The sequence below is a fragment of the Photobacterium swingsii genome, from assembly GCF_024346715.1.
GTDB classification, from domain to species: Bacteria; Pseudomonadota; Gammaproteobacteria; order Enterobacterales; family Vibrionaceae; genus Photobacterium; species Photobacterium swingsii.
In genome coordinates this window covers 2,018,385-2,076,055 of sequence record NZ_AP024852.1, presented here as the reverse complement: position 1 = coordinate 2,076,055, position 57,671 = coordinate 2,018,385, and the positions used below count along the sequence as shown (strand labels likewise).

The 57,671-nt window shown below is 42.9% G+C and carries 47 protein-coding genes and 1 pseudogene (2 of these 48 cut by a window edge); 36 read left to right on the top strand and 12 right to left on the bottom strand.

The genetic code is table 11. From position 1 onward, the window contains the following. Positions 1-590, bottom strand: the 5' portion of a protein-coding gene (locus OCU77_RS09690) for a substrate-binding domain-containing protein (RefSeq protein ID WP_193391654.1). It extends 223 nt beyond the left edge of the window; 590 of the gene's 813 nt are visible here — the first part of the coding sequence; its start codon is at positions 588-590; the stop codon falls past the left edge of the window. A 265-nt stretch (positions 591-855) separates the two neighbouring features. Here OCU77_RS09690 and OCU77_RS09685 point away from each other — a divergent pair, with 265 nt between their 5' ends. From OCU77_RS09685 to OCU77_RS09675, 3 genes are all read left to right on the top strand, one after another. Further along, the gene (locus OCU77_RS09685) at positions 856-2,310 is read left to right on the top strand and encodes a sigma-54-dependent transcriptional regulator (RefSeq protein ID WP_048898583.1); all 1,455 of its coding nucleotides are present in this window, start codon (positions 856-858) and stop codon (positions 2,308-2,310) included. Positions 2,311-2,333: 23 nt separating this feature from the next. Then, positions 2,334-4,388, top strand: coding sequence for a sensor histidine kinase (locus OCU77_RS09680; RefSeq protein ID WP_048898584.1), 2,055 nt, complete (start codon positions 2,334-2,336; stop codon positions 4,386-4,388). Between the two features lie 408 nt (positions 4,389-4,796). Then, positions 4,797-5,138: a hypothetical protein gene (locus OCU77_RS09675; RefSeq protein WP_107302465.1), complete on the top strand. Its 342-nt coding sequence runs from the start codon at positions 4,797-4,799 to the stop codon at positions 5,136-5,138. Positions 5,139-5,210: 72 nt separating this feature from the next. Here OCU77_RS09675 and OCU77_RS09670 read toward each other — a convergent pair whose 3' ends face one another. After that, a complete protein-coding gene (locus tag OCU77_RS09670) occupies positions 5,211-6,470 on the bottom strand; it encodes a transglycosylase SLT domain-containing protein (protein WP_107302464.1) in 1,260 nt (419 codons plus the stop codon). 207 nt (positions 6,471-6,677) lie between these two features. Between OCU77_RS09670 and OCU77_RS09665 the strand changes: the two genes are divergently transcribed. The 6 genes from OCU77_RS09665 to OCU77_RS09640 all read left to right on the top strand — a co-directional run bounded on the left by OCU77_RS09665 (position 6,678) and on the right by OCU77_RS09640 (position 10,677). Beyond that, positions 6,678-7,223: a lecithin retinol acyltransferase family protein gene (locus tag OCU77_RS09665; protein ID WP_048898585.1), complete on the top strand. Its 546-nt coding sequence runs from the start codon at positions 6,678-6,680 to the stop codon at positions 7,221-7,223. A gap of 117 nt (positions 7,224-7,340) precedes the next feature. Further along, positions 7,341-7,613: a polyhydroxyalkanoic acid system family protein gene (locus OCU77_RS09660; protein ID WP_239685944.1), complete on the top strand. Its 273-nt coding sequence runs from the start codon at positions 7,341-7,343 to the stop codon at positions 7,611-7,613. A 263-nt stretch (positions 7,614-7,876) separates the two neighbouring features. Then, a complete protein-coding gene (locus tag OCU77_RS09655; RefSeq protein ID WP_048898587.1) occupies positions 7,877-8,503 on the top strand; it encodes a phasin-related domain-containing protein in 627 nt (208 codons plus the stop codon). Positions 8,504-8,583: 80 nt separating this feature from the next. After that, positions 8,584-8,943 carry a phasin-related domain-containing protein gene (locus OCU77_RS09650; RefSeq protein WP_048898588.1) on the top strand — a complete coding sequence of 120 codons (360 nt, stop codon included), beginning with the start codon at positions 8,584-8,586 and terminating at the stop codon, positions 8,941-8,943. 312 nt (positions 8,944-9,255) lie between these two features. Next, entirely contained in the window at positions 9,256-10,191 is a 936-nt protein-coding gene (locus OCU77_RS09645; RefSeq protein ID WP_048898589.1) for an alpha/beta hydrolase, read from the top strand. Between the two features lie 129 nt (positions 10,192-10,320). Then, positions 10,321-10,677 (top strand): YajD family HNH nuclease, encoded by a 357-nt coding sequence (locus OCU77_RS09640; protein WP_048898590.1) that lies wholly within the window; start codon positions 10,321-10,323, stop codon positions 10,675-10,677. Positions 10,678-10,797: 120 nt separating this feature from the next. Here OCU77_RS09640 and OCU77_RS09635 read toward each other — a convergent pair whose 3' ends face one another. From OCU77_RS09635 to OCU77_RS09615, 5 genes are all read right to left on the bottom strand, one after another. Then, positions 10,798-11,391, bottom strand: a complete 594-nt coding sequence (locus OCU77_RS09635) for an FMN-dependent NADH-azoreductase (protein WP_048898591.1) — start codon at positions 11,389-11,391, stop codon at positions 10,798-10,800. Positions 11,392-11,727: 336 nt separating this feature from the next. Then, the gene (gene rsmF / locus OCU77_RS09630) at positions 11,728-13,158 is read right to left on the bottom strand and encodes a 16S rRNA (cytosine(1407)-C(5))-methyltransferase RsmF (RefSeq protein ID WP_107302463.1); all 1,431 of its coding nucleotides are present in this window, start codon (positions 13,156-13,158) and stop codon (positions 11,728-11,730) included. A gap of 159 nt (positions 13,159-13,317) precedes the next feature. Further along, positions 13,318-15,942, bottom strand: a complete 2,625-nt coding sequence (locus tag OCU77_RS09625; protein WP_107302462.1) for a PqiB family protein — start codon at positions 15,940-15,942, stop codon at positions 13,318-13,320. Then, positions 15,926-17,119 (bottom strand): paraquat-inducible protein A, encoded by a 1,194-nt coding sequence (locus OCU77_RS09620; protein WP_048898592.1) that lies wholly within the window; start codon positions 17,117-17,119, stop codon positions 15,926-15,928. Before OCU77_RS09620 ends, OCU77_RS09625 begins: the two co-directional genes overlap by 17 nt. A 236-nt stretch (positions 17,120-17,355) precedes the next feature. Beyond that, entirely contained in the window at positions 17,356-19,188 is a 1,833-nt protein-coding gene (locus OCU77_RS09615; protein ID WP_048898620.1) for an ABC transporter ATP-binding protein, read from the bottom strand. Positions 19,189-19,271: 83 nt separating this feature from the next. Between OCU77_RS09615 and OCU77_RS09610 the strand changes: the two genes are divergently transcribed. The 9 genes from OCU77_RS09610 to OCU77_RS09570 all read left to right on the top strand — a co-directional run bounded on the left by OCU77_RS09610 (position 19,272) and on the right by OCU77_RS09570 (position 29,107). Then, positions 19,272-19,730 (top strand): GAF domain-containing protein, encoded by a 459-nt coding sequence (locus OCU77_RS09610; RefSeq protein ID WP_048898593.1) that lies wholly within the window; start codon positions 19,272-19,274, stop codon positions 19,728-19,730. A 111-nt stretch (positions 19,731-19,841) separates the two neighbouring features. Then, positions 19,842-20,486, top strand: a complete 645-nt coding sequence (gene proQ, locus OCU77_RS09605; protein WP_048898594.1) for an RNA chaperone ProQ — start codon at positions 19,842-19,844, stop codon at positions 20,484-20,486. A gap of 17 nt (positions 20,487-20,503) precedes the next feature. After that, on the top strand, positions 20,504-22,504 hold the full coding sequence (gene prc / locus OCU77_RS09600) for a carboxy terminal-processing peptidase (protein ID WP_048898595.1): 2,001 nt from the start codon (positions 20,504-20,506) through the stop codon (positions 22,502-22,504). A gap of 193 nt (positions 22,505-22,697) precedes the next feature. Then, positions 22,698-23,363, top strand: coding sequence for a lipocalin-like domain-containing protein (locus tag OCU77_RS09595; protein WP_048898596.1), 666 nt, complete (start codon positions 22,698-22,700; stop codon positions 23,361-23,363). Positions 23,364-23,675: 312 nt separating this feature from the next. Further along, positions 23,676-24,338, top strand: coding sequence for a GntR family transcriptional regulator (locus OCU77_RS09590; RefSeq protein WP_084711774.1), 663 nt, complete (start codon positions 23,676-23,678; stop codon positions 24,336-24,338). An 18-nt stretch (positions 24,339-24,356) separates the two neighbouring features. Further along, a complete protein-coding gene (prpB, locus tag OCU77_RS09585; RefSeq protein WP_048898598.1) occupies positions 24,357-25,226 on the top strand; it encodes a methylisocitrate lyase in 870 nt (289 codons plus the stop codon). Between the two features lie 162 nt (positions 25,227-25,388). Further along, positions 25,389-26,549 carry a bifunctional 2-methylcitrate synthase/citrate synthase gene (gene prpC, locus OCU77_RS09580; RefSeq protein WP_048898599.1) on the top strand — a complete coding sequence of 387 codons (1,161 nt, stop codon included), beginning with the start codon at positions 25,389-25,391 and terminating at the stop codon, positions 26,547-26,549. 110 nt (positions 26,550-26,659) lie between these two features. After that, a complete protein-coding gene (locus OCU77_RS09575; RefSeq protein WP_107302461.1) occupies positions 26,660-28,111 on the top strand; it encodes a bifunctional 2-methylcitrate dehydratase/aconitate hydratase in 1,452 nt (483 codons plus the stop codon). A 234-nt stretch (positions 28,112-28,345) separates the two neighbouring features. Continuing rightward, complete coding sequence (locus OCU77_RS09570; RefSeq protein WP_239685945.1) at positions 28,346-29,107, top strand: hypothetical protein; 762 nt, start codon at positions 28,346-28,348, stop codon at positions 29,105-29,107. 115 nt (positions 29,108-29,222) lie between these two features. Here OCU77_RS09570 and OCU77_RS09565 read toward each other — a convergent pair whose 3' ends face one another. Then, a complete protein-coding gene (locus OCU77_RS09565; RefSeq protein WP_053111809.1) occupies positions 29,223-30,047 on the bottom strand; it encodes a DUF4344 domain-containing metallopeptidase in 825 nt (274 codons plus the stop codon). A gap of 292 nt (positions 30,048-30,339) precedes the next feature. Between OCU77_RS09565 and OCU77_RS09560 the strand changes: the two genes are divergently transcribed. Then, complete coding sequence (locus OCU77_RS09560; protein ID WP_048898600.1) at positions 30,340-32,262, top strand: sensor domain-containing diguanylate cyclase; 1,923 nt, start codon at positions 30,340-30,342, stop codon at positions 32,260-32,262. Between the two features lie 104 nt (positions 32,263-32,366). Here the strand turns inward: OCU77_RS09560 and OCU77_RS09555 are convergent, their stop codons facing one another. Further along, entirely contained in the window at positions 32,367-32,993 is a 627-nt protein-coding gene (locus OCU77_RS09555) for a TetR/AcrR family transcriptional regulator (protein ID WP_160314709.1), read from the bottom strand. 379 nt (positions 32,994-33,372) lie between these two features. Between OCU77_RS09555 and OCU77_RS09550 the strand changes: the two genes are divergently transcribed. Continuing rightward, positions 33,373-34,860 (top strand): oligopeptide:H+ symporter, encoded by a 1,488-nt coding sequence (locus OCU77_RS09550; RefSeq protein WP_107302460.1) that lies wholly within the window; start codon positions 33,373-33,375, stop codon positions 34,858-34,860. A 143-nt stretch (positions 34,861-35,003) separates the two neighbouring features. Beyond that, a pseudogene (locus OCU77_RS09545) lies at positions 35,004-35,578 on the top strand (IS3 family transposase); the annotation flags it as partial. A 17-nt stretch (positions 35,579-35,595) separates the two neighbouring features. On the opposite strand, the gene OCU77_RS09540 reads toward OCU77_RS09545, so the two are convergent. From OCU77_RS09540 to OCU77_RS09530, 3 genes are read right to left on the bottom strand one after another with little or no spacing between them, the layout of a single operon-like run. Continuing rightward, positions 35,596-35,892, bottom strand: coding sequence for a PAAR domain-containing protein (locus OCU77_RS09540; RefSeq protein WP_048898462.1), 297 nt, complete (start codon positions 35,890-35,892; stop codon positions 35,596-35,598). Between the two features lie 22 nt (positions 35,893-35,914). Continuing rightward, entirely contained in the window at positions 35,915-36,490 is a 576-nt protein-coding gene (locus OCU77_RS09535; protein ID WP_048898461.1) for a DUF6931 family protein, read from the bottom strand. Continuing rightward, entirely contained in the window at positions 36,490-38,496 is a 2,007-nt protein-coding gene (locus tag OCU77_RS09530) for a type VI secretion system Vgr family protein (protein ID WP_107303189.1), read from the bottom strand. The genes OCU77_RS09535 and OCU77_RS09530 overlap by 1 nt, the downstream gene beginning before the upstream one ends. Positions 38,497-39,221: 725 nt before the next feature. Between OCU77_RS09530 and OCU77_RS09525 the strand changes: the two genes are divergently transcribed. The 15 genes from OCU77_RS09525 to OCU77_RS09455 all read left to right on the top strand — a co-directional run. Further along, the gene (locus OCU77_RS09525; RefSeq protein ID WP_048898457.1) at positions 39,222-40,568 is read left to right on the top strand and encodes a type VI secretion system protein TssA; all 1,347 of its coding nucleotides are present in this window, start codon (positions 39,222-39,224) and stop codon (positions 40,566-40,568) included. A gap of 38 nt (positions 40,569-40,606) precedes the next feature. Beyond that, on the top strand, positions 40,607-41,125 hold the full coding sequence (locus OCU77_RS09520; RefSeq protein ID WP_048898456.1) for an Hcp family type VI secretion system effector: 519 nt from the start codon (positions 40,607-40,609) through the stop codon (positions 41,123-41,125). Positions 41,126-41,200: 75 nt separating this feature from the next. Then, positions 41,201-41,710 carry a type VI secretion system contractile sheath small subunit gene (gene tssB / locus OCU77_RS09515; RefSeq protein ID WP_048898455.1) on the top strand — a complete coding sequence of 170 codons (510 nt, stop codon included), beginning with the start codon at positions 41,201-41,203 and terminating at the stop codon, positions 41,708-41,710. Beyond that, complete coding sequence (tssC, locus tag OCU77_RS09510; protein ID WP_048898454.1) at positions 41,710-43,188, top strand: type VI secretion system contractile sheath large subunit; 1,479 nt, start codon at positions 41,710-41,712, stop codon at positions 43,186-43,188. The genes tssB and tssC overlap by 1 nt, the downstream gene beginning before the upstream one ends. A gap of 45 nt (positions 43,189-43,233) precedes the next feature. Beyond that, entirely contained in the window at positions 43,234-44,625 is a 1,392-nt protein-coding gene (locus OCU77_RS09505; protein ID WP_048898453.1) for a type VI secretion system contractile sheath domain-containing protein, read from the top strand. Continuing rightward, entirely contained in the window at positions 44,622-45,044 is a 423-nt protein-coding gene (gene tssE / locus OCU77_RS09500) for a type VI secretion system baseplate subunit TssE (RefSeq protein ID WP_048898452.1), read from the top strand. The genes OCU77_RS09505 and tssE overlap by 4 nt, the downstream gene beginning before the upstream one ends. Further along, positions 45,037-46,821 carry a type VI secretion system baseplate subunit TssF gene (tssF, locus tag OCU77_RS09495; protein ID WP_048898451.1) on the top strand — a complete coding sequence of 595 codons (1,785 nt, stop codon included), beginning with the start codon at positions 45,037-45,039 and terminating at the stop codon, positions 46,819-46,821. Before tssE ends, tssF begins: the two co-directional genes overlap by 8 nt. Continuing rightward, positions 46,803-47,795: a type VI secretion system baseplate subunit TssG gene (locus tag OCU77_RS09490; protein WP_048898450.1), complete on the top strand. Its 993-nt coding sequence runs from the start codon at positions 46,803-46,805 to the stop codon at positions 47,793-47,795. The genes tssF and OCU77_RS09490 overlap by 19 nt, the downstream gene beginning before the upstream one ends. Further along, on the top strand, positions 47,792-50,401 hold the full coding sequence (tssH, locus tag OCU77_RS09485; RefSeq protein ID WP_048898449.1) for a type VI secretion system ATPase TssH: 2,610 nt from the start codon (positions 47,792-47,794) through the stop codon (positions 50,399-50,401). Before OCU77_RS09490 ends, tssH begins: the two co-directional genes overlap by 4 nt. A gap of 37 nt (positions 50,402-50,438) precedes the next feature. After that, positions 50,439-51,389, top strand: a complete 951-nt coding sequence (locus OCU77_RS09480; RefSeq protein ID WP_048898448.1) for a hypothetical protein — start codon at positions 50,439-50,441, stop codon at positions 51,387-51,389. A gap of 144 nt (positions 51,390-51,533) precedes the next feature. Next, the gene (locus tag OCU77_RS09475; RefSeq protein ID WP_048898447.1) at positions 51,534-52,697 is read left to right on the top strand and encodes a hypothetical protein; all 1,164 of its coding nucleotides are present in this window, start codon (positions 51,534-51,536) and stop codon (positions 52,695-52,697) included. Positions 52,698-52,761: 64 nt separating this feature from the next. Next, positions 52,762-53,910, top strand: coding sequence for a D-alanine--D-alanine ligase family protein (locus OCU77_RS09470; RefSeq protein WP_048898446.1), 1,149 nt, complete (start codon positions 52,762-52,764; stop codon positions 53,908-53,910). Positions 53,911-53,918: 8 nt separating this feature from the next. Beyond that, the gene (locus OCU77_RS09465; protein WP_315972508.1) at positions 53,919-56,135 is read left to right on the top strand and encodes an MFS transporter; all 2,217 of its coding nucleotides are present in this window, start codon (positions 53,919-53,921) and stop codon (positions 56,133-56,135) included. Then, on the top strand, positions 56,135-57,292 hold the full coding sequence (locus OCU77_RS09460) for an ABC transporter substrate-binding protein (RefSeq protein ID WP_048898444.1): 1,158 nt from the start codon (positions 56,135-56,137) through the stop codon (positions 57,290-57,292). The genes OCU77_RS09465 and OCU77_RS09460 overlap by 1 nt, the downstream gene beginning before the upstream one ends. Next, positions 57,292-57,671, top strand: partial view of an ABC transporter substrate-binding protein gene (locus tag OCU77_RS09455; protein WP_371701219.1) — the 5' portion only. 352 nt of this gene lie beyond the right edge of the window; the window shows 380 of its 732 coding nt (coding positions 1-380); its start codon is at positions 57,292-57,294; its stop codon lies off the right edge, out of view. Before OCU77_RS09460 ends, OCU77_RS09455 begins: the two co-directional genes overlap by 1 nt.

The window sequence follows — 57,671 nt, the reverse complement described above, 5'->3', positions numbered from 1 at the left end:
GCCAACCAAGTACCACGGTCTGTCATTGTGTAAGCTTGAAGCTCAGAAGCCATGTTCAGCGTCGGGCCCATGCCTTGACCCACGGCTTTATAACCACCGAAGTTTGGTTCGATTTGAGTCTGCTTCCACAAGTTTAGTTCTTTCTTGTGGGTACCTGAATCATCGCCACGAGAAACGAATGTTGCTTTGTAGCTTACGATGTTTTTCAATGCTTTTGTTACGTCTGTCATGCCTTCGATTTTTGCTGGATCGTTATTTGGACCAACAACAACAAAATCGTTGTGCATCAATTTGCGAGGTAGTACACCGTAGCCTTCATCAACAAATTTAGCTTCTGCTTTTGGTGCGTGTGTCATCACAAGATCAACGTCGCCGTTTTGACCCATACGCAGTGATTTACCTGTACCTGCCGCTAATACTTCAACGGTGTAACCTGTATCTTTCTTGAATTCTGGAAGAAGGTAGTCAAGCAAGCCAGAGTGGTAAGTGCTGGTGGTTGTTGCAAGACGGATCTTCATTTCATCGGCAGCGTGAACAGCCGCTGCTGTGGTAAGAGAAAGAATAACAAGTGTTGTTTGTAATAGTTTCATAGGTCTTCCTGACAAATATGTCATTGGTTGAATGCTTAGCGTTGTTATAAAGATAACACCGCCCTATGGCGCACAATAAGCAATAGCAATGCCAACTTAGCAATGAAACACTATATTAGCGTAGTAAATCCAACTAAATTAATGATTTAAAACAATATAATCATGTTTTGGTTATTAAGGTTTAAACGGTTTCATAAAGTTTTTTGACAAAGGATAAGTGACTGAGACAAAATGTCTCACCCCAAAATTACTCGAATAAGAAATTATGTCAGATTTTCCGTCCACCTCACTTTGGACTGCCGTTTCCGTACTTGTTGTTGATGATGAACCCGGCATGCGTGCCATCTTAAAAAAAGCACTCAGTAAGAAATTTGCCCAAGTTGACGTTGCGGGGAGTATTGAAGAAGCAGAAACCCTGCGTAAACGCTGCCATTTTGACTTATTAATTGTAGATATCAACTTACCTGGTCGTTCCGGCATTGAATGGCATGAAGCGTTTGATCCTTCTACGCGTCGTAGTGATGTGATCTTTATGACAGGCTATGCCGATCTTGATACCGCGATTCAAGCTCTTCGTGCGGGCGCGTCTGATTTTATTCTTAAGCCTTTTAACCTAGAACAAATGATGCAGTCTGTCAGCAGGTGCATCGAACGACGACTCGTTGAACGTCAGAACTTTGCTTTGCAGCGTGATGTCGAGCGGATTCACCCTGTCGATATTATCGGCGATGCAGCAACCACACAGAAGATGAAAAACGTGATTGCACAGGTAGCGCCGTCTCAAGCTGCTGTTTTGGTGGAAGGTGAGTCGGGTACTGGTAAAGAATTAGTGGCACGAGCACTTCATCAATTAAGCCAGCGAACGGGTCCTTTTGTACCACTTAACTGTGGCGCAATTGCCCCTGATTTGCTTGAGAGTGAATTATTCGGTCACGTGTCTGGCGCGTTCACGGGGGCAAAAAAAGGTCGAGAGGGTCTTTTCCGTGTCGCTAATAACGGCACCTTATTCCTCGATGAAATCGGGGAAATGCCACTTTCAATGCAGTCCTCTTTGCTACGTGCTTTGGAGCAAAAAGCCATTCGCCCTGTGGGGGCAGAACGTGAAGTGCAAGTGGATGTCCGTATTGTTGCGGCTACAAACCGTAACTTGAAACAAGAAGTTGAAGAAGGGCGTTTTCGTCGTGACTTATACTATCGCCTTAATGTATTGACTGTTGAGTTACCAGCATTACGTGATCGTTTGGACGATATCCCAACACTGGCACACCATTTCACCCAAATGTTAGCGAAAGAATTGGGTATGCAAGCCATGAATTGGACGCATGAAGATATACAAGCGATGCAGAGCTATGATTGGCCCGGTAACATTCGTGAACTCCGTAACATGATGGAACGTTGTATTTTGTTAGGTAAACCGCCAGCAGACTATTGGCGTGAACTTCAGGGTGATGCAATTCCACTGCCGCGTATGGCACAAGCGAGCGAAGCGCAAGTTTCAGGTGCGAGTGAAAATCGCCCATGTCGTTGCCATGACGAAAATGATGTTGAGCAGTTTTGTTACCCAACAGATTGGACCCTAAAAGATGTAGAAAAAGCGCATATCCTGCAAGTGGTTGAGTCTCATAGTGGTAATAAATCTGCAGCGGCACGACAATTGGGCGTTGCACGCAAAACGCTAGAGCGAAAATTCAAAGATTGGGCCGATGAAGGCGTACTTTGATCGCGAAACGAGCGGAAGTATAAATGAATATTAAACAGTTTATTATCATGTGGGTGCGTCGCTTTCGTACCATGGTGCGGTATCGACTATTAGTTTTAACGTCCATTCCTATCTTTATTACCTTGTTGGCGCTTATTGCCTTAACGATGTACTGGACAGTGACGTATACATGGCAAAACGCGCTTAAAAATGTTCGTGCTGACTTGGCTGTCGCGCACCATAGTATGGAGCTATTGCAGCGCGAGCAACGGATGCAATTAACATCATTAGCATCGTCTTACGATTTTCAGCATCGCCTTCGTACCGATGAAGCCAATTTGAGTGATTGGGTTAATGAACAATCTGCTTCGTACGGACTCGATTTTATTGTTCTCCATCCGGCATCTGCATTGGGTGAATTTTCTAAAGCGAATCGCAGATTATTATTGAAAGGGGAAGAACAAACCTTTTTCCAAGTGTTAGATCGTTCTGCGTTAGAAAGGTTAAACCGTGATTTGCCTGTCTATGCACACATTCCTCTGCTTAATGAGAACAGCATTGAAACACGGGGTTTAGTCAGTCGAAGTTTACTACCTATATTCAATAAACAAGGTGATTTACAGTGGATTGTTGATGGGGGTATGTTGTTGAATAACAGTACCTTATTAGTGGATCGTATTCGAGACTTGGTTTACGCATCTAATACTTTGCCTGATGGCAGTATTGGCACTGTGACCTTATTCATGGACGATCTACGTGTGAGTACCAATGTCCCATTAGATAGTGAGAGCTTGAATGGCCGTGCGATTGGTACGCGAGTGTCTGATGAAGTAAAACAGGCTGTGCTAGAGCAGGGTGAACATTGGGTTAATCGTGCCTATGTTTATGATGATTGGTACGTGTCAGCTTATGAACCCTTACATGATCACAATAATAACGTTATCGGGATGCTCTACACAGGCTATCTCGAATGGCCGATGATAAAAGTATACCTTACGAATATTGTCGAATTAGGTATTGGGATAGTCATAGTATTATTTTTATCTGGCCTTATTGTCTATCGTGGCTCAAAAGATCTGTTTCTACCCATAGAAAAGATCCATCAAGTTGCGAAAGCCGTTCAGCTAGGGTTAGAGCGCAGAATTGGTGATTTAGGCTTGAGCCAAGATCACGAACTTCAAATACTCGGTGAGCAGTTTGATTCGATGCTTGATCAGCTCAAAAACCGCAATGAAGAAATCCAGCAGGCTTCCATCGAACTTGAAGATAAAGTGGCGAAACGGACACAAAGCTTGCATGAAAAGACGGAAGAACTTGAACAACATATTAAGTTGCTTAATCAGGCGCGAAGCCGCTTAGTAACAAGTGAAAAGTTAGCTGCATTAGGGGAACTAACCGCAGGTATTGCACATGAAATCAATAACCCAACGGCTGTCATTTTAGGCAACGTCGAATTATTACAATTTGAGCTTGAAGGAGATGCTGAACGCGTTAAAGATGAGCTCGTCGCCATTCATGAGCAAATAGACCGTATTCGTAATATCACCCGCAGTTTGTTGCAATACAGCCGTCAAGGTGGTGTACAAGATGAAGTCACATGGCACCACTTGAATCCATTGGTTGAAGAAAGCCTGACACTTGTGCGTACAGGGACGAAAAAGCAGGATCTTTTCATAGAGAAAGATTTAAATGCACGCTGCAGTGTGGAAGTGAATCGGCATCAATTACTGCAAGTATTGGTTAACTTGCAGATGAATGGTGTCCATGCGATGGATGATAAAGGGTTGTTACGTGTTGCTACAGAAGACTGGTTAGACGAAGACCAACAAGCGATTGGTGCTGTGGTTCATATTACGGATCATGGCTGTGGCATAGCAGAAGAGAATTTAGATCGCATCTTTGACCCATTTTATACCACTCGCCGTAGCGGTACTGGGCTGGGCCTATCGGTCAGCCAAGGCATTGTTAGCCAAAGTGGTGGTGAGATAACGGTTGAATCTAAGTTGGGGGTGGGCACAACATTCTCCGTGTATTTACCGATGAAAGCTCTAAATGGCCCTGATGCAATGGATGAAAACTTGATTGAGTCGCAGGCTTAATCGCATAGTAGCTTGAGATAGGTCGAGATCGCGCACTTAATAAAAAAGCATGGTTTAAGCCATGCTTTTTTTATGGGTATTGATTGAGAGTGCTGTTTTTTTGTCGTTGTCATTTTTGGCAGCAGTTTGTTCTGATACGAGAAATGCATGCAACAAAGGTTACATAATAAATAATCCTGCGATAAGGAAAGCAGAAGCGACAAAGGCAACTTTTTCAATAATGCCAAGATCGGTAGGGTCTATCAGTTCGTCATGGTGCATAGGGTTTCTCCGTTATTGTTTGTAGTTCTACTTTAATCATAGACACCTAATTGATAATTAGAACATTTTTTAATGAATTTTTTTGGTAAAGCTGTAATTTTTTGTGGCTATACTTATTTTATTAGCCACAGGGAAGGGCATAAATAAATGAAGTTACTTTTTCTTATATTCGGGGCATTACTACAATGCTTGGCACTATATGTGGCTTTCTTTATAGAAAGTAGTTGGAGTGTTTACTTAGCTACCATGTTCTCAGCATTTGGTCTTTGTACTTTGGTTGGCGTACGTAGCCTAATGGCTCCAGCCTGTTTAATGGCAGGGATTATGATAGGTTTGTCATTATCTCATAATGAAGTTGATGTTCAGTTATTACATCAAATAGAAGAAACAGCGCAAGCGTATAGTGATGATAAAATATCGCTAACGGAAATTAGCGCTTACTTTGATAAAATTGCTTATTCTAAAATAACAGCAAATAGTAACCAGTAACGCTATAAATTAACAATCTCATAGTCGCCTTTAGCTGCTATGAGATTTATTGATAACCGCTAAAGCAGCGTGTTATTTCGGTGGAACGATGATTTGTTGACCAGCGGTAATAAAAGAGCCAGTAAGATCATTGAGCTGTCTAAGTGAAGATACCGTTGTATTATTGATTTGTGCGATTTCATTTAAGCTATCACCCGCTTTTATCCGATGGATTTGAAAGTGATGTTTAGTGTAGCGCTGGCTATTACTGCTATAAAATGATGGCAAGGTATTGCGTGGTAATAATAGTTTGTTGTCTCTGCCTTTTACTGTGTAACCACCAGTGTAACCAGGGTTTAGCGCGAATAAGTCGCGGCTGTTCATCTTGGCATCTTTGGCAATTGTTTTTAACTTAACGCGACGATTAACGACAACTTCAGTGACAACGGGTTGTGCTGCGATTGAGTTTAACGGTAAGCCGTAATGGTTTTTGTGCTGAACAATAGACGACATTGCCAATAATTTAGGTACATATAGACGGGTTTCTTTCGGTAACTGCAATGACCAAAAATCAGTAGGTTTACCTGCCGCTTTATTTTTCCTGATAGCATTTCTAACTCGTCCTTCGCCGGTATTATAGGCAGCAATAGCATGCAGCCAATTACCCTTAAACTTTTTGTGTAGGTACTCTAACAGATCGAGAGCGGCATCTGTTGACGCTACTATATCTCTTCTTCCGTCATACCCTTGCCAATATTTTAGGCCAAAGGTTTTACCTGTTGCGCGTGTGATTTGCCAAAGCCCAGATGCTCCTTGACTTGAATAAGCATATTGATCAAATGAGCTCTCAATAAAAGGGAGTAACACGATTTCTATCGGTAAGTCACGGGCTTCAACTTGCTCATAAATATAAAATAAGAAGGGTTGAGCACGTTGTGTGACAGTATCTATGTGCTCGGGCTTATCAATAAACCATTTTCGGTAGTAACGAATGCGACGATTGTTAGGGATAGGCATATCCATATTAGCCGCCAGTTTGTCCCACATATCATATTGTAGGCGAGCGGCTTCTTTTTGAATGACTGAACTCGCACTGTGGTGGAGTGGTGAACTGTAAAGGTAATGCGGAACACTGCCTGTTGCGATATAACTGCCATCGAATTCATGATGCGATATCTCACAACGTTTTGCATAGTCATCGGGCTGGATGGCAAGATTTAATGCTATGCGTTCTTGCTCTGCTTGTAATGCGGCTTGCTCAGCTTCTGTAGGGACAGTTTGACAGCCACTAAGCGTTAAAATTGCCAATAATAAAGTGATAGAAGCTTGCTGCATTTGTTTAATTAACATCATATACCGCCAATAAACTCATACAAAGTAAATGCACTTTTTTGTTTGCCCTTAAAGTATTAACAAGAAATTTTTATGCTGCTAACTAATAAACTTATGATTAATTAAATTCCCAAAATTGAGACAACTTATGGACTCAATAGGGAGCGACTGTATAAGTAAAAATTTCCAGCTAAACTTTTTACGTGATAGTGAGTTTAAAGGCAAATCATGGAATCTAGAGCTTATCCAATCGGCACTGTTTTAAAAATCCGCTGTACATCGTATTGGCATTATGGAATGTCAGATGGAGGTGGTGGCGTAATACATAACTCTAAAAAACGTCGCCAAGTTCAATTCGATACAATTGATGAGTTCGCTGAGGGGCGTGAAGTTATTGTGAGTTCAATCACAAGTGATAACCCAGAACAAGCATTTTTATATGCAAAAAAGTTTGTTGGCACGCCCTATAATATCTTTAGTCAAAATTGTGAGCAGTTTGTTCGACAGGCTCATGGACTACCCGTTGAGTGCACGCAATTTCAGCGTTTAATGTTGGTAGCATTTGGAAGCTATTTAGTGATTGGGGAAAAGAACCGTTTTATAAAAATTGCTGGTGTTGGGATATTAGCTGGAAGTTTTTTATCACCCTCAGAAAAAAGCCCTTATCGTAGAGCAATGAAAGGTGCGGTCATTGCTGCTGGTGGTGCAATGTGGCTTAGCTCTATTGCTAAAGGGGCATTCAGTCGTAGAAATTTAAAGAGATCCGACCTGTAACACAGAAAAAAGCTAAACTAATTTGTAGAGTATATAGTCTATCTAGGGAATATACTGTTTGGGTCAGTACTTTATTAGTTTGGCTATTTGTAGTTACACGACTGAATGGAAGCAACTGTGACAATTTTTATTGAACGAAAACATGACCACCAGTTTGATCATATTGCTGCACTATCTGAGAGTATCGCAGAAGAGTTAGCGCAGGAATATGGGATTCGTTGGGGGTGGAATAATGAGAAATTAGAAATTCGCCACTCATCCGCCCGCGGCTTTATGTTGGCAGAAGATGGGAAAATAACGATAGAGCTGCGGTTAGGCTTTGCTGCAAGTTTATTTTCCTCCTCTATAGAGCAAAATATTGTTCAACGTTTAGATCAACTCCTGACCTAATTTCTCCCCTTAAGTTATTGTTTATTAGCGACATGCTTGGTTTTCTGAGCATGTCGTATTCATAATGCCCTCTATTTATCTGCAGGTATGTATTTCTGTCTAAAGCATGCCAGAAATCACTGTTTTTAAAATATTTGATCTTGCCCACAATTAATTTCCTCTTTAGTAAGAACACTCTAATTGAAATTCGTATTCTGATATCAAGCAGTCAGGGATAACAACTGGCTGACAACAGTTGTAATTCATGTAAGGAGAGCACACTCATGGGCATCTTTAAACGAGCATCGGACGAATCAAGCAAGACGGCGAATAGCCCAATGCGTGACGCCATGGTCTACAACATTTGGTTAGCAGGGTTAGGCGCTTATGCAAAAAGTGCTGATGAAGTTAATCAAATTTCTAGCAAAGGCAAAAGCCTTTTTGATGAACTAATTGAACGCGGTCGTGAAGTTGAGTCAACAACGAAAGAGCGCGTACATACGGCACGCAGCCAAACAACCGTAGCCATTGAAGAACGTGTACATCAGGTTGTTCAAAAGCTAGTAGGTTTAGATAACGAACGCCTAGATCAAGTTGATGACAAGATTGATCAGCTGACTGACACCATAGAAAAACTGTTGGCTCGTCAGCAAGAAGCAGCGAAAAAATCGCCTGCCAAAAAGGTGGAAGCAAAAAAGCCCGCAGCTAAAGCAGCTACGCGTAAACCTAGCGTTGCACGCCGTAAGCCAGCTAAAGCAGCAGAAGCAAAGCCGGTAGAACCTAAAGTGGTTGAGAAACCTGTAGTAGATGTGAAGCCAGTTGTTGCGGCACGTCCAGTGGTTCAAGCTACACCTGAGAAGCCAGCAGCCAAGCCTGTTGACGCTCAGAAAGAAGCAGCAAAACCAGTATAACTTACAACTCTAAAGCAGTGGCAGCTTGCTTTGGTATTGATTAATCATAGAACCAGCGTTTAACGCAGGGGGATAGCAAAATGATCGATAAAACAGTAGTGAAAGCGGCGAAAAATGTCGTAGAAAGTGGTGAAGGTGTAGCACGTAACATTTGGCTTGCGGGCCTAGGTTTATACAGCCGCACCCTTGAAGAAGCACAACAAATCAATGAAAAAACAACAACGGCCTTTGACGAGCTTGTAGAGCGCGGTAAAGAAGTTGAGATTGAAGCGAAAGAGTGCATTGGCAAAAATGCAGAAAAAGCGACTGACGAAGTGGAAGCGGGCATGAATGATTTATTCTACCGTCTAAGCGGCGTTGACCGTGAAAAGCTTGAGCGTATGGATGATAAAATCGACAAGCTAACTGAAGCTGTCGAAAAACTGGCAGAAGTTCAATAATTGTCAGTTAAGACTACGGCGGATAATGCCAGCCTAGACGTTGTAGTCTTTTCCTAGCGTTACAGCGACGTTAGGGTTCGGGGGCACGTGAGCCATGCATGTGCCCCTTTTTTGCATGTATCACAAACATAAAAGTGCCACGGTATACAAATTTAAAAGCGGGTCATGTAACGTATTTGTGACATAAAATTGTTTTGTTTTTGTCATAAGTCTCGTAGATGTCATTGACCAACTAAGCTGTGAGCTTCTACGTTTATATCAAGGTTGTTTCTGTTTTTGGAGTCAACTGATAATGAACTAAAGGTGGTGGTTATGGATAGTTGGCGTAATCGTGCATTCAATAAATTACTTTATCGTGTAATGCGACAGCGCCTAGCTCGTTGTAACTCAACACTGGAAATGCGCGAGCTGATTTTAAATATTGATAATTTTGGAGCGTTAATCTCAACCCCGAAGGGCTTAGACGTTACACCGACAAAATTTGCAAATGTTGCCTGTGATTGGATCGATATGCCCAAAAGCAGTGGTAACAAGATCATTTTATATTTTCACGGTGGCGGTTTTTGTTTTTATAGCCCCAATATTCATAATGCGTTTGTCGGGCGATTAGCGCAGCAAACCAAATCACGTGGTTTGATGATAAATTACAGTCTAGCACCTGAAAGGCCTTATCCTGCAGCTCTGGATGAGTGCTACGCCGTTTATCAGGCATTATTGGTGAAAGGTTACCTACCGCAAAACATTTTATTCGCCGGGGACTCTGCTGGTGGAAATCTGGCGCTTGCGACGTTACTACGCCTGCGTGATATGAATATTCGCTTGCCAGCGGGTATAGTGCTGCTATCGCCAGTCACTGATATGGCTGTAACCGGTGAATCCGCTTTTGTTAAAAGTAAAGACGACCCATTTTTTGACTTAAGTAGCTTGCTGTTAATGCGCAATAACTATTTAGGTAATAACAATCCTTGTGATCCTGATATCTCGCCATTTTATGCTGATTTACACGGTCTTCCTCCTTGCTTTGTGACAGCTGGTACGGAAGAACTGTTGATGGATGATGCGATTCGATTAGCAGAAAAAATGGGAGAGGCGGGCGGGGATGTTACGCTTAACGTCATGAAGGGCGTGCCGCATGTTTATCCATTGTTTTATCAGCTAAGTGAAGCAAAAGAGGCGATTAAGTTGATATCTCAGTTTATGAATGACGCGTTAAAGCGAAGTGACGGTGTCACAAAGAAGGCGAGTTAGTGGCGAAGGTGTCAGTGCGTAATCAGTAGAATACGCCTAACACCACAATTTATTTTTATAACGCTATTAATTGTGTGGTGAATTGCGGTAAATTCCCTGTGTTAGATTTACATATTATCAGGTTTACTTATGTCATCAGATTATTACGGCACTAGTGCTGCCTATGCACGCCAAGAGCAGGGCTACCGCGAGAAAGCACTAAAGCTATACCCTTGGGTATGTGGCCGCTGCTCACGCGAGTTTGTTTATTCAAATCTTCGTGAATTGACTGTTCACCATGTTGACCATGACCACACCAATAACCCAGCTGATGGTAGCAACTGGGAACTGCTGTGCCTGTTCTGTCATGACCATGAGCATGAAAAATACACCGAACACGAGCAGCAGTCGGGCAGTGTAGTGAAAGCAGGTGAGAACGACCACGAAGCAGCAACGTTTAATCCCTTCGCAGATTTAAAAGCGATGATGGATAAAAAGAATAAATAACACGCTGTGTTAACGTATCAGGTAAAAATCAATATCTGATGCGTAACGTGAAAAAACGAGGCTTAAGGCCTCGTTTTTTGTTTCTCGTTATTCGCTTGTACTGCCGAACTGAATCGAAAGCTAAGCTGTGAGCTGAGATAGTGTGCTTTTCGCGTCAGTGATGGACTGCGATGCTAATTCCTCACCCATCGCAAGCGCTTCCCCATAAACAAACTCAACATTGTCTAAACCAACAAAGCCTAGAATATTTGTTAGGTATGGGACAAGTGTGTCTGATGCTGCGCCTTTGTGAATGCCACCGCGAGTTGTTACTACAATCACTTTTTTGTCTTTCAACAATCCAACAGGACCTTGCTCTGTGTAAGAGAAGGTGACGCCCGCACGTGCAACTAAATCGAACCAGTTTTTAAGCTGAGTGGGAATCGTGAAGTTATACATTGGTGCTGCAATAATGATAGTGTCACTGATTTGTAGCTCTTCAATTAACTGATCTGACATCGCCAGTGCAGCTTGTTGTTTTTCGCTAAGGCTATCACCGCCTCGAAGTGCATTCGCGACATCTGCATCCAACATTGGCACTGGGTTAGCGGCTAAATCACGTTCAATAATTGATTGTGTTTGACCTTCCCAGTTCGTTAATAAATGGTCGATTAATGCGTTTGACTGTGAATAGCCACCAAGGATGCTTGATTTAAGAACGAGAACATTAGCCATTATTTTTTCCTACATTAAATGCTTTTTTGCGTTGGCATTAATATAGTTTTTTTGCTGAGAGAGAAACAGCGTAAAAGCTTGGTCAACTTGTTCGAAAAAATCGAATGAACGACGAAATATGACGGTAAGTTTTGGTGTTGTTGCGGCTAGGTGGTGGAAAATAGACAAAAAATAGCCCGAAACGACTCCTGTCTCGGGCTTAGGGGAATGGCTCTCGTGAGAGCCTTGCGCTAACTGGTTAGTAAATGGAGATCAATTACACTATCAATGTTAGTTCACGCAGTACAATTTACCAGTTTTAGCAATGAGAATTGGAATCAACCTAAATACAGTCGATTAGATATCGAATAAATTGGTATCTCGAACCATTTCTCGTGGCAACCCGTTTTTAATACGGTTGCCGACCCATTTGCCGATGCCGATTGGGTAATCTCGATAGTTCACAATGACTTCGCCTTTGCCAGAAAGGTCTTCTGGGCGAATATCACGCCCCATAAACCATTCTTTAGCTTGCTCAGCTGATAGATCGACTGACACACTTTCTTGGCCTGATGCTAGCGCCATAATCGCTTCATGTTGCCAGCGGTAGCCTTTCTTATGTTGTTCTGCCAACTTAATCCCCATGCGCTGGAAACGAATTTCAGTCAGTAAGGGTTTTAGGTTTTTAGGGAACAACCACAATTCTTTATCACGCACCCAAACATCACTTTCGTGCGGCAGGGTAATGTCCAGTGTTGCTTTGAGGCTAGTGCTTACATCTTGCTTGTCTTTTTCAGTAAGGATAGAGAAGGGGAATTTTCCCATGCGCTTTTTGACAACGGGTGACTCTACTGATGCCAATTTTCGGATGCGTGCCACAAAGAAGCCTTCGCTATCAAAGATTTGTGGGTAAACATGTAAGAAGCCTTCTTCTGTAATTGACTGAGCAGCACCTTCAAAAAGCTCATTCAGGGGTTCAAACTCAACGGCATCACCAAAGGTCTCTTTTAAGAAGTAGCATACTTGCTGGTTCTCAGTTTGGTTCAGAGTACAAGTGGAGTACACCATGACACCGCCCGGTTTAAGGGCTTGGAAAGCACTGACAATTAGATTGCGTTGCACTTCAGCGATGTCTTCAATCGAGGCCAATGACCAGTTTGCCATTGCATCTTCGTCTTTACGAATTGCACCTTCACCAGAACAAGGCGCATCGAGCAAAATAGAATCAAACGCTTCTGGTGCCCAGCCACCAAAAACGCAGCCATCAAAGTGGGTCAACGAGGCGTTATACACACCGCAACGTTGAAGGTTTGAGTGCAGCACTTTGATACGGCTTGCAGCTAACTCATTGGCGACTAATGCACCTTTGTTTTGCATTGCACAAGCAATTTGAGTCGTTTTTGAACCCGGTGCAGATGCCATATCTAACACGCAATCCAACTGTTCGTTATCTTTTAATAATGCTGTCACTGGCATCATAGAGCTGGCTTCTTGAATGTAAAAAAGCCCCGCTAAGTGTTCCGCAGTATTGCCTAGCGAAACCGTGTCTTCATCTTCTCGCTCAATCCAAAATCCCGTGTCGCACCAAGGAACAGGGGTTAATGTCCAATCTTTGTCCGCAACACGGGCTAAGAAGTCTTCCACACTGATTTTTAAGGTATTAACACGAATACTACGTCGAAGTGGGGTCTTACAGCAGGCAAGAAAATCATCCATATTGAGGTTTTCTGGCATGGTTTGACGAATAAGTTCGATGAAGTCTTCAGGGATATAGATTTTAGAATGCAAGGGAGTATCTCGATAACAGGCATTGATGGGCGAGAGTGTATATCAAATCACGAAGTTAAGCGATCTACAGCAACAGGCTGTTTGGTGTAAAAACGCCAAAGGTATGAAAAAGGAGCATCGAAATGCTCCTTCTTATGGTTATGCGTTATTAACAAGCGCTTAATCGCGAGGGATAGCGGTACGCCAATCTTTCCATTCAGATTTCGCTTGTTTGTGTAGTAGGAAGTGTGAGTCAGCTTTAGCAATTGGTGCCAGCGGGTGAGCTTCTGGCGTTGCGAAAGCAATACCGCCACGAATCAAACTATCAACTGTGCCGCTATTGATCGTTGCACCCGTGATGCCAATGGATACGTCAACCCCTGATACATTCCAGAACACGCTGTCTTTACGGACTAAGTGGCGATATTCTTGCTCTATCTGTGCTTCAATCATGACACGATCGGCTAAGTCACCTAGGCTCACTTTTACCACTTGGCCAACTTGAATATCGCGATAAAGCAGCGGTGTGCCTTCACTGATGGAATTACGCTTTTCGCTTTCAAGTACAACAGTTAGTCCTGAATCTAATAATTCAGCGCTGCCCAGTTTAAACGTCTGCTGCTTAATCCCCTTGCCAGGTGTCACTGAAATATAAGAGCTTAATAGGCTATCAAGGTTCTTGGTTTCAGTTAGGCTGAGCTTAGGTTTTACGATCCAGAAATAGCTACCAGCACGAGCAATAACATCGGCAAACTGAGGGAAGAGACGAGCGCTGATGTTCACGTTGCCTTTGTCAAAGTTCGGAGTAATGGCTGTGATCTTACCAATCGCGATACCCTGATAACGAATTTCAGTCCCGACAGCAAGCGCTCGTGCGTCACTGGCAGTTAATTGGATTTCTTGACCAAAATTACGTGCATCTTTCAAACTTGAATAAAGCTTGAAACGGCCATTTTGCTTGTTGCTCACACCGTCAATATCATCAAAAGCAACACCGCCTTTAATTAACGTCGCCACAGGGGAGGCCGTGATTTTAACACCGCTTAATCCTGCTTCCACTTCGACACCAGAACGATTCCAGAAAACCGTTTTTTGCGTCACTAAATGGCGGTATTTGTTTTCAATATTTAGCGACAAGGTAACACCTGATGCCGTTAGTGCGTAGCTTGTAACTTCACCTACTTGCATGTTGCGGTAGAGCACGGGACTACCTTCAGACACAGGTGGCAACTCATCAGCGACTAATGTAAATCGAGCAAACCCCTTTGCTGTTTCTGCTGCTAGAGTGGCTAAGCGCTCACTTTGGTAAAGAGGGTAGCTCTTGGCTATTTTCTTGCTACCACCACTGGTGAAACTAATACCGTTGCTGATAAGTTGTTCTGCTGGCGGTAAGCTAACATCGAGCCCTTTGCTGCTTAGGTTTGCTTTAATGCCACCATCGATATAGAAGCGACTCGCAGAGCCAATGAGTGAGGTGTATTCAGCGTTAATAATGACGCTAAAACGGACTTTGTTTTTATCTAGTCTTACATGGGTCACGCGACCCACAGCAATGCCTCGGTGCAGAATCTTTGTACCACGCTTGATGCCATGACTACTGTCGGCGTATAAGTCGAACGTGGCCACGCCATGTTGCTTTTCTTGCAGTTCGTCTTTGGTAATAGCGGTAAATAAACGACTCGGCTCGCCTTCACCAGGGATAAGGGTGAGGAAGTTGCCACGGATTAAATTACCAATGTTTTTAACGCCAGTGAGCGAGACTTCAGCTTCTTCAAGCAAAATGCTCGAACCACTATTTAGCAGATCGCTCATGCTAGGTTCGATGGCCGCGTGTGCAATGACTTTACTGCGCGCTTCATCTAACTTCACATCTGAAATCTGACCAATTTGCAGGCCGCGATAAACAATGGGGGCGCCACTTGCGTTGATATTACTGTTTTCAGGCAGTTCTACTTTGATGGCGATACCACGACCTGCAGTGTTGAGGTCTGGGTATAAACGGAAAAGGTGGTTATCTTCAATGGCTCGGCCTTCATCTGGCGAGTCAAACGCGATAGCCCCTGCAATCATGGCTGAAAGGCTTTCGAATTGCACATCAACGCCATTAAAGTTGATATTGGCGCTCATGCCGCTGACGTTCCAAAAACGGCTTTTATTGGTCACCAGATCGGCATACTGTGGTTGGATCAACACATCAATTAATACGCGCTTATTATTGTTGCTTAGGGTGTAGTTATACACTTCACCGACAGGGATCTTTTTATAGAAAACCTGCGAACCTATGCTGATTGAGCCTAAATCAGGTGCTCGTAGTTGGATAGATAAACCTGCACCAATAGGGGTGTCTGAGGGTTGGCTATCCAGTGCAGTAAAGCTTTGTGTTGCTTCACCTTCACCTGGTTGTAGCGCGATATAGTTACCCGACACCAAGGCATCTAGCCCTGAAATGCCTGTGATAGAGGCTTTGGGTTTAACTAACCAAAAACGCGTGCCTGTGTTTAGTGTTTGCACAGCTTCAGGGTAAATGTCAGCTTCTACATAGATGCTTTCAAGATCATCTGAGAGCGTTACATCACGCACGATACCCACTTCAAGTCCTTGATAACGGATAGTTGTGCGGCCTGCAATGAGACCCGCAGCATCGTTAAAATGAATTTGAATACGTTGGCCTGCATCATTAACGGCTTTAAATACCAGCCATCCTGCGAGAGCAAAAGCTAAAATAGGAAGTAACCAAAGTGGGGATATAGACCGATCGCGGCGAATATCCACAGGTTCTGGTTGATTGTTATTTCCGTTGTTCATAGTTATCCCATATTAAGCGCGAATCTAAACTTTCTGCTGCAAACATAGTAAGCACAACCACAATCCCGAACGATACAGCACCGGGACCAGGTGTGAAATCAAGTATTTGTCCACGGTCGATCAAGGTCACCATGATAGAAATAACGAATAAATCCATCATTGACCATTTACCTATCCATTGAATGATCCTAAAGAGGCGCATCCGAAATCGATGGTGAATACGACGTTTAAACTGAATACATAATAAGATATAAGCCAGCCCTAATATTTTGGCGACAGGCACGACAATACTTGCAATAAATATAATGGCAGCAATACCAGGCATACCTGTTTTTACAAGGTGAGCAACACCTGAAAAGATAGTATCTTCGGCACGTTTACCATTATTTAAAAAGATCGAGATAGCGAATAAGTTCGCAGGGAAAATGAAAATCGTCGCTGAAATTAAATACGCCCACGTTTTTTGAATTGAATGGGGTAGGCGAGAGTGCAGCCGACTATGGCAACGCGTGCAATGGCTGTTAGCCCCTTGGCTTAGATGACATGAATGGCAATGATGCACGAGTTCATCTGCATGGTGTGTTGTTTCAGGTTGCCACGCTTCCCAGTAACGAGTTGGACTAATACGAGTGAGTAATAACAGCATTAGGATTTGAAGAATCACTAAGCTGATTAAGCCTGGGCCTATGTAGATATCAGCATAATCTTGAACTTTAAAACAAGAGATACCAAGGCTAACAAGAAAGACTTCATACATGGCCCAATGTTTTAAGTGCTGAATGATCCACATGGAGGATTTAAACAGTTTAAAGTGTTGAAGCTTTAAACCTATTTGAGCCGTCATCACTGCAAGGCTGACCAACAGTGGTGCCACTGTGCTACAAAAGAAGATTAAAAATGCAACGGCTGGAAACTCTGGCGCGAGGGTAAAGGTACCCGCAGGCAAAGTTGCAGGGATCATTTGACCAAATAATCGAATAGTGATCATTGGGTAAATATGCGCGGGTAGAAAAAGGATTAAACATGCTAATGCTATCGCAAACTCACCCGTAAATCGGGTAAAGCCGCCTCTATATAAGCGCGTATTGCAGCGAGGGCAGTAAGCGCTCTGACCACGAAGGGCGACGTTAGGCATCACTGGCAAGTCACAGCCTGGACACAGGCGAGCCGTCGACATGGGTTGGTTAATCCTTTAAGTCTCTTAAATACAATAATACCAACCCAAATAAGTCATTATGCTTTCATGCCGGCAAAAATTACTGGATTGCTTGGATAGACACCGTTCTTAGAGTCGCTTGCTAACGATAATCTACCCTTCGCTTTCAGTATCATTCCTTACACGATTAACTGAGCACTTGTCTTATCTAGATTGGTATAACCGCTGCATAAGCAGCGGTTTAAACGAACACTATATTATTTTACGTTAACGCTGGCTATAGTGAGGGCCGGATTATCTTCATTCTTACTCTGATCCGATGACTGGATTGTGCCATACAAGGTTTGATATAAACCTTCTTTTTGTACCAATTCTTCATGTGTACCTGCTTGGCTTAATTTACCGTCTTCAAGTACATAGATTATATCGGCTTGCTTAACCGCAGATAAACGGTGTGCAACGATAAGCGTGGTTCTATCACGCAAGAATTGGTTTAGTGCCGTATGCAGTGCCGCTTCGGTGGCTGTATCTAATGCAGATGTTGCCTCATCGAGGATAACAAAATCTGGGTTTGCCAATATCATTCTTGCAATCGCTAAGCGTTGGCGTTGCCCACCCGACAGGCGTATACCTTGGCGGCCAATCTCAGTGTCTAAACCATTTGTAAGACGTTTGGTTACATCTGTTAGCTGTGCAATTTCAAGCGCTTGCCATAGCTCATTATCAGTAAAGTTAGCACCTAACGTCAGATTATGCCTTAGCGTATCATTAAATAGAACGGGCTGTTGTAAAACAACGGCCATCTTTTCACGCAGTGCCTCATAGCTGACATCTTCGATTCGCTCACCATTGATCAATAGATCGCCTGAATCTTTTTGATAAATGCCTAATAAAAGTTGGATTAGGGTTGATTTACCGCCACCTGAAGCACCAACTAAAGCAACGCGTTTACCTGCTGGGATGCTAAGGTTGAGCCCGCGTAATACCTCTTTATCTTCATCATAAGAAAAACGTACATCGCGAACGTCGATAGACAGGGACTTGTTGTCTGTGAATGGGTTTACTGTCGCCACAGGGCGAACTTCTTCTTCTAACGTCATCAAGCCATTCAGGCGTTGCATCGCAGCTGAAGCGCTATACCACGCAAACTGAATACCGAGCAATTCTTGAACAGGGCTGAGCATAAACCATAGGTACCCGAATACTGCGAACATTTGACCGATACTTAAATCACTGAAAAGTACCATCAACATGGCTGCTGCGCGGAAGAGTTCAAACCCGACCAAGAATAATAGAAAAGACACACGACCAGCGGCTTCAGACTGCCATGCGTATTTGTCGGCATTGCTACGAATATCGTTGGCACTCGACTTAAGCTGCGTCAGAAACTCTTTTTCACGGTTTGCAGCACGGAGTTGATAAAGTCCATCAAGGGTTTCGACTAAACGCTGCTGGAACTTTTCGAAGGCTTGGTTTTCGAGTTTCTTTAAATTTTTTACACGGCTGCCCATTAAGCGAGACGCGTAAACAACAAGAGGGTTCATCAGCAAGATGAAGAGTCCGAGCTGCCAATTTAACCAAAGTAGGATACTTGCTGTACCTATGACTGTCAGCAAGCTCACTAAGAATCGGCTAAGTGTATCACCCACAAATTTGTCAATGGTTTCTATATCTGTAATGAGGTGCGAAGTAATACCACCGCTGCCGCGCTCTTCATACTGACGCATGCTAATACGGCCTAGCTTATCAATTAAGCGCTGGCGAAGCAGGTAGGTGACGTCTTTTGCAACTAGGGTAAATTGGCGACTTTGCAGAATGTTCAGAGCTTGGCTAATGATGCGCATCACAATAACCATGAACAGCACTAACACAATGTAGGCGGCAGCATCTTGAAGGGATTCAGGTAAAAATGTGTTTAAGAAGGCAACGCCACTTGCTGGTTTATCCAGAAGAACTTCATCCACCATGAGTGGCATAAGCAGTGGAATAGGGACGCTAACAAGCGTGGCAATGATGGCGATAATGTTTGCTGCAATTAATCGAGGCCTATGACGTTTTGCTTGCTTTAAAAGCCAAGACCAGTTAATCATTTGATTTGCAGAATCTTTCACGGTGATAATGATTCCTATTATTAACAAGGTTCACATTCTAGCGGCTAAAGAAGGAGTAAGCCATGGAAAATAAACTCGCGTTTTATAATCGCTTAACAAAACAAGCTGTTGCTATCATCGAAGATGAGCCAGATGTTATTGCTAATCTCTCTAATATTAGTGCGTTACTCAACATGGAGTTAGAGGATATTAATTGGGTTGGCTTTTATTTGTTAAAAGGCGAGCAGTTAGTACTAGGTCCTTTCCAAGGTAAAGTGGCTTGTGTGCGTATCCCCGTTGGACGTGGTGTGTGCGGTACGGCCATTTCGGAAGATAGTGTTCAGCGAATTGAAGATGTGCATCAGTTTGAAGGGCACATTGCATGTGATGCAGCGAGTAATTCTGAAATTGTGATCCCATTCAGAATTGGTGGCGAATTGTACGGTGTGCTTGATATTGATAGTCCAAGCTTGTCAAGATTTGACCAATTTGATGAAGAGGGTCTTGTTTCTTTCATTAATGCGCTACAAAAACACCTCTAATTTCATGCTTTCGGTGGTTTTTCAACGCTAGGTAACTATAATAGCGCAAACTATTTCTTTTTGAACAAAGCACTAACAGCGAGATGGTCTCGCTTTATGTCAGGAAAATCCATGGAAAACTCTGAAAAGTTAACGAACAGTAAAGAAGTAATTGCATACATTGCTGAGCGTTTCCCAAAATGTTTCTCTGTTGAAGGTGAAGCTAAGCCACTTAAGATTGGTATCTTTCAAGATCTAGCTGCGCGTCTAAGCGACGACCCTAAAGTAAGCAAAACATTATTGCGTACAGCACTTCGTCAATACACTTCTTCCTGGCGTTACCTTCATGGTGCAAAAGCTGGCGCAAACCGCGTAGACCTTGATGGCAACGCATGCGGTGAGCTAGAGCAAGAGCATATTGACCATGCACAAAAAGCGCTAGAAGAAAGCAAAGCAAAAGTACGTGCTCGTCGTAAAGAGCAAGCAGTAGCGAAAGCAGCTGCAGCTAAAGAAGGTGAAGCTAAAGCGAAAAAAAATCGCACTAATTCAGCTAAACCAAAGAACGCTAAGCAAAAAACGACTAAGCTAGATAAAAAGCCTGTTGAAACAACCCGTGCTCTAAACGCTGACGAAGTCAAAGTTGGCAAAGATGTAAATGTGAACATGGGTACCGGCAACATGCCGGCAACTATCGTTGAAATCAATAAGGACGATGTGCGTGTACGTTTGAGTAATGGTCTAACTATGGCTGTTAAAGCGGAGCACCTGCGTTCGTAAAGGAGAATGCTCGACGTATGAAATGTCGATTCCGTTTCTCACTGATCGCTGCCGGCATGATGCTGGCAGCATCAGCGCAAGCCCTAGAGGCTAAATACTCGTTAAGTGACTTGCCGCAGTTAACTGCTGAAAAACAACATGCAACAGCTAGTAAGCGTATTGCATCGCGTTTTACACGTTCACACTACAAGCAATTTGCACTTGATGATCAATTCTCAGCTAGCATGTATGACCGTTATGTCAAGATGCTGGACTTCAACCGCAGCTTCCTAACGCAATCTGACGTTCATTCGTTTGATAAGTGGGAAGATCAATTTGATGATCAGCTTAAATTGGGTGACTCATCAGCTGCGTTCGATATTTTCAATAAGACGCTTCAACGTCGATTCGATCGTTATCAATATGCGTTGTCTTTGCTCGATAAAGAAATCACTTTTGATGCTGATGAAAGTATCATCATTGATCGTTCTGAATTGCCATGGGCTAAAGACCGTAATGAGCTAAACGAAATTTGGCGTAAGCGTGTTAAATACGATGCATTGAATCTAAAACTCGCAGGTAAAGAGTGGAAAGAGATCAAAGAGACATTAGGGAAGCGTTATAACAACGCCCTTAAACGTCTGACACAATCGCATAGCGAAGATGTGTTCCAGATCTACATGAACGCTTTTGCCCGTGAAGTTGATCCTCACACCAGCTATTTATCACCACGTAATGCTGAACAATTCCAATCTGAAATGAACCTTTCTCTAGAAGGTATCGGTGCGGTATTGCAAGTTGTGGATGACTATACCGTGATTCGTTCATTGGTTGCTGGTGGTCCTGCATCTTCATCGAAGCAACTTTCTGCGGGTGACCGCATTATAGGTGTTGGCCAGGAAGGTAAAGAGATTGTCGATGTTATCGGCTGGCGCCTTGATGACGTCGTCCAGTTAATCAAAGGGCCGAAAGGCAGCAAGGTTATTCTGGAAATCTTACCTGAAAGTAAGAATGCCAAAAGTTACGATGTGACTATCACCCGTGACAAAATTCGTTTAGAAGATCGAGCGGTTAAATCGGAAGTTAAAGTCAAAGGCGGTAAGAAAATTGGTGTTATTGAAGTACCAAGTTTCTACGTTGGCTTGTCTGAAGATACTAAGAAAGAGCTTGCGTCACTGAATGAACAGCAAGTAGACGGTGTGGTTATTGATTTACGAAACAATGGTGGTGGTGCGCTAACAGAGGCAACGGCACTGACTGGTTTGTTTATCAATGGTGGCCCTGTTGTGCAGGTTCGTGACAGTTATGGTCGTGTTAAAGTCAATGGCGATTCTGATGATCGCGTTTATTTTGATGGCCCATTAACGGTATTAGTGAATCGTTACAGTGCGTCAGCCTCTGAAATCTTTGCTGCTGCAATGCAAGATTATGGCCGTGCCGTGGTACTTGGAGAGCAATCATTTGGTAAAGGTACAGTGCAACAGCACCGTTCACTTAACCACATTTATGACTTGTTCGATAAACCACTTGGTCATGTTCAGTACACGATCCAAAAGTTCTATCGTATTAACGGTGGTAGTACGCAAAACTTAGGTGTTGTTCCAGACATTAGTTTCCCAACGGCGATTGATCCTGCTGATACAGGTGAGAGTGTCGAAGATAACGCATTACCATGGGATAGCATTAAGCCTGCGGGTTACCAAAAAGTAGATAACTTCTCTGCAATATTACCGTCTTTGTCGACTAAGCATGAAGTTCGTATTCAGAAAGACATGGAATTTGGTTTCATTCTCGATGATATTTCGAAGTACCAAGCTGAGAAAGATATTAAGACAATTTCGCTGAATGAAAAGACGCGAATTGCAGAGCAAGATAAAGATGACAGCGATCGTTTGACACGTTTAAATGAACGCCAGAAGGCGATGGGTGAAAAACCTTTTGCTTCACTGGATGATGTGCCAAAAGATTACGAAGCGCCAGATGCGTACTTAGATGAAGCTGTGGCTATCACAGTGGACTTAACCAATGCGCAAAGCTAACGTTAGCTGAAAAAGAACATAAAACGGCCCTGATATTTTTATCCGGGCCGTTTTTTTATGCTAGCGCTACGCAGTGAATTTGTATCAGCGATGAGATAACACTTACTAAAGTGTGATTTATCTCGAAATTTTGTGTTTGATCTAATAATCAGGACTAGGGTTTTAATAGGCGTTCGTTTTGTGAGGTCGTGCTATGAAAACATTACTGGTCACTTTGGCATTATTCATCAGCTCTTGGAGTATCCAGGCTGCTGCGGAAAAGCTAACTGAATTCGACTATCCGTTATTGCTCGGTGATTGGTATTGGTTTAGTACAAATGATGAAGGGATAGAGAGCGATGGCGAAAGCTACACCGCCATGAACATTAAATTTACCTCTAACTATGATTTTGTCGTGCGATTACTGCGTGCTGATGGCTCGGTCGATCAGTGGAAAGGTAAGTACGATGTAGATGAAACCAATATTACATTTCGTTCAAGTGATCAGCCTGAGCAGCTGCATTCTTACATGCTTAGCTATAACCAATTTGTACTTGATGGTGCTCGATTTACTAAACTCGCACCTGAGAATTTACCCGGACAATGGCATGCTTCTCGTATCTCTGGCAATGATGTTGATGAACATATCACAGGCTTATCTATTTTGTTGCGTCCAGACTTTTTATTCTCGGTTGAGGTAAAAGGCACTGATGGCAAGATGAAAGAACACCGAGGTATTTATTATATAGAAGACAATAACATTGTTCTGCTTTATGAAGATGGTCAGCATGAAAGCCAGTACAAACTTGGCTCGGATAATACGCTGACATTAAGCAACAAGCTGTTTGGAATGGAAGCCATAATGCAACGAGAGTATTGATTTCAGACCTAGCTATCAACTAGTAGTAACTAACGCCAATATTTGACACCGAGGTATATGTACCTCGGTGTTTTTGTTCTTTTAGAACAGAATCCGTTTAGCTCATTATACTCCCGCTATTGAAAAGTCCCACAATGCTGCTAGGTGTCTATTGCTCTATTATTTGTTTACCTTTTGTTTACAATTTATTTGTTTTTTAGCCAATGTATGACTATTTTTGTGTGGTAGTAGTTAGATTGTTGACAATGTGGGTCTTGCGTAATTTAACACCTGAGACAAAAAGCGGTATCAGTGAATAAGGGCAGCGTGGTAATGGAAGCGATAAAAGAACCAACCAAGTCAGAGGGACTGACAGAGCGCTTGATAGAAGCCATTGTTAATGGTGATTACCCAGCAGGCAGCAAAATTGCGGAGTCAGATCTGGCTAATACTTTCGGTGTTAGCCGAGGGCCATTACGTGAAGCTCTAATGCGGGTTGAAGCATTAAGGCTGATCGAGCGTGCACCGCATGTGGGTGCTCGCGTTGTCGAGCTGAGCCAAGAGAAGCTTATTGAAATTTATGCCGTACGTGAGGCATTGGAAGGAATGGCAGCGCGGCTTGCTTGCATTCATATTACTGACGAAGAAATTGAAGGATTAGAGCACTTATTAACGACTCACCACCAACACATCGAAAAGGTTGAAGGTGCTTCTTATTTCCATCAGCAAGGGGATTTTGATTTTCATTATCGAATTATCAAAGCCAGTAGAAACTCAAAGCTAATCAGCTTGTTGTGCGATGAACTTTATCATTTGTTGCGCATGTATCGTTATCAATCCCCACGCGCACATTCACGTCCTCGCCAAGCCCTTAATGAACATGCTCAGATCCTCGCAGCGATTAAAGAACGTGATCCTGAATTAGCCGAAATGTTGATGCGTCGCCATATTATGCGAAGCCGTCAGCTCATTGAGCAACAACTCGACACTATGTGATGACAAGGAGATAGCATCATGACACCCGGAAAGCGGTTTCGACATGCGGTAGCGACAAACCACCCGCTCCAAATAGTAGGAGCGATAAACCCATATTGCGCCATGATGGCAGAACAAGTGGGGCATCAGGCGATTTACCTATCAGGTGGCGGCATTGCTAATGCGTCGTATGGCTTGCCTGATTTAGGGATCACCACTTTGAATGATGTGCTTGAAGATGTGCGTAGGGTGACGGCAGCCTCTTCATTGCCGCTGTTAGTCGATATAGATACGGGGTTTGGCGGTGCTTTTAATATTGCGCGTACTATTCGAGAAGTTGAAAAAGCAGGTGCTGCAGCGGTACATATTGAAGATCAAGTGGCACAAAAACGCTGTGGACATCGACCGAATAAAGCCATTGTGAGCCAGCAAGAAATGGTCGATAGAATCAAGGCCTGCGTAGATGCAAAAACAGACAGTGATTTTGTCGTGATGGCGCGAACAGATGCTTTAGCCGTCGAAGGGATGGAGGCTGCTATTGAACGCGCCGTGGCTTGTGTTGATGCCGGTGCCGATATGATTTTTCCTGAGGCGATAAATACGTTAGCTCAATATCAGCAGTTTTCAGATGCGATTGATGTACCGATTTTGGCAAATATTACTGAGTTTGGTCAGACGCCATTGTTTTCAGGTGAAGAGTTGGCGGAATGCGGTGTTGATATGGTGTTGTATCCGCTCAGTGCGTTTCGTGCCATGAATCAAGCTGCGCTTAACGTCTACCAGCACCTTAAAAATGATGGCCACCAGCGACAGGTTGTTGATGAGATGCAAACCCGTGAAGCGCTTTATCAATTTTTAGGCTATCACCAATATGAAGCTAAGCTCGATAAACTATTTTCAAAAAAATAGCCCAGTAGTAAGGGCAGAAAGCCATACCACTTAAAGGAATGGCATGGAGAAGAAAGTCTCTCTTCGTTTCAGTCTCTTTATTCGTTCTAAGCGCTGTATTCGTCTAAGAGCCAAGCTGAAACTATTTTTCATTAATAATGTTTCCGACAAAAGGAGTTTGCTATGCCAACACTTGCAGTAGTTGATGCAGGAAAGGACAACCAGCATATTGGTGGTGCAGGGTTACGAGGTCAAAGCGCAGGTTTGACAGCACTTTGTACTGTAGGCAAAACAGGCACTGGGCTGACGTATCGTGGTTATGATATTACGGATCTTGCAAACCATGCTGAATTTGAAGAGGTTGCGTATTTATTATTGAAAGGAAAATTACCTAATCAGCGAGAGTTGAATGAGTATAAGCAGACTTTGATTGCGAAGCGTGGTTTACCAGATGCACTCAAGTTAGTGCTAGAAGCGATACCCGCCACGGCACACCCTATGGATGTAATGCGCACGGGGTGTTCTATGCTCGGTAATTTGGATCAAGAAACCGACTTTAGTCAGCAACACGATAAAACCGATACTTTGTTGGCGATGCTCCCCGCTATTATTTGCTACTGGTATCGATTTAGCCATGATGGTGTTCGTATCGATACGGCATCGAGCAAAGAGCCGTGTATTGGTGGGTATTTTCTTGAAATGTTGACCGATAAAAAGCCGTCAGCCATGCATAAACAAGTGATGCATTGCTCGCTAGTTTTGTATGCAGAGCATGAATTTAATGCCTCAACGTTTGCGGGGCGTGTTTGTGCCTCGACTTTATCCGATCTTCATTCCTGCGTGACGGCTGCCATTGGTACTCTGCGTGGTCCGTTACATGGTGGTGCGAATGAAGCGGCCATGGCAATGATTCAACAATGGCGCACACCTGATGATGCAGAGCAGGGCATCATGTTTATGCTTGATGGAAAAGATAAAGTCATGGGTTTTGGACATGCTATTTACCGCGAATCAGATCCGCGTAATGCGCTAATTAAAGAATGGTCGCGTAAGCTAGCGAAAGGTGCGAAGGATCCGCAGTTATTCGATATCTCTGTACGTGTTGAAGAAGTACTAAAGCGGGAGAAAGACTTATTCGCCAATGCCGATTTTTTCCACGCTTCTGCTTACCATTATATGGGGATCCCCACTAAGTTATTTACGCCTATTTTTGTCATGAGCCGAGTGACAGGATGGGCCGCACATATTTTTGAGCAACGCGCACATAACCGAATTATTCGTCCAAGCGCTGATTACGAAGGGCCAGAGCATCAAGATTGGTTACCGATTGAAGAGCGCGATTAATTGCAATCTTTGCTTGATAAACGCGTTGGCAAAGCCATTTGAGCTTGCTGTTTGAGATGGCTTTTTAGTCAGGCTCTTTGGTAAAACTAAAGGATTAGACAGGATTCAACATGAGCATGAATGTAGATATAAACGAACGTCCAGCACCTGATGCACTATTGGTGAAAATTGCGGATTATGTAGCGAATAGTGAAATCCATTCCAGCGAGGCGTACAACACCGCACGTAACTGTCTGATGGATACGTTAGGTTGTGGCTTATTAGCGTTGCGCTTTCCCGAATGTACTAAACACTTAGGCCCCATAGTACCTGGCACTACAGTTCGCCATGGTGCACGTGTGCCTGGCACGTCGCATGAACTTGATCCTGTGATGGCGGCATTTAATATTGGTTGTATTATTCGCTGGTTAGATTATAACGATACTTGGCTGGCCGCAGAGTGGGGACACCCTTCAGATAATCTTGGGGGGATCCTAGCTACTGCCGATTACTTGAGCCGAGTGGCAGTTGCTGAGGGTAAAGCACCGCTTACTATGCGCGACGTACTCACTGCTATGATTAAAGCCCATGAAATTCAAGGGGTATTGGCATTAGAGAATAGCTATAACCGCGTGGGTTTAGATCATGTGTTATTAGTGCGTGTTGCTTCCACAGCGGTTGTCACAAAAATGCTTGGCGGAAGCCGTGATCAAATTATCGATGCTGTTTCACAAGCATGGGTTGATGGTTGTTCACTCCGCACCTACCGTCACGCGCCTAATGCTGGTTCGCGTAAATCATGGGCTGCTGGTGATGCAACCTCTCGTGCAGTCCGACTCGCCATGATCACTATGAAAGGTGAGATGGGGTTACCATCGGTATTAACCGCGCCGCAGTGGGGCTTTTACGATGTCCAGTTTAAAGGTGAAGAGTTTAAAGTTAATCAAGCGTTTGATAGTTACGTGATGGAAAATGTGCTGTTTAAAATTTCGTTCCCTGCTGAGTTTCACGCGCAAACCGCTGTAGAGTGTGCGGTCAAGCTACACCAACAAGTGAAAGATCGTCTTGATGATATTGAGCGGATTGAAATTACCACGCATGAATCTGCCATTCGTATTATTTCCAAAGTGGGCGATTTGGCGAACCCTGCCGATCGTGACCATTGCTTACAATACATGATTGCTGTGCCATTGATTCATGGCGATTTAATGGCTGAGCATTATGAAGATGATTTTCATCGCGGTGACCCTCGCATTGATATGCTGCGTGAAAAAATGCAAGTGCAGGAGGATAAACGCTACAGTGCAGAGTATCTTGAAGATGATAAACGCTCTATCGCTAATGCAATTCAAGTCTTCTTTACGGATGGAAGTTCTACTGAGAAAGTCGCGGTTGAATACCCAATCGGGCATCGCCGTCGTCGCCAAGAAGGGATCCCTGTTTTAGAGCGTAAGTTTGTCCGCAATTTGCAGACCCGTTTCCCTGTTGCAACCAGCCAATCTATTTTCGAATTATGCAGTGACCAAGCCAAGTTAGAATCGACGTCGGTGAACGATTTTATGGCAATGTTCGCTATTAATTAGAGAGTTAAAACTTGACCTATTGTGGCTGATCAAGCGGTATAAATGGTCGTAAAAAATATGGTGTGAAAATAATACCAGCAGCGTTGGCATTTTGTTCGCGCTGCTTTTTTGTTTTTGATCTTCGTAAAGACTATTTTAACCAATTCAGTTCTGCTTTAAGTTGTACTAATAGGAGCTGATTTATCAGAATTGCCGTTGTTACGTACTATCGCGCGCTTTACTGCGAGGGTTTTGATGATGAAGGTATCGGTACTTGCCGCAAGCATTATGGGGCTAACACTTTCTACAGTGAGCTGGGCGGAAGCGAGTAGTTCGACTTGGGTGGCGACCTTGGGGTTTGAGCAAGCGAGAACGGTAACGCCAACGGAAAAGAAAGATGTCCAGCAAGTTGAAACGATTCTACATGGCGCAAAAGTGAATCTATTTGGTTTAACATGGGATAATACAACTGCGGCCAAGTGGAACAGAGAAGGGCAAATTACCGTTGCTCGGAATTGGGCTTATGGATATTGGAACGATAACTTTGGTCTGTCCGTTGATCTTATTAAGGGTAAATGGCGAGGCAAAGGAGCAAATATTGGTGCTGTGGGTTTAGCGTATAAAGATTGTTGGGGAGATTTTTGTATGCGTGTTAACCCAACTATCGCCAGTATTGATATTCATAATCCCACTACCGAAAAGGTGACGGATAACGGTGCACAGCTGAACCTCAAGATGAATTATCAGATCACAGAGCGCATAAACTTGGGACTTCATCCGCAGTATGCTTACTGGCGTTCAGATGCATTAGGGTCAACGTTGAAACTCGATATTAATGCTACCTTCAATATCACGGAAGATAAACGACATAAACTTACCTTGCTGAATGAATCGTTTGTTGTGAAAAATCGCGCATCAGATATGAAAACACGCTTTGTGGGGGAAGAGACGCCGCTAGCAGGTTACATTCCAGGTACAGAGTCGACTTACAAACTACGTTATTCTTATATTTTTTAAGACTAATATTATCAGCGCTGGTACTGTTTAACGCTATGAAGTGTTAAGTGATAGATGCTGGTATAACAATGCCCAGGCTATTAGCTTGGGCATTGTTGTAAACACTGAAAAAAGACTACTTATTTTCTGCGGGCAGCGGTTGCCCTTGCTGGATGCGTTCAAGCAGTTCTTCACTGGTAATGTCATGGCTGTGTTTAGCTATTACATCTAGCCATTTAAAGAGCTGACGTTGATGTTCGGACTCACAGTATTCGTCATGGCCTTGCTCTATTTGTTCATCTGTATATTCATTTTTATACTTTTCTGGATTGAAGCCAAAAACGAGGCATTGGATATTGTAGTAACGCTGAGCATCTAGGCTGTGTTCATCCCAAAAATGACCATCTTCGAATGCTTCTGTTTTTTCATCACTGATCGCAAACCAATCTGCGGCACTGAACACTATGTCTTCGCCATTGTCGTTAAAGTAGAGTAAGAGAAGGGTAGCCAGGTTATCGACTGCATCTTCCTCTTTGCCCAAAACGACAATCTGGTTGTGGTTTAAATAAGCATGCCCATATTCATGAAATAAAATGAATTGAAGCGCATCCAGTGTTGCTTGATCTACGCTTCTGCCTGTTTTCTCGTAATTATCTTCACTAAAAAGGGTATAGAGCTCGGTGGCAAACTCATAGGGCATTTGGATTGTATTTATTCCTGGGTCGAATAATGGCCCATCAATTTTATTTGCCCACACTATCTTTAAGTCACCGTTAATCGGTGCTAACCAGTTAAAAAACAACGTAATTTCGTTAGAAACTTGTTTTATGTCGGCCAAGAAATCACTCGGAATCGTGCCATCTTCAGCCTTAAACGTTACTGTTGTTTCCGCTGTCACTATGCATGGTATTAGCAGCACAGAAAAAAACAGCGATTTAAGCAAGCGTCTTGTGCTTTGCATTCTCTATCCTTTATGTGAATGTTTGTATGTATTAAAAGGGACATCGACACATAAATTGTCGCAGAAAAGTGCAGGTAAAACGAAACGATGTGATAAATATGTGCATTAAATCCGTTATAAGTATTGAACTTGGTTTGACAGCATGTTGCTTTATGCTGTCTATAATGTGCTCTGTGTCAACAAAGTTAATATTCAACAGTATGCTATTAAGTAGGGTGATATACAATTGAGGGGTGATCCGTATTTACCTTTCAAAATAGGTGGTTAATATGACCGCCAAGAGTTTTTATTGATGGATATAAAACCGAAGCATTTAATACAAACTATCATTCCACTGATTGTTGTCGTGTTCTTATCGTTGTCTTATGTCGGATATTCTGATCTTAAAGTGAGCCGAGCAGCGGCCTATCAACAAGCAAAAGATAATGTCTCAGTCGCTAATGAATATTTGAAAATTCACTTTAATTCAGTTGAAAATCACTTGTATTTATTAGGTCAAATATTAGTTCGTGATGTTGTAATTGATGAATATATTGCTATGGGTGATGCGCTTATAGCGAATCAAAAAAAGCTATCCGAAGTCGGGCTGTATTCGCAAGGAAGTTATTACGGCACTCATGGCATTGAAGTGCATAATGTTGCAAGTAAAATGGAAAATCGCCCTTGGTATAATCCAAATAGTAAAGTAGGTGAAAGTTATATATCACCTATTTATATGAGCCGTACAACGGATAAATGGAGTGTAACGGTTGTTAAAGTTATAGAGATGGCAAATAAGCAACTGGCTTATATATTATTAGAAACAGATGTTACTGAATTATATAAACAATTAGCATTGCTTAAGACTATGAAAAATGGCTATGTATATGTTGTTGATGTGAATAGCCGTCAAATTATTATGCATCCAGACCATTCTCGTATTGGCAGCTTATCCGTTAGCGTCGAACCTGAACTGCTTCAGAGTATTCAGGAGGGAGAAACACAAGGGGCGATAGATGGCTATATGTACAAGATGCGGTGGAAATTTAGTGTTTACGACGCAGATAATGCATTTGGTTGGATTTTATTATCGGGTACTATTACGCAAGATATTACTTCACAAGCGTTTAACTTAGGCGCAGTTAGCATTACATTGTTTTGTGTTATCGGTATTATGGTGCTTATTAACTTAATCTCTAAACGTGTACACAATAATGGTCGATTATTAACAGAAGTTGATGGGTTGGTGGCATTAGATCAAAGGTTAAATGCCATGATTAAAGATCTTGTCCCTTGTGAAAGTGTTATTTTGTTTACCTACAATGAAGATCACCATGAATATGTAGATGTGCACAAAAGGTATACTTTTTCTCAGGAAACTGTTGAGCGATTCCTTACTCTAGATAAACGTCAAAGTATGCGTGTTTCTGTTTCGAATAGAAATGACCTCATTGCACGGCATATATCGCCAACGCGTGCAGTATTTCGAGTACCTCTCATCATTAATGAGCAGTTACAAGGCATAGTGTATTTATTGCGTACACCTGTAGTACTACCTTGGTTTGTTAACATTTACCGCATTTATGCCCAGGGCGCATTAAATCATGTGCTACTGAGGCAGCGAATTAAAAATAAAGATCAAATGACTAATTTGATGAATAAAAACTATTTACGCTCTCATATTCAGCAAGTGCTAATGAAAAATCAAACTGGTTATTATTTGGCGATGTTAGATATTGATGATTTTAAAATGATTAATGATGGCTTGGGGCACTTATTTGGTGATCAAGTTATTTTATCCGTCGCAGAAAAGTTAAAAGAGGTTATGCCGGATCAGGCAATTATTGCCCGTTATGGTGGTGATGAGTTTTCAATTATGTTTATGGCTGAATCGCGTATTGCTGCGGACAGTAAATTACAAGCATTGCGGCGAGCATTAAGCCAGTCACAGGTTCATTTTAATGGAAAAAAAGCAAGTTACACTGTAAGTGTCGGCTTTGCTGAGGTGCAGGGGGAGTTGGATAGTGTTATCTCTCTGGCCGATAATGCTTTATACAAAGCAAAGAAAAATAAACCCTCAAAAGTATGCTTGCATGATATGGGGTACGGTCCGTGCCGTTATTATCAATGTGATGATGATTTAAACACGACGAGCCGTAAATCGGATGAGTGTCTGCCTTGCGGTAATGCTTTGGATTCAGGTCATGCTGCCAGTAGAAACCTAGAGGCAGTCTAAGCATGTTAAGACTAGACGCCTATTGTATATCCGATGAGCGTTTGCTTTAAGGCGTCTAGTGTGAAATGCCGTGATACGACGAGCTGATATGCATGCTATGCGACTTAGCTTGTTATTTCATTTAACACTGGCGTTAACAATGGTTTTGGCTTTTTTATCAGTGGGGTGGTGAGGTACGTACCTAGGTAGGCTTTCGCTGCTCGCTTTGCTTCGTTTGCCATGCTGGTGGTAATAAAGCCGTACTTCATTTGAGATAGAGTAAATATCACGTCTACAATTTCAACCCAGATATGGAAAATATCGGAGTGATTGTTAATTTGCGGAAGTTCGAAGAAGCTGTCTAGAATGTGATAAATCTTGGCGGAAAGAATCAGATCGTTACTACGGTCTTTTTGCTTTATCGCAGGGGAGGTTTTGCCTGAGATGATCAGTTGCCTTGCTGCCTTTTCATGTTCATAAAAAACAATCGAACGCTCGATAAGAATATCGACAATATCCTGCCACTGCGCAATATCATCATAATCCGGTAATACAGACAAAATACTGAGTAGTTCTGCACTGTAGTCTACGGCAACTTCAGCGTAGATAGCATCAATATTGGCGTAAAAATGATAGGCCGAGCTTTTTGGCACATTCGCGCGTTGTGCAATATCGGCAAAAGTTACTTCTGAAATGTCCATTTCAATAAGCAATTCACGAGTGGCCGCTTTAAGTTGTTCTCTACGTTTCATGCCTCTTGCTTGCATATATCCCCTTGCTGCTTCCTGCAATTTAATCCAAAGGTCACTATATCTTAAGGTTGTGTTTGTTACAGCAGTAAATCTTGCTTAATCCTCAGGTTTAGGAGTGAAAATCATGAGTGGTGATGTGGTATTTAACGGGAGAGTATACGCATTAGTTAAACTTATGATTTTCATTACATTGATTTAATTAGTGTTTTTTGTGCGTCTGAAAGCTGTTTACTTTTTTATCACTATGCAATCTTATTTGTATTGATGTGATCGTGATCACTGGTAACAATTTGAAACATCAACATGAATCACTTTATTACTTTTAATATGCAGGTCTAATGCTCGCTCAAATCATAATAGACTAGAGGTTAAGGCTGTAATGTCTACTAAAGTTAGTATTTTCGACCAACCAAAGCCATTTAAGATGATATTTTTTATCGAGTTATGGGAGCGTTTTGGTTATTACGGTTTGCAAGGTATTCTTGCTGTATATTTCGTTGAGCAATTAGGTTTCTCACAGCAAGATTCATTCGTTACTTTTGGTGCATTCGCTGCACTTGTATATGGTTTAGTATCTGTAGGTGGCTATGTTGGTGACCACGTATTAGGCACAAAACGTACTATGGTATTTGGTGCGATAGTGCTTGCTGCAGGTTATTTCTTAATGGGCTTTTCAATTCTAGAGCCTTCATTTATCTTCTATGCACTGGGTGCTATTGCTGTGGGTAACGGCTTATTTAAAGCAAACCCATCAAGTTTACTTGCAAAATGTTATGAAGAAGGCGATAGCCGTTTAGATGGTGCTTTCACGCTGTACTACATGTCGATTAACATTGGCTCATTGGTTTCATTGTCTTTAAGCCCAGTCATTGCAGCAAGCTATGGCTACGCAACAGCATTTGTTATTTGTGGCTTTGGTTTAATCGCAAGTTTGATGAGCTATGTTGTTCTTCGCAAAACAGTGAATGGCATTGGTTCTGAACCTGATTCAGCTCCTATGAATGTTAAGCATTTAGGTATGGTTGCAGCAGGTACGCTTGTTTCAATCTTTATTTGTGCTTGGTTACTGCAAAATATTTTCATGGCAAACCTAGTGCTAGGTCTGATTGGTGTAGGTGTTGTAACCATCTTTATGAAAGAAACCTTTAAAGCGACAGGTGCTGCGCGTAAGAAGATGATTGTTGCATTTGTACTGATGCTACAAGCGATAGTGTTCTACGTTCTTTATGCACAAATGCCAACGTCTTTGAACTTCTTTGCTATCTATAACGTACGTACTGAGTTCTTTGGTTTCAACATTAACCCTGTAAGTCTACAAGCTCTGAACCCATTCTGGGTTGTACTTTGTAGCCCAATTCTTGCTTACTTATACACTTACTACGGAAGCCGCGGCCGTGATTTATCTATGCCAGGTAAATTTACCGTAGGTATGTTTATGTGTGCGTTTGGCTTCTTGTCTGTTGCTGCCGCTGGCCTTTGGTTTGCAGACCAAACGGGTATGGTTTCTGTAGGTTGGATGGTATTGGTTTACCTATTCCAAAGCTTGGGTGAGCTATTAATCAGTGGTCTTGGTCTTGCGATGGTTGCGAGTTTAGTTCCACAACGCTTGATGGGCTTTACCATGGGTGCATGGTTCCTAACACAGGCTGCTTCATTCATTATTGGTGGCTACGTAGCAACCTTTAGTGCTGCGCCGGAGAATGTGACCGATCCACTACAAACGTTGCCATTGTATACGGAAGTTTTCCAAAATATCGGCCTTGTTACGCTTGGCGTAGCGGTTGTTATGGCAATTGCGTCACCAATGCTGACACGCATGATGTCTGCTGAAGATGAAGTGCATGACGCTGAATTAGTGGTTAACTAACAATCGCTAATAGATCTTTCGACACCGCGACAATATAAATTAGACACAAGCAATAAAGAAAAAGCCTCATTGATATTCAGTGAGGCTTTTTGATTTGTTGGTCTGTCCCGTCCTGAAATGTGTTTACACATTGAGGACTAATGATGACCATTCCAAATAAACACTACGTTAAGCGCACTCAGCGTGATTACACACTAGGCTTTAAATTACAGGTTGTAGACGCCATCGAAAAAGGCGACATGACCTATAAACAAGCCCAATCAATTTACGGCATACAAGGTCGTTCGACCGTTCTTACTTGGTTAAGAAAGCATGGAAAATTGGATTGGACTACCTGTCCAAGGAAGAACACGATGCCAAAGTCACCAAGAGCGAATGAAACGCCGGCCCAGAAAATAAAACGACTTGAACAAGAGCTCGAAGATGAACGCCTTAGATGTCTTCTTCTCAACAGAGTTGTCGATATTCTTGACGCTGAGCATGGGATGTCGCTAAGAAAAAAGTATATAGCGAAGGAGCAAGAAGCCTTCAAAAAGAGAGGAAAGTAAGCTTAAGTAAAGCTTGCTCATTGCTCGATATATCTCGTCAATGTGTCTATCAGAGAGAAAAGCGTGAGGCAACTCGTCAGGCTGAGCTTGCTCCTGTGAGAGGAATGGTACTGGAACTAAGACGCTTCATGCCTCGACTAGGAACTCGTAAGCTCTGTCCCGTCCTGAAATGTGTTTACTCTTAAAATTACCCACCCACTAATACTGTTGGCATACCCATGATAATAGTACCGCCATGAGCTGTGGTATCACCCATACGCGCTGCGGGTTTGTTGTTGATCAATACCGTCGCGCTGCCTTTTACTACGCTGTCTGGTGGGCCGACACAGATACACATTTGCCCTAGTGTTGCTGCTGGCATATTGCCAATAAGCACAGTAGTAGGAAGGGGGAGTAGTGGCCCGCCAACATGTGGGATTGGCACCAATGCCGGTGTTTGCATTGGGCATACATGCATGTCGGTGGCGCGAGCTGCAGGAAGCATAGGTAAATCCTCTATTTAATAGCTAAGCGCTTGGGGCTAAGTGGCCATTGCCACCTTGGGCTATGTCTAACCCCATCTTAAAAAAGGCATCATACCGTTCAGTCGCGTCTTCACCATCTGGTAGAGCGGCAGATAAATTAACAGCACCTGCGACTGCATGGGAATATAAATTTGCTGGTGGCGGTACAATAGGATCATCCGGGCCCGTCATGCTACCGCTACTCCAAAATGCGGCTTGTGCCGCCCAGCCGGCCCCAGTTTGTAGATCGGCTTTTTCTGCCATTTGTTCAGCAAAGCGACGCGCCGTTTCATCAGGTGTGTGAACCCACGCTTTAGCTGCGCGTATTGCATTAGACTCATCTTCGTTCCAATCAGTGCGAAAGCTGGTGCAGCAACATGCCCACCAAATCGCTTCACGAACGGGGAGGGCATGCGCAATAAAAATGGCAACATCTGAAAACAGTTCTGCCTCAAGTGCCGCGGTAATGAGTGCTGCGGGTGAAGGGTGTTGTTGAGCAATCTCAAGCATTTCGGCACTCGCCTCGTACAAACCTAAAATATCGCTAGCATTGCGGTGGGGAATTTTTAAATATTGCATTAGTTTACCTTCGCGATTGCGCCTTGGATTTGTACCATACCGCCAGCTTTTACTTGTGTCATAGCACTACCATTGATGCCAACAAGTGCCCCTTTAATATCAGCTTTCGCTTTTCCTTCAACTTTCACCATGGTGCCTTGAATATTGGCGTTACCTTTTGCATCGACCGTCACTTGGGTACCAGATATTTTGATGCCACTAGCACTGATTTCGATAGCATTCGCACCTACACTGAGTTTGATTTTTGTTTTGCCTTTGAGTTCGATTGTTTGCCCATCAATCGAGACTTTTGAGCTAGCATTTATTTCCGCATTTTTACTGGCTTTCGCTGTTATGCTAGCGTCAGAAGATAAACCAATGTCTTTGGCAGCTTTAGTTGTAAACGTATCTTCTGTTTCAAGCGACATTGCTTCTTTGCTTTTGATCCCTAATGTTTTGGTGACATCCAAGGTACACAAGCCTGTGATCGTTTGTTTCTTGTCTTTTTTAACATTAACCGTTAAGTCTTTTTCCGCCTGAATAAAGATTTCTTCTTTGTCTTTTTTATCTTCAAATCGCAGTTCATTGGCTGTGCTGTTATTGCCATTAGGCGTAGTGCGTGTTTTTATCCCAGATTGTGTGGATGCACTGTAGGGCGGTTTATTCTTTTTAGTGTATATCGAACCACTTACCACTGGGCGATCAGGGTCACCATCGATAAAGCTTACCAAGACTTCGTCACCGATTCGGGGAATAAATTGCATACCAAAACCATTACTTGCCGCGGCTTGAGCCACAGGGACCCAACAAGAACTTTTTTCGTTAGGCTCCCCATTTTTATCCCAATGGAAATGCACTTTTATCCGGCCTAGGTTGTCTTGGTTTGTTTCTTCATTATTGGGACCACAAACTGTTGCACTCTGAATGCTATGTATTGGTGGCTTGGCTTGGTACTTCGGGCGCCAAGCAATGTTAGTGGGAACACATTGAAATTCATTTTGGTATTCAACTTGGTTACCGCCTTCTTGTGCACTCAGGCGATGCGTAACATGTGTAACGAGGTACTCTTGGTTAAAGTCAGACTCAGTATGGTCGGTTAGTTTAAAGCGCTGCCCACAGTTAATCGCAATGTTGGAACATGCCGCATTGACCTGTATTTTTTGACTGTCAAAACGTTCCATCTGCTTTTTCGCTGTATCGCGTAATACCGATTTATCTGCGTGACCTTGGCCAAAAAAGTGATGGGCAAGCGCTTTGACTTTTGTTTTGTTGCTTGAGGATCGTTCACCACTGTCAAGTAATTCAGCCGTTTCGTGATTATAATCAGCCAGCGATATTTGGCTTGAGCCCAATGCGTTTTTCATACTCCATTTGGTAATCGCATTTTGTTTATCTTTTGCCTTGGTAATAAATGCAATATGGCTACCTTCAATTGTTTTGAAGTCTTGGTTGCTATCACCAACGATAATGGAAGGCTTATTGCTGGTGTGATCGACATGGTAATGCCAACCTTCGCTCGCCATCATACGCCTTAAGAAAGCATAGTCAGTCTCATTAAATTGAACACAATAACTGTGTTTTATACCGGCACTGCGCGTTGATAGACTGAAATATGTTTTAAGGCCTGAATTAGAGAGTGTCTTTTCGATGATCTGCTTCGACGTCATGTCTTGGAAAACTTGACTTGAAGTGCGGTATTTAAGAATAGAGAACGGATCTATGCCTTCTATTTTATATGTGTAGAGTTGAGTGCTTATATCAAACTTAACATTTTCGATAGACGAGATAATTGAATAGAAATGTTTTGACTCTTTTCTGTGCCCCTCAACGCCTGCTGAATAACAAACATAGAGAACTTTGCCTAGCGCCATTTCAGAAATATGCTCTGCAGTAACTAACGTAGCACTATAGTTCGATGAGTCAGATATCTGCTCGACAACGTTAAATGTTGTGACAATATAAGATCCTTTACCATCTACTTTAGCCAGTATAGGTCGTTGCTTTACATTATATTCTACCGATGTCATTTAAAGGTCTCATATCTATATTTTAGAGCTTTTATTCTAAATTGATTGTTAATCAGTATATTTAGCAAGGCTGATTAACATAGCGAGATTATATGATGGTGATAATCTTGTTCTTGTCGTGATTGCAGAAAATTTATATTAATCTCAAAGCTGAACTCTTTCAATCAAATTGATCGTACGCGGTGAATGAGGGGCGCCATAAAGGATGGGTTGTGCTGCTTGTATTATTTGCAGCTAACTAAACTTAAATTATCTTGGATTTATAAAATAACCATTAAAAGCTTATATTTCTTAAAATTATTAGAATTTAATGATACAGGTTGCTTATTGTCGGTGTTGGTGAAAAATAAAGCGATTCATGCTTGTTTAGTTAACTTAAATAAGTATTTTATATGCCAATTATAATAAATTTCAAATTTATTGAGTGCGGGTTTTTCATTGCCCCTTGTTTTAAGTGGTTGATATTAATATGTTTTGTTTCTTTTTTGAATGGCCTCTCATTGTTATCATCCGTTAAGACTCTGATTGTACCAGTAGAATTTTGTTTCTATCTATTTCAAAAAAAGATATAAATCAGAATATAAATAAATAGCATTTTATTTGATTGTAAGATTGATGGTTTTAATAATTCCTCCTTGTTTGAGAACGGTATCTTTGGATGTTTTTCCGAAAGATAAATGTGTGTAAAAAAGAATTCCAAAAACAATAATAAATAAAGGGATATTATGCGATTTACTGAAGATAAAATTCGATCGCTTTCTAACGCTATTAGCGATGACCACTTTTGTGGTATTTACTTAAAATCTGATAGGAAAGTCTTTCGTCCATTAAGGAATGAATTTAACTTAGCTCAAACATCGCAGCGCCAGCTCGTTCAAAATCCAGATCCAAACGAAATTGATGCTCTTCATGAGAGCAATGTTCAAAACTGGTCAGCATTAGCAAATAGCTTGTTTGACGTTTTTGAATCATCCTCTAGGGATGTTGAGCTAGCTGCTTGGATGCTTGCAGCTCAAATTGTTATTGACCCAAGTTTAAATACATCAAGTCACTTTAGTTTATGGTTTAGTTCTCTTGTTGAAGAGCACTGGCTGTCTATTCAGCCTATATTACCAGCCGAAAAAATTAGAGCTGAAGATGATTTTGCTAAGCAAAAAGAAATTACAGAGTTTAAGTTAAAAGCCTTTGTGCAATTAGTAGGTGAGTCTGAGGATAGTTCTTTACTGTATTCGCCATTGCTCTTGCTACCGCTGATTGGTGATTTAAATTATTCGCGTTATTTGAGTGAAGAACGCAAAGGAAACCTTGCGGAAGTACGCCAAACCTATCAAACCATCGCGATGAGCCATCGCGCAGAAGTGACAGCATTGGCTAAAAACTTGGAGAGCTTACGAACCAATTTGTCTAGCATTGATGCTGGCATTAAGCAGCATTGCCAAGCGTTTTTGCTGCCACAACCTAGCTTCCAATTTGTTCTCGGCTTATTAACGAAATTACTCCAAGTCATTGAATATATCGCCGGCATTAAGCCTGAATCACAAGCTGAAAGTACAGCACCTATCGAACCTGCACCTGCAGAAACTAAGTTATCAGAAGAAGCCAAGAGTGTGAGGGGCGGAGCTGTGATCTCGATGAATCCAGAGACTGTAACTGAGGCTGCTCCAAATACGATTACACCGGTGTCGTTCACGTCGATTGCTGAGATGCAAGTTCAAAATCGCGATCAAGCTTTTCACCAAATGCGTGAGCTTGCTGAGTTTTTCATGAAGACAGAACCGCACAGTCCTGTTTCTTACCTATTAGAGAAAGCAATTCGTTGGGGGTACTTATCATTGCCTGAGTTGATGACTGAATTGCTTTCTGATCAACAAGACACGATTAATCGCGTGTTTAATTTATCTGGTTTGGACGAAGACGGCCAAACACATTTACCTGAGCGACAAACGGTTCAACCTTCAGTAGCAACTACTGTATCTGCTGCTGAACCAAGCACACCTGTTGTGCAGGAAGAGCCAGCCCAAGAACAACAAGAGGAACAGGTCGTTACATCCAACAGTGATTCACTCTGGTAATCGACTTGTAATGTAAACATAAAAAAAGAGGAAATATTATGGCGAGCATCTATATGCGCGTAGAGGGCGTTAAAGTTGAAGGCGGTGCAACTGTTGAAGGTCTACCAAAAGACGGTTGGTTCGCATTGAACTCATACAGCTGGGGTGCAGTACGTCAAGTAGCGATGGACATCGGTAACGGTAACAATGCTGATTCAGGCATGGTTGCAATGAGCGAAGTAAACATCACTAAAGAAGTTGATGGTGCATCTGAAGATCTACTGTCTTTCCTATTTAGCCCTGGTGCTGAAGGTAAAGATGTAGACATCGTATTTACTAAACCTGCACGTGACGGTTCTGGCGCAGAGATCTACTTCCAAGTTGGTCTGAAAAAAGCCCGTCTAGTTTCTTACAACGTAAGCGGCAGCGATGGTTCTCAACCATTTGAAAGCATTGCTCTTTCTTACATTCAGCTTGATCAGAAGCACAAGCATGAAGCTGATGGCGGTAAGATGGTAGATGGTGGTCTTGTTTCTTACCACGTACCGCAAGGCAAGCTTCTGTCTGGCGCTAAATAATCTAATTTAATGCGCTGCCGTTGTGTGGCGCATTAGTTTCTTTGATTATTTTCCAATATTTATAGGTAGGGAAGTATGGCTCTCAACTCGCAACATAAGCGTGTAAGTAAAAACCGTGTAAGTATCACTTACGATGTCGAAACTAACGGTGCAACAGAAACAAAAGAATTACCTTTTGTTGTAGGTGTTATTGGTGATTTTTCTGGCCATAAACCAGAAAGTGAAAAAGTAGACCTAGAAGAACGTGAATTTACGGGTGTTGATAAAGATAACTTCGACACTGTGATGGGCCAAATTAACCCACGCCTGTCTTACAAAGTAGATAACAAATTGGCGAACGACGACAGCCAATTTGAAGTCAATATCTCATTGCAATCAATGAAAGATTTCCATCCAGAAAATCTGGTTGAGCAAATCGATCCTCTCAAGCAGTTAGTTGAAACACGTAATCAACTTAAAGTGCTATTAAGCAAAGCAGACCGTTCTCGCGATCTAGAGCGTTTACTAAAAGAAGTACTGCAAAGCACAGATGCGATCCAACACTTAGCTGAAGAGCTGGGTGTGAAAGGTGGGGAGGAAGAATAATGACGACTGAACAACAAGCAGCACCACAAGCAGAAGCCGCAGAAGGCGAACTGAATTTCCTCGATCGTGCGATTTCAGCTACGACGCAAACACCAGCAGATACAACGAAAGAGTTGCTATCCGTGCTGACATCTCAAGTGCTAGAAGGCACTGTGACTTGGGATAAAAACCTGACTTTAACTATCGAGAAAGCGATTTCAGCACTGGATGTGAAAATCTCAGAGCAACTTTCTACGGTGATGAAAAATCAAGACTTCCAGAAATTAGAAGGTACTTGGTTAGGGCTTCAAAAGCTGGTTAAAAATAGCGAACTGGGCCCAGATCTTAAGATCAAATTGGCTGATTACACCAAAGATGAGCTACTAGAGCAGTTTGAAGATGCGCCAGCGATCGATCGTAGCCGCTTCTTCACTATGGTTTACCAAGAAGAATTTGGTACTGCGGGTGGCCAGCCTTACGGTGCACTTATTGGTGATTATGAGTTTGGATACGGCGACGAAGATGTTGCTCTACTTCGCTACATGGGCGAAGTCGCTGCTGCATCGCATTCTCCATTTGTTGCCGCAGCAAACGCTAGCATGTTTGATTTCGATTCTTTCGAAACCTTCTCAGAAGGTAAACCTGTTGCCGCTGGCTTTGATTCACCAGCATACGCAAGCTGGAATGCGTTCCGTGCAAGTGATGACTCTCGTTATGTTGCGCTAACGCTACCAAAAACAATTGCGCGCCTGCCTTACGGTCAAGCAACGGTAAAAGTAAGTTCTTTTGAGTTTGAAGAGCTTTCACAAGATGCCAACGGTAACGCAGTGCCAGAATCACAAGATGATTTCGTATGGAGTAATGCTGCGTACGAATACGGCCTACTTCTAACACAAGCTTACACGCAATTTGGTTGGTGTACGGCTATCCGTGGTGCAGACAATGGCGGTAAAGTTGAGAATCTATCTAACTTTACTTACTACACGCCAGCAGGTGATCTTGTTCAGCAATGTCCGTCAGAAGTAAACCTGACTGACGAGCGTGAAAAAGAGCTAAGTGATCTTGGTTTCCTACCTCTAGTTCACTACAAAAACACCAACTACGCCGTGTTCATGGGTGCACAAACCACTCATAAACCAAAGACTTACACTGATCCTGATGCAACTTCAAATGCTGCTATTTCAGCGCGCTTGCCTTACACAATGGCAAGTAGCCGTATCGCGCAATACTTGAAAGTAATGGGACGTGATCGTGTGGGTTCAAACCTAGATCCTGCCAACGTTGAGAAAGAGCTAAGCGATTGGATTCACCAATACGTGAACCCAAATGCGATCGGTAACGAAGCTAAATCAACACACCCTCTTGTTGAAGCTAAGGTTAGCGTTGAAGAGCAAGCTGGTCGTCCAGGTTGCTACTCTGCGGTGGCATACCTACGCCCTTGGCTACAAATGGAAGAGTTAACATCATCACTACGCATGGTTGCTAACATTCCAGGCTAAATAATATTACCGAGGGGAGGGTACTTCCCTCGGTTTGAGGTTTATATGACAACATCTAACCCAACATCATCCGCCAGCATCTTACAAGATGTAGGGCTTTGGCGAATGCTGTTAGACAATGCAAAACAGCAAAACCTAACGGGGTTTAAGGCTCTGTTAAGTAATGTGATTTGTCAGATAGATGGGTTATTGAGCGAACAACTCTCCGCAGTTATTCAAGATCCAGCATTTAAGCAGCTCGAATCGAGCTGGACCAATGTACAAAACCTGACTTGTCTGCCGGTTTCTACTCGTCGTGTCAAAATTAAACTTATCGATGTGAGTTGGCCTGAGCTTTCAGCAGACCTCAATCAGTCTTTTGATCTGTCACATAGTGCGCTTTACAAAAAAGTTTACGCAAATGAATTGAATACAGCTGGTGGACAGCCGTTTGGCCTGTTAGTCGCCGATCGTTTGATTCAGTTTGATTTAGATGAAGAAGCTAACTTTGACGATTTATATACCCTTCAGTTATTGGCTGAGTTAGGTGAGCGTTCATTATGCCCAGTTGCATTAGGTTTGAATCAATACTTTTTTGGTGATGATCCTGCACGTTTGATTCACGATCAGTCTAGGATCAAACGTATTTTGACCAGCTTGGATTTTCAGAGTTGGCAATTGCTACGCCAACGTGGTTCGAGCCGTTTTCTTAACATTGTCTTGCCTGAATATCGATTACGTTCGGCATATCAATCGTATCCAGCGGGCTTTGTTTTTAATGAAACGCCAAGTGAAAAAGCCGTGCTTTGGGGCAATGCGGCCTACTTGTTGGCAGCCAATGTTATTCGGGAATTTGATCGTATCAGTTGGTTTGGTTTTTTACGTGCTTATGACGAATCAGGGAACTACGGGGCCATTATCCATACGCCCGCGAATGACGCGTCAAATCGAGAGCCTTTATCGATAGATACACGGATAAACATTTACAGCGAACATGATAGCTTTTGGTCAGAGCAAGGTTTTGTGCCTATCACAAGCGTCTATTTAAGTGACCAAAAAGGCTTTTTTAGCAATCAATCGGTATGGCAACCAACGGATGAAACAAGCCGTGTCAACGGTATGCTGCAAACTAACTTGATGGCCTGTCGTTTTGCCCATTATATCAAAGCACAGATCCGCGATCGTATTGGTAGTTTTGATAGTGCTGCCACGTGTGAACGTGACTTAGAGCATTGGCTTCAGAATTACATCAGTGGTGTGGATTATGGTGATGAGTCCATTATGGCTCGATACCCATTAAAACAAGCGAGTGTGACATTTACGCAAGACAGTTTTGATACCACCAAATACCGTTGTCAAATCCATCTTCAGCCACAGTATCAATATGAAATGTTGGACACCCACATTGTTCTGCTGACGGATGTTTCAGCACGTAAGTTAGGGGAGGCAAACGAATGAGTTTGTTAACCAAAATGAAAGGCGAATGGCGAAATGATGTTGATAGTGTGCGCGATGCCATTATCGATAACTTGTCATCTCTATTGTCGTCACGTGCACCAATTTGGGAGACGCAGTGGATACCAACAGAGAGTCAGGAGTCTATTGCGACCTTTGGTATGGCGAATGCAATGCGTGCGCAAAATCGATCAAATAGCACTGTCGTTTTGCATGAAATAAAGCACTTAATTGAGGTATTTGAACCGCGTTTAAAACATCTTGATATCGAGTTAGATGAAGCGTCAATTGATACCAATAAGCTTAAATTTCGGATCGAAGGTACGGTTACCACAGATTTTGGTGAAGACATCGTTGTTTTTGATTCTAGTTTAGATTTTACCACCAGTAGTTTAGATGTAAGGAAGACCAACCTTGTCTGAGTCATTACTTAATTATTTTGAACAAGAGTTAGCCTTCATTCGCAAAGATGCTGGTGACTTTTCGCGTCGTCATCCTGGTGTTGCGAAAACTTTGGGTATCAATGGGGATGGCATTGACGACCCGCAAGTCACTCGTTTGATTGAAAGTTTTGCTTTCATGAATGCAAAGTTACAGCAGCGTTTGGACGATAATTATCCGCAATTGACCGATAGTTTGTTGCAGCTGCTCTTTCCGCATTTTACGCGTCCAATCCCTGCTTACAGCATTGTTAAGATGCAACCTCGTGAAGAAGTTGCGGCTAAGTATACCTTGCCAAAGGGTACTCAGTTGGGCATTAACGATAACGGGTCTGAAACCGCTATTTTTAGAACTTGCCAAGAGGTTGATCTTCATCCGATCGAATTGAAATCTGCGCTAGTTTCTATCGCGCCATTTGATATAGCTAAACCGCAAAGTGCCAAGCAGGCGAAAGCAATGTTGGAATTGGAAATAGAAACAACGGATCCAACCATACTCTTTTCGGACTTAACGTTAGACTCTTTGCCTATTTTCTTACGTGGTGAAACGGCATCAGTACTTCGCCTTTATGATTACCTGTTTGCAGGTACTAACCAAGTTTGTATTCGACTCGATGACACTTTTATTGAGCTTGGTGCTGACGCCTTATCACCGGTTGGTTTCGATGCTAGTGATTACGTGTTGCCATACAGCGTGCGTAGTTTTGGTGGATTTAAGCTACTGACTGAGTTCTTTATGTTCTCTGAACGCTTTCATGCCATGAAAGTGAATATGGGTGAGGCATTGTCAGCGGTGAAACAAAGCACAATGAAGATTGTGATTTTTATGGATGACATGCCAATTGAGTTGGCTCGTAGTCTTGGCTTAGAAAATTTCCACTTGTTCTGCACACCCGTTATCAATCTGCAATCGTTAGTTGCAGAGCCAATGAAAGTTGATTTTAGCCAAAGCCAATATCCGATTATTTTGGATGCTGGTGGGCAAGAACAACTTCAAGTGTTCTCTATCGATAATGTTTCAGATGTGACAGATCAAAATGTAAAAGCTGTTCCTTCGTTGTATGGCGAAAAGTTTCGTGGTGCTCAAACCGGTTTACGTTGGCAGCTCAAACAAGCATGGAATGCAGAAGGTCGTCAGTTAAATAGTTATTTACGCGTTGCAGATCTAGAGCATATCAGTGCTAGCGACAGCGCGCATACTTTGCTGATCAATGCCACTTGCTCAAATGGTGATCTATCGAGTCAATTATCCGTGAGCAGTGATATCCATTGCCATGATTCCATTTCACTGCCAGCAGATATCACCTTACTTCGCAGACCAAAGCCGCAAATCCGGATTAAAGCGCTCGTTCAAGATGCGTGGCCTTTATTAGCTCATTTGCATTTTAACTATCAAGCAATCTTTGGTGCTGATGATCCTGTTGCATCGCTTAAAGCCATGCTGAATTTGTATAACCACAATGAGAGTTCGCAAAACTCTGCGTACGTGGAAGCAATTGTAAAACTCACGCAGGAGCAAGTTGTCGCACCAATTCGAATTTCAGGTAAAAGCTGCTTTGCAAGTGGAACACGTATTTACATCACGCTAAATGGTAAGGGGCTTGGCGGTGGTGTTGAGCTGCTTTCACAATTACTTGACCACTTCTTCGCGTATTTTGCTGGCTTCAACAGCTTCACCCAAGTGGTTATTTTGCTTGAGGGTAGAGAAGGTGAACACCGCGTATTTCCAAGGAGGACAGGATGCAAAAACCTGCTCTAACCTTGTTGCAAGAGACGCCGTATGCCTTTGCGTTACCTCAGGCCGTTCAACTGATCAAACATCAAGCGGCGCAAATGGGTCAACGTCCATTTGTCCGTTTCTCATCGTGCATGTTACCCGCTTACCAGCAGTCAGATATTGTCGATGTTGTGTTGGAAGGTGCAAACCAATGGTTACTGACGTGCGACTTGCCATCACTGTCAGGTAGCCAAGGTGTGATGCCTCGCCATCTTTATATTGAGGCGTTGAAAGAAGAGTTTGAACAAGGAAATAGTGCCTTGGTTGATTTCTTCGATGGTTTTAGTAATCGCCATTACCGCCTTCATAGCCAGACAGAAATAAAGCATAACTTGGCACTTCAGGCAGAAGAAGAACATTTTAGTTGGAACCGTCACGATGTTGCTTTAAGCCAAATGCTCGCCAATTTAAGTGGTGATTTAGGCAACAATAGCGCGCTATCAAGCCGCCATTTGGTGCAATACAGCGGCGTCATGGGGTTGAAATTATCGTGTCTGGATACCTTACGCGAACTATTAACCGACTATTTCGAGTATGAATTTGAAGTGTGTTATGGCGAGGTTGAGCACCAAGCATTACTGCCTTGCTGTGTCACTAAGTTGGGTAAGTCTGGACAAAATAACCAGCTGGGATTTGATGCGCTAGTTGGAAAGAGTGCCGTGACAGCTTTTCAACACTTGGTCGTCACTGTGTTACCTAACAATAAAGAATTTACCCAGATCAGAAATGACGAACACTTGGTTGATGCGATTGATGGGTTTATCCGCCATTACATGGGGGCGGATATTAAGTTGAAGTTAATGATGAAAGTGTGTGGACGTTTTCTGCCTGGGTTACAGCTATCCAGCAAGGAAAATACCGACATTCGACTCGCGCAGTCGACATGGTTAGCGCCAAAACAATTAAAACAACATTACGTGGTAATGCCACTTAAACAGAACAGGAACACAGCATGATCAACGTTGAATTACAAAGTTTGGTCAAACGATTAACCCCGCCATTAAAAAGTGCGCTTGAAATGGCGGCGGGTGATTGTATGGCAAGGACACACTTTAGTATTGAGTCTGAGCATTGGTTTTATCAATTACTGAATGATGCAGATAGTGGTTGGAAAGCGTTATTGCAACACAGCAATATTGACAATCAACAGATCATTCAAGGTTTAACACATTACTTTAATGGCTTATCGCGTGGTAATGATAGTGCTCCTTCGTTATCGCCATCCTTAGTTGAATTACTCAAAGACTGCTGGTTGTTAGCTTCGTTGAATCATAGTAATGCCACGATTAATGGTTATCACGTTCTGATGGTGCTTAAACAACGTATTGATCAGGGTGGTTACAATGGTGAATTAGCGTCATGGTTAAATACGGTATCAATGGAATCATTGAAGCAGCATGCAGCAACGAAAAGTGCCGTGTCCGCTCATTCATCACAAGCGGTGCCTTTGCAAGAACACACGGGTGAAGTCAGCACTGCTGCATTAGATAAATACACCCATAACCTTACAGAAGCGGCACGTAGCGGTAAGCTTGATCCTATTTCTGGTCGTAACCCCGAAATACGTAAATCGATTGATATTCTTTGTCGTCGTCGCCAGAACAGCCCAATTCTTGTCGGTGATCCTGGAGTGGGTAAAACCGCAATTGTTGAAGGGTTAGCACAGCAAATTGTTGACGGTAACGTACCGCCATCCTTAGCGGATGTTGAGTTGCGTACGCTTGATTTGTCGTTACTTCAAGCGGGCGCAAGCATTAAGGGTGAGTTTGAAAATCGCCTGAAAGATGTATTGGCAGAAGTGAAGCAATCACCGCGTCCAATTATCGTCTTCATTGATGAAGCACACACCTTAATTGGTGCTGGTGGCGCGGCGGGTCAAAATGACGCGGCTAACTTACTAAAGCCAGCGCTTGCACGAGGTGAGTTCAGAACTATTGCGGCGACGACCTGGGCTGAATACAAACAGTACTTTGAAACGGATGCAGCATTGACGCGCCGCTTCCAACTGGTTGCGGTGGGTGAACCAAATGAAAAAGATGCGATTCAAATGCTACGTGGGGTTGCGAAAGGTCTGCAAAAACACCATAGCGTGACCATCTTAGAAGAAGCGCTTGAAGCGGCAGTTACTTTGTCAGTTCGCTTCCTTCCTGAACGTCAACTCCCAGATAAAGCGATCAGCCTGCTTGATACTGCTTGTTCACGTATTGGTTTGAGCCAAAGTGCGTTGCCGCAGCAGTTGGATAACCTAGCTGAGCAAATTCGTTATGCGAAAAACGAGAAAGCATCGTTTGAACATGAGCACGCGATGTTAGCAAATGGTGCTGATAAGCTGGTTGCGATTGAAGCAACGATGACAGAATTAGAAGCTGAGTATGCAGAGCTTGACGCACGTTGGAGTACAGAAAAAAATCTAGTTAACCAGATCGTAGCGCTTCAAGATGTTATCTCCGAGCGTTTCCGTGCGGGTGAAGCGATTGCCAATAGCCAAGATCAGCAAACCTTAGCGGCACTGATGGCGGAATTGAGTGAGTTGCAAGGCGAAGCTCCGTTGGTTATTCCGCAAGTAGACAAACAAACTATCGCAGAAGTGATTGCATTGTGGACAGGGATCCCTGTTGGCAACATGGTCAAAGATGAAGTCGCGCGTTTACTGAATATTGAAGCTGAAATTGGTAAGCGTGTCATCGGTCAGAAAGCACCGATTGAAGAGATCTCTAAAGCCATTCGTATGTCACGTGCGGGGTTGACTGATCCTCGTAAACCTATTGGCGTATTCCTAATGTGTGGCCCAAGTGGTGTAGGTAAAACAGAAACGGCGCTTGCACTGACAGATTTACTATATGGTGGTGAGAAAAATATCACGACCATCAACATGACTGAATTTAAAGAAGAGCACAAAATCTCTATGTTGCTCGGCTCACCTGCGGGTTATGTTGGTTATGGAAAAGGCGGAGTATTAACGGAAGCTGTTCGTAAGAATCCTTACTCAGTCTTGCTACTTGATGAGATGGAAAAAGCGCATCCGGGTGTGCATGACTTGTTCTATCAAATCTTTGATAAAGGCTCGATCTCTGACAGTGAAGGGCGCGATATCGATTTCAAGAACACCATTATCATCATGACTTCCAATGCCGCTGATAGCGCGGTTGTGGATGCTTGTGTTGATGCACGTCCGGGCGTTCCTGAACTTACCGAGAGTATTTTCCCTGCGTTGCAAAATCACTTCAAACCGGCTTTCTTAGGTCGTACAACGGTTGTTCCTTATTTCCCATTAAATAATGAGGAAATGGCGAAAATTGCTCGTTTGTCACTGGGGCGAATCGAAAAACGCGTACGCAGTCATTACGGTGCAAGCTTTACTTATAGTGAAGCGTTAATCGAACACTTAATTGCACAAAATCACTCACCTGAAACAGGGGCACGAGCGATTGAACAAATAATTAACCGTACCTTAATGCCAGAACTTGCGTCGCAATGCATTGTTCGTTTGAGTGAAGGTTTAAATATAGAAAATGTCGAAGTTACTATTGAAGCTGGTGCTGTAAGTATCGTTATTGAATAGTGTTTCTTAGTGTAAAACATAATGGAGTATATTAATTATGCCTGAGTTAGATATTGGCAAGCAGTTAAAGGCGGGCAAAGCCGATCCTATTATCGACCTTGCACTAGGTAGCGGAAAATTCACTGAATTAAACGCGCTGATAGATAAGCATGTAATTGATAAAGTTGAGCAAAAAGCCATTATTCAGGAAACAAAGCAAAAGTTTTCTGCCAACTTTAGCCGAGTTGCTGCGCAAAAATTACAAGCATTTGCATCACCAAAAATGTCTGATTCAGATAGCTTTATCAGCCATGAGCGCTACAAGCGTGGTACATACGGTGGTGGCGATTACCTTGATAATTCGGCACATGCATACGAGTCTGCAACCAGCGGTCGCTTTTATAAAGCCCGTCGTAAAATTGTTGACTTGGTACGTGTGCAAAAGAAAAGCCCAGTTAAATTCATCAAGCTACCATTTACTCTGATTCCTGGTGGTGAGATTGCGGTTAAATATACCTTTAAAGGAATTGAAGCTGTAACTAAGGCGATGGGTACTGCGCGTAAAGCACGCAAACGCCAAAAGTACGATGCGGCAAACTTAGACAGTTTAAGTGAAAACTTGGGTGAAAAAGAGGCTCTAAGAAAAATTGCCAAATGGCACGCTAAAGATATTTCAGATCTTGGGCAAAAATTACAGCGTAATTTAGCCAAATTAAAACAAGCAGCAGTATTACTGGATAATCGTCAGGTTGTACTTGAGCGCTTAATTGAAAGTACGTTCAGTATTGATGGTCTTCATCATGATGAATTTCAAGAAAGCATGAAAATCAAGAAGGCACGCAACGATGTTGCCATGAGCTATCACGAAGTGAAGCATTATATAAATAAGATCCAGCAGATGTGTTTTGTCATGCAAGCAACCTCTGTGGATGTTACGGCGCATATTACTTGCTTTGATGCTTATTTAGATGAAACCAAAGAATTGGTTGACTGGTCTTTTAACCATTAATCAGACAGGCACCAAAGCTATATCACTTAAGGTTCATTTCATCCCATGAAATATTAAAAATGGGGCGTATTGAGTAGAGGGTAATACTGAATATGCCCCGGATGAACTTAAGTATTTATCAACGAATAAATTGTGAGTTGAATTATGTTTGGCCGAAAAAAAAGTTACGACTTAGAAGCTGCTAGAAATAGAAACGACATTTTAGAAAATGCAGGGATTGCAGGTGTAGGTACAGCCGGGACTTACACGCCATTAGGTAAGAAAAGTGGGGCTAAAGTAACGGCACGTCAAAAAAAACTACCTAAGCAACAAGGTTTTACTAAGCAAAAAGCGATTGATGAAGCCAAAATTTATGGCGAAGTCGTTAATGAGATGCGCGGCGATATCCTAGGTTTTGCTGGGGATTGGGCTAGCGCAACGAAAGACATTGTTGGCGCGGCGAAAGGTGAAGGCTTATACACTACCGGCAGTGGGATCGAGTTTGGTAGTGCTGGCGACATCATTGGCACAGTAAAACTTGGCTACGATATTCTGTCAGAGATCTATGAGTGGTCGGGTAAGCGTGATGCTAGAAAGCTGGAAGCTAACCCAATTTTATCGCCAATGGATGCGAATTCGTACCAAAACACCAAAACAGCCGCTTACTTTAAAAAGCGTTGTGCGAAGAAAATTGGTGGTGCGGCCGTTTCATTTACAGGTGGTGTGCTATCTGGCGTAACACATGTGAATGCGTTAGGGGCTGCGCGTCATGGCCGTTCAGACGCTAAAACCATTGCTCACTTAGTGCGTCTAAACGAGTCACTGAGCCAATTTAAAGGCAAAGGGTTAGCATTAGAATATAAGCTCTGTGAACTTATTATCGACTGTAAAAAGCTGAAGCTTGAATCGCAAACTGCGGCACTAGCAACTGATTGTATCCCAGGAAATGTGGTTACAGGTGCTGCGACTGCTGCCGCTGGCTTTATTCATGGTCAATCATTGGCATATCGCCTGAGTAAGCTTGCTCCTGCGATTGATAAAGTGGCAAAGATTCTTCACTACCGTGCATTCCATGAAATGAACGTCGACTACGGTCTGGCAAACATGTTTGGTGAAGAAGCGTTACCACTGGAATATGACGAAGAAACCCCAGCATTAAATATGGTGCGCGAGCTGTTTGCACAAGCAGCAAAAATCGAAAAAGAACGCGTAATTGTCAATATCAAAGGGCACAAATTGAAAGTCGGCGGTGAACATTACCGTGCGGATAAATTAATGCGTGAACCTGCGGGCTGGCTAACCATTGTCGATAAGCTAACCCTTATTTGATTATTAAGAGTGGCTAATGAATTTGATTAGCCACCAAGTTTTAGATTGAGATATTGAGTTTTAAATGAGTGTATTTAGCCGTAGTCAGCAAACATGGATTCGTGAATTCTTAAAAATTGCTGTCGTACATGGTGGTGAAAAGTCGCAGCCTGAGAATTTCATTTACGAAAACCTAAGCCCACGATCAACCAAAACGTACCAACCTGTCGCCTGTGATATTGCAGATGCACTATGTGAATCAGGTTTTAAGCACGTTTGTGTGTTGCCCGAAAACATAGATTTACCACAACGATTAAAAGAACTGAATATTGATCTAGTCGTGACTAATAGTGGTGGTTTGCAAGGCTTTGACTCGATGTGTCACTTACCATCGATGTTAGAAATGCTGGGCGTACCTTATGTAGGTCACTCACCGATGACTGCGGGTGTTTTAGATAATAAACACCTGTTCAAGCACGAAATTAACGCCGCAGGTATTCCAACTGCACCTTTTATTACTGTTGCGCTTGGGGAAGATATTCACTCTATCGCAAATCAGCAAAAGTTAGACAGTATGGAAGCGGAATTTGGTTCGACATTTGTGGTTAAGCCTGTTTCTGGCCGTGCATCTGTTCATGTTTATCCTGTATTTGAACGTGACCAACTTAAACAGAAGATTGAACAAGTCCAAGCCGCAACCAATAACACTGTGATGGTTGAACCTTTTTTGTCTGGTCGTGAGTTTGTAGTGGCTGTTGCTGGGCCTGTGGTATTTAAAAATGATGAGCTAAGTAAGCGTGATGAGCCGCTTGCGTTCTCGATCACAGAGCGTGTCTTGTTAGAAGATGAGCCTATTTTTACCTCTATGGATGTTAAACCGATCACAGATGATCGTTTATTGAAAGTTGACGATCCTGAGCTGCGTAAACAATTGGCCGACTTGGGGATCAAAATCTTCAAACAACTTGGTCTACATACTTTGGTGCGTGTTGATTTACGCATGGATAGCCAGGGAAAGCTGTATGTTCTTGAGACTAACCCTAAGCCGGATCTAAAGCGTCCTGAAGGCAATAAGCTGAGTATTGTTTGTCACGATATTAAAAGTGAGGGCATGAGCTACCATGACTTGATTCAATCCATGGTATTTAATCGCTTAGTCTATCTAAACAATACTCGCCCGGGAGCATTATCACATTGCTTCAACGATAAATTTGCAAGCTTAGAGAGCGCTTAGGTTTAGTTGTGGGAACAGTTAAATATAACCTTCGGCTCACCTTTGGCACAGCAATAGTGACAATGTCACTATTGCTAGTGCTGATCGTAGGGTATGCCCAAGCGCTGAAAAGCTATCGTCAATTATCTATAGATGCGGTGATGGCGCAAACAGAAGCGACCCGTCTTGGTATTGAACAGGTGCTGAAATCTGGCGTGCCCTTATCAGACATTGCGGGTTTGAATTTAGTCCTTCAGCCAATTGTGAAATCAGATACGTCAGTGACAGGCTTAACCTTGTTAGCGGGTAGCCAAACGCTGTATCAAACAGGTGAGCAAGATGATGAAGGTAATTCAATAACCATAGCGCTAAATAATAAATTTTCACAAATAGGGACATTGAAAGTTTATTTAAGCCAGCAAAAAGTGAAAGAGAAGGTAACCAGTACCTTTCAGCCAATGATGTGGTTGATCCTTATCTTGTTGCTTATTTTCATTGGTAGCGTGTTGCGTAGTCGTAAACGAGCGGTGTATTTAACCAGTTTCACCGTGGTGTTCTTTGCCATGACTGTTTGCGTAATGATGCTGGTGGGCAGCTTATACCGTGATGGTCTACACAGTAAGGCGGTATCACTGGCAGATATCGTGAGTTACCGCTTATCACCTGTGCTTGAGTACAACATTGGTCGTGACATGTTAACGGGTGTCGATAGCATGCTGGATCATTTCCGCTTAGCCAACCCTGAGCTTGCCAGCATTTCGGTATATAAACGAGCTGAACTTGTGGCGAACAGTGTTGATGAACATGCCATGGGGCAAATGATTGTTAACAGTGGTGGGCTTCAGTATTCCTTACCAACCGCGGGTGATGGTGAGGTTCGCCTATCGTATCAAGCTGAAATGGTGGTAGGGCAACTTGCACAAGTGCTTAAAAACTTTGCGATCCTATTTTTTGCTTGTGGTCTTGTCTGTTTTGCCTTCATTCGCTTATTGAGCGGTGAGTTAAATCAATCATCTAAAGACCAAGTCTTAGAACGCCTAAAACCGCTGTTTTTAGGTGCGGTATTGATGGAAGCTTTGATGGCGCCAATATTGCCACAATTTCTTACCTCAGTAGCTGAAGCTAATGGTTTAGGGGCGGGGGCCTCTTCACTATTTTTTGCGCTTTATTTCTTGGGGTTTGCGCTTACCTTGTTACCAGCTGCACGATTGATTGAAGCGTACGACATTCGTCAGGTACTTTTCTTTGGCATTGTACTGTCAACATTCGGCTGTGCCTTATTGGGATTTAGCGAGTCAGGCGAAATGTTCAAAGTTATTGCTGCACGCTTTATTTCAGGCATCGGGCAAGCTTTGATCTTTATTTCGGTGCAAGGCTATATTCTGCGCTTTAGTGACAAACGTAATAAAACGCAAGCCGCGGGTATCATAGTGTTCTGCTTTAACGCGGGCTTTATTTCTGGTGCGGCAATTGGCGCATTACTCGCGAGCTACTTTGGTGATATGGGGATCTTCACTATATCTGCTGCGATTGGCACTGTGATGTGTCTGTTTAGTCTGATCTTACCCTCCATGCAAGCAACTGAGAGTACATCGGGCAACCTTATCAGCAATATCAACGCGATGGCCGTTGATGCATGGCGATTAATTAAAGTACCAGCGTTTATTCGCACCATGGTATTGGTGGGGATTCCGACCAAAGCGGCGTTAACCGGTGTTGTGTCGTTTGCTGTTCCGTTGATCTTGGCGGAGAAAGGGATCAGCAAAGAAAGTATTGGTCAGGTGCTTATGACTTATGCTGCGATTGTATTGTTGGTGAGTTACAAAGTTGGCCCTTGGGTTGATAAGTATGGCAGCAGTAAAGCCGCGTTAACTTTGGGTAACTTTTTAGCTGGTATTGCCTTAGTGACACTGGCTGTTGCTTTCAGCATGGAATCCGACTTACTTATCGTTGTGTTAACCACAGTGGCGATGCTCTTTATGGGCGCTTCGCATGGTTTGATCAATGCACCTGTAGTTACGCATGTTGTAAATGCCACGGCTCAACAACAAGGCTCAGATTCTTCAGTTGCTGCGACTTACCGTTTCTTAGAACGTCTTGGTCACGTATCGGGCGCCATCATTATTGGCCAGTTGTTGTTTTGGTTCTCTATCGAGCAAGCTTTGCTGATTGTCGCTTGTTTCTTCGCTATTGCCGCTATCTCTTTTATGGCCTTTGATCGCCAACAACAGCAGGAGGCCAAATAATGAAGCGCTTGATGATAGAACGTCTTATGACGTTTGTGATGAGCAGTTGCTTGATGTTGATTTCATTTCTCGCTCATGCGAATTGGCCTGAGTGGCTGGGGGACGATTTACAACCTACAGCGTCGAGCCATTGGAAAGCGGAGGTAACGGAAGACAGCGTACTGTACTCAGCAAAACAAGCACTACCACGAGTGTTAGTGATTGTGTCTCGCAAAGCGACATCGTATGACGTTGCATTAAAAACCTTGTTAAGCGAATACAGTCGCGAACTCCCGCAAGCACAATGGGTAGTAAGAAAATTGCCATCAACACAGGTGGAATTAACGACTTTGTTGAAGCAGGCAGAAAGTAAAGTCAATCTCATATACACATTAGGCTCTAAAGCGACTGTCGAAGTGCGAAACGTTTATGCAGGAGGGAAATTACCTGTTATTTCTGTGAACGCAAAAGATCCTGTGCAGTTAGGGCTGATTGAACATTACAGTGGTTCGGGTGATAACTTTGCTTTTACCTCGCTTAATCTACCTGCTGATGTGGTGTTGAACTTTATGCAGCGCTTTAAGCCAACGCTAAAAAGTATAGGTATTTTGTATGCCAACACTAACCGCAGTGCATACCTCACGCAGTTTTTACCGCTAAAGAGAGTGGCAGAGCAAGCGGGCATCAAGATTGTGCCTATTGCAGTAGACGAAACTATGGCGGATTTAAAGCTAGATGCCGCAATGAGTCGGGGTATTCAGCAACTGCAAGCAGATGACCCTCAATTAGCACACTCAGTGCTGTGGCTCACGGGTAGCTCAAGCTTGTTGTCTCGTGTCGATGAAATTAACCAGTATTCAAAAAAGTTAGCCTTGATCTCGGCAGTGCCTGATGTGGTTAACCAAACCGAACACAGCGCGTTAATGTCGTTTGGTGTGAGTTTTGTGAACAATGCTCACCAAGCTGCGATATATGGCTTGCAAGTGATTAAAGGTGAAATAGACGTTGGTCAGCTTCCTGTGGGAGTGATTTCACCACCAGATATTGCAATTAGCTTTCAGCAAGCAAAACGGATCAATCAACAAGTGCCTTTCGTTTTAATGGAGATGGCAAGTGATGTTTATGGTGTCAATGGCACAGTTATCCGCCTCGATGGTAAACCGGTGAAGGAGCGTTAATGAAGTTGTTTGCATCTTTTCGAGTGCCCCAAATGGCGTTGTTTGCGGTAATGCTCAGCAGTGTGTTCTCGACGAGCGTTGCACAAGCAGAGTCTCGTCCTGAACGCTTGTTATTAGCCACACAAGAATGGCGCCCTTATCAATATCAAGAACGTGGAGTAATGAAAGGGCCAGGGATCACTCAGCTTAAATGTGCAATGAAAGTGCTGAAACAGCCTTACCAAATCACGATGACAGACTGGGATCGTGCGCAAATTTTAATTGAAGTGGGTGAGCAGCATGGCTTTTTCCTCGCATCAAAAAATGGCATTCGCGATAAATACGCTGATTACTCTTCACCGGTAATGCAGCAAACATGGAGTTGGTTCAGTTTGTCAGA

Bases quoted from the DNA above. Each gene is read 5' to 3' on its own strand.
- tssB (WP_048898455.1), top strand. From the start codon at position 41,201: ATGGCTCTCAACTCGCAACATAAGCGTGTAAGTAAAAACCGTGTAAGT.
- OCU77_RS09535 (WP_048898461.1), bottom strand. From the start codon at position 36,490: ATGCAATATTTAAAAATTCCCCACCGCAATGCTAGCGATATTTTAGGT.
- OCU77_RS09670 (WP_107302464.1), bottom strand. From the start codon at position 6,470: ATGATGTTAATTAAACAAATGCAGCAAGCTTCTATCACTTTATTATTG.
- OCU77_RS09555 (WP_160314709.1), bottom strand. From the start codon at position 32,993: ATGAAACGTAGAGAACAACTTAAAGCGGCCACTCGTGAATTGCTTATT.
- tssE (WP_048898452.1), top strand. From the start codon at position 44,622: ATGAGTTTGTTAACCAAAATGAAAGGCGAATGGCGAAATGATGTTGAT.
- OCU77_RS09475 (WP_048898447.1), top strand. From the start codon at position 51,534: ATGTTTGGCCGAAAAAAAAGTTACGACTTAGAAGCTGCTAGAAATAGA.
- OCU77_RS09490 (WP_048898450.1), top strand. From the start codon at position 46,803: ATGCAAAAACCTGCTCTAACCTTGTTGCAAGAGACGCCGTATGCCTTT.
- OCU77_RS09685 (WP_048898583.1), top strand. From the start codon at position 856: ATGTCAGATTTTCCGTCCACCTCACTTTGGACTGCCGTTTCCGTACTT.
- OCU77_RS09680 (WP_048898584.1), top strand. From the start codon at position 2,334: ATGAATATTAAACAGTTTATTATCATGTGGGTGCGTCGCTTTCGTACC.
- OCU77_RS09520 (WP_048898456.1), top strand. From the start codon at position 40,607: ATGGCGAGCATCTATATGCGCGTAGAGGGCGTTAAAGTTGAAGGCGGT.
- OCU77_RS09570 (WP_239685945.1), top strand. From the start codon at position 28,346: ATGATGAAGGTATCGGTACTTGCCGCAAGCATTATGGGGCTAACACTT.
- OCU77_RS09595 (WP_048898596.1), top strand. From the start codon at position 22,698: ATGAAAACATTACTGGTCACTTTGGCATTATTCATCAGCTCTTGGAGT.
- OCU77_RS09470 (WP_048898446.1), top strand. From the start codon at position 52,762: ATGAGTGTATTTAGCCGTAGTCAGCAAACATGGATTCGTGAATTCTTA.
- OCU77_RS09645 (WP_048898589.1), top strand. From the start codon at position 9,256: ATGGATAGTTGGCGTAATCGTGCATTCAATAAATTACTTTATCGTGTA.
- tssC (WP_048898454.1), top strand. From the start codon at position 41,710: ATGACGACTGAACAACAAGCAGCACCACAAGCAGAAGCCGCAGAAGGC.
- OCU77_RS09665 (WP_048898585.1), top strand. From the start codon at position 6,678: ATGGAATCTAGAGCTTATCCAATCGGCACTGTTTTAAAAATCCGCTGT.
- OCU77_RS09650 (WP_048898588.1), top strand. From the start codon at position 8,584: ATGATCGATAAAACAGTAGTGAAAGCGGCGAAAAATGTCGTAGAAAGT.
- OCU77_RS09615 (WP_048898620.1), bottom strand. From the start codon at position 19,188: ATGATTAACTGGTCTTGGCTTTTAAAGCAAGCAAAACGTCATAGGCCT.
- OCU77_RS09560 (WP_048898600.1), top strand. From the start codon at position 30,340: ATGGATATAAAACCGAAGCATTTAATACAAACTATCATTCCACTGATT.
- OCU77_RS09550 (WP_107302460.1), top strand. From the start codon at position 33,373: ATGTCTACTAAAGTTAGTATTTTCGACCAACCAAAGCCATTTAAGATG.
- OCU77_RS09675 (WP_107302465.1), top strand. From the start codon at position 4,797: ATGAAGTTACTTTTTCTTATATTCGGGGCATTACTACAATGCTTGGCA.
- proQ (WP_048898594.1), top strand. From the start codon at position 19,842: ATGGAAAACTCTGAAAAGTTAACGAACAGTAAAGAAGTAATTGCATAC.
- OCU77_RS09590 (WP_084711774.1), top strand. From the start codon at position 23,676: ATGGAAGCGATAAAAGAACCAACCAAGTCAGAGGGACTGACAGAGCGC.
- OCU77_RS09655 (WP_048898587.1), top strand. From the start codon at position 7,877: ATGGGCATCTTTAAACGAGCATCGGACGAATCAAGCAAGACGGCGAAT.
- OCU77_RS09505 (WP_048898453.1), top strand. From the start codon at position 43,234: ATGACAACATCTAACCCAACATCATCCGCCAGCATCTTACAAGATGTA.
- tssH (WP_048898449.1), top strand. From the start codon at position 47,792: ATGATCAACGTTGAATTACAAAGTTTGGTCAAACGATTAACCCCGCCA.
- OCU77_RS09625 (WP_107302462.1), bottom strand. From the start codon at position 15,942: ATGAACAACGGAAATAACAATCAACCAGAACCTGTGGATATTCGCCGC.
- OCU77_RS09565 (WP_053111809.1), bottom strand. From the start codon at position 30,047: ATGCAAAGCACAAGACGCTTGCTTAAATCGCTGTTTTTTTCTGTGCTG.
- OCU77_RS09525 (WP_048898457.1), top strand. From the start codon at position 39,222: ATGCGATTTACTGAAGATAAAATTCGATCGCTTTCTAACGCTATTAGC.
- OCU77_RS09610 (WP_048898593.1), top strand. From the start codon at position 19,272: ATGGAAAATAAACTCGCGTTTTATAATCGCTTAACAAAACAAGCTGTT.
- OCU77_RS09640 (WP_048898590.1), top strand. From the start codon at position 10,321: ATGTCATCAGATTATTACGGCACTAGTGCTGCCTATGCACGCCAAGAG.
- prc (WP_048898595.1), top strand. From the start codon at position 20,504: ATGAAATGTCGATTCCGTTTCTCACTGATCGCTGCCGGCATGATGCTG.
- prpB (WP_048898598.1), top strand. From the start codon at position 24,357: ATGACACCCGGAAAGCGGTTTCGACATGCGGTAGCGACAAACCACCCG.
- OCU77_RS09620 (WP_048898592.1), bottom strand. From the start codon at position 17,119: ATGTCGACGGCTCGCCTGTGTCCAGGCTGTGACTTGCCAGTGATGCCT.
- OCU77_RS09635 (WP_048898591.1), bottom strand. From the start codon at position 11,391: ATGGCTAATGTTCTCGTTCTTAAATCAAGCATCCTTGGTGGCTATTCA.
- OCU77_RS09480 (WP_048898448.1), top strand. From the start codon at position 50,439: ATGCCTGAGTTAGATATTGGCAAGCAGTTAAAGGCGGGCAAAGCCGAT.
- OCU77_RS09460 (WP_048898444.1), top strand. From the start codon at position 56,135: ATGAAGCGCTTGATGATAGAACGTCTTATGACGTTTGTGATGAGCAGT.
- OCU77_RS09540 (WP_048898462.1), bottom strand. From the start codon at position 35,892: ATGCTTCCTGCAGCTCGCGCCACCGACATGCATGTATGCCCAATGCAA.
- OCU77_RS09575 (WP_107302461.1), top strand. From the start codon at position 26,660: ATGAGCATGAATGTAGATATAAACGAACGTCCAGCACCTGATGCACTA.
- prpC (WP_048898599.1), top strand. From the start codon at position 25,389: ATGCCAACACTTGCAGTAGTTGATGCAGGAAAGGACAACCAGCATATT.
- OCU77_RS09530 (WP_107303189.1), bottom strand. From the start codon at position 38,496: ATGACATCGGTAGAATATAATGTAAAGCAACGACCTATACTGGCTAAA.